The organism is Bradyrhizobium sp. SZCCHNR1051 (assembly GCF_032489615.1).
Taxonomy (GTDB): domain Bacteria; phylum Pseudomonadota; class Alphaproteobacteria; order Rhizobiales; family Xanthobacteraceae; genus Bradyrhizobium.
This window is the reverse complement of the sequence record NZ_JAUEYJ010000008.1, coordinates 1-54128: the sequence shown is the minus strand read 5'-3', so window position 1 is coordinate 54128 and position 54128 is coordinate 1. Positions and strand designations below refer to the sequence as shown.

Below are 54128 nucleotides of genomic sequence, written 5' to 3'. Positions count from 1 at the left end.
CGACGTCAACCGCAACGATTTGATCGGCAACGAGGTGCAGGGACGGACGATCGGCATCGTCGGGCTTGGCAATGTCGGCCGCCGGGTTGCCGAGCTGTGCCGCGGCATCCTCGGCATGACGGTGCTGGCCTATGACCCATATCTGTCGTCCGATGAGATCGCCGCACGCGGCGCGGAGAAGGTGGAACTCGATGACCTGATGCGGCGCTCGGATTTCGTCTCGATCAACTGCCCGCTGACGAAGGAAAGCCGCGGCATGATCGGTGCCCGCGAGTTCGCGCTGATGCAGCCTAGCGCCTATTTCGTCACCACCGCCCGCGGCTTCATCCATGACGAGGAGGCGCTGTTCGCCGCGCTCAGCGAAAAGCGCCTCGCCGGCGCCGGGCTCGACGTCTGGGCCAAGGAACCGCCGCCGCCGGACCATCCGCTGCTCCAATTCGACAACGTGCTTGCGAGTCCCCATACCGCCGGCGTGACTCGGGAGGCGCGGCAGAACATGGGTCGCATCGCAGCCGAGCAGCTGCTCGACGCGCTTGACGGCGGGCGTCCGCCGCGCCTGATCAACCCCGAGGCCTGGCCGCGCTACAGCGCTCGTTTCCGCGAGGCGTTCGGAGTGACGCCCTCGTAGCCAGAAGAGAAGAGATTGCGGGGAGAAGATTTCATGCGTCGCAAGCTGCGACGCAGCAATAAATCTTCTCTCCAGGGTGGCTTCGGCGAAGCGGACATTGCTATTTTCGGAGCCGTCTCGACAGCCCAGTGGTGGCTGATCATTTTTCCAGGGGCGCCATGAGCTTAGGCCACGTTTTTCGCTCGGCGCGAAAGGGAAATTGGTCCGATGCGCCGGTTGAACGCCATCCTGAAGTCGACCCACGGCCGCGTCCGTCGCGCCGTCTCGGAGTTCGTCGCGATCGCCGCCGCGAGCCTGCCTTCGGTGGGCGCCTGAGCGCCGGTTCCACCGCCGCGTCAAATATTTGCATCGGCCGCTTGATATCGGTGAACAGCGGGAGGAGAAGCGCGGTAACATCACCTTCGAGCACTGCGTGAGAGGCAGGAGGTTGCATGTCGCGCTATGTCATCCATTTCATGAAGGACGTGCTGGGCGAGAATGGCCGCCAGTGCGAGATATGCCAGAGCACGTTGGAGGTTGAGGCCGACAGCGAAGGCGAAGCCGCAGAAATCGCAAAGTCCAGGTTCTGTAAACAGCAGGAGGTGCGCGACTGGTCGCTGCATGCGGACCGCATTGAGGTGAAGGCGGCCGACTTTCCGTCCTGACCTGCGGCTCAGCGGCCCAGCCCAGCCGGTGCATCGCTGGCCCCGGGGCCCAGCGAGCGCTGCACCATCACTGTGTCGCACCAGCGGCCGAAACGGTAGGCTACTCCCGGCAGCAGCCCCACCCTGACGAACCCGAAGCGCTCATGAATGCCGAGCGAGGCGACATTATCGGCGTCGATATAGCCGATCATCTGGCGATATCCGGCCGCGGCGGAAGCATCGATCAGCGCCTGCATCAGCAGCCCGCCGACACCACGGCCGAGATGCTCATGGTGGACATAGATCGAATGCTTGACCGCGAACCGGTAGGCCGGCCGCTTCCTGAACAAGACGACATAGGCATAGCCCACGACTTCGCCGCGGAATGTCGCGACAAGATGTGGCAGCCGATGATTTCGCAGATTCTTGCGCCGCTGCTTGAGGTCGTCCGGCTCGGGCGCCCCGGAACCGGCGGCGCTGTCCTCGACCCCGCGGCGGACATGCCGCCGGTAGATCGAGAGCATGGCCTCGACATCCTCGTCGCGTGATGGCCTGACGAGGACCGGCGGCTCGGTGTCGCGAGCCGTGATCGCGCTGTCCATGGTTCGAATTACTCTGCGCAGACATAGGTATGGAGCCGGATCCGGCCAGCTTCGTCGATCTCCTTGTACAGCCCCTGGATCTCGACGTCGAAGCCGGGATAGGTGTTGAACGCCCGCTCGAACATCTTGAGGTAATCGATCATCGGCTTGGCGCGGTCGGATAGCCGCTCGCCCGGAACGATGGTGGCGATGCCCGGCGGATAGACCACGAAGGGGGTCGTCGCAATGCGCCCGGCGATCCGATCGATCGGCAGGTAGTCGACCTCGTTGCGCATCAGCGCACGCGCCGCCTCGCGTGGTGACATCGCGATCTCCGGCATGTGCTGCGGCTGGAACTGCTTTGCCTGCAGCGCGCTCACCTCGGCTTCGCGGTAGAAGCGGTGCATCTCGGCGCAGAGGTCGCGCAGCCGCAGCTTGCCGTAACGCGCAAAGCGCTTGCGGGTGAACTCCGGAATGGCGTCCTCCAGCAGCACGTTGTCATCGTGGAGCCGCTTGAAGGCGACCAGGCCACTGATCAGGGTTCCCGCCTTGCTCGCCTCGACCCCCGGCGTCAGCAGGAACAGTAGCGAGTTGAGATCGTTCTTCTCCGCCACGATGCGGTTCTCGCGCAGATATTGCGCGACGATCGGAGCCGGGATGCCGTGATCGGCATAGCCGCCGGTGGCGCGATCGAAGCCCGGGGTCAGCAGGGTCAGCTTGTTCGGATCGGTCATCGCGAAGCCGGGGGCGAGATCCGGAAAGCCGTGCCATGCCGCGCCCGGCGTGAGCTGCCACAGCGCAGTATCGGTCGCGAGCTGGTCGGTCGAGATCGCCTCCCAGGCCACGTCATGGCTAGCCCCGGGATTGGCCGCATCGGGGATCGATACGCGATCCGGAACGAATGGCTCGAAGAACCAGCGCCGCGCCGGATCCTTCTCCTTCTCCTCGAATTCCCGGCGCATCGCCCTGATCTTCTTGCGCAATTCGATTCCGAGCCGGATCGTGTCGTCCCACAGCACCTCGCCGGAGCGGCCCTTCATCATCTGCGCGCCGACGTCCAGCGAGGCGAATAGCGGGTAGAACGGCGAGGTCGAGGCGTGCTGCATGAAGCTTTCGTTGAAGCGGCGATGCTCGACCCGCCGCCGCTGGCCCTTGATGTGGCGGTCCTTGACGTGGATCTGCGAGGCCTGGGAGAAGCTCGCGAGCTGCTTGTGGGTCGATTGCGTGGCGATGATGCCGGGGGCGTCGGGTCCGAGATCGCCGAGGCCCATGGCGAAGCGGCCAGTGTAGAGCGGGTGGAATTTCATGAAGCCCGCCCAGGCCTCGTCGAACATGATGTAGTCGCAGAGGTGCCCGATCCGCTTCAGGATCATCTCGGCGCTGTGGATCGTGCCGTCATAGGTGCACTGCTCGACCACCGCGACGCGGAACGGCCGCTCCTTGCGCCAGGCGTCGGGGTCCTTGACCAGCGGGTTGTCGCGGATCTGCTGTCGCAGATGCTCTTCGTCCAGCAGATCCCAGCGCATCGGGCCGATCAGGCCCCAGGGGTTGCGAACCGTTGGGACGTAGATCGGGACGCCGCCCGAAATCAGCAGCGCGCCGTGATGAGCGGCCTTGTGGTTGTTGCGATCGAACAGCACGAGGTCGCCGTCGGTGACCAGGGCCCCGAGCACGACCTTGTTGGAGGTCGAGGTACCGTTGAGGACGAAATAGGTCTTCTCGGCGCCGAAGATCTGCGCGGCTTCCTTCTGCGCGCGCAGCGCCGGCCCCTCATGGGTCAGGAGATCGCCGAGATCGAGCACGGAATTGTCGAGATCGTCGCGGAACACGGCCTCGCCGAGATGCTCGACGAAGACCCGGCCGATCGGGCTGCGGCTATAGAACACGCCGCCATTGTGCCCGGGGCAGGTCCAGAGCTGGTTGCCTTCCTCGGCATAGTCGACCAGCGCGCCGAAGAATGGCGTCTTCAGTGTCTCGGCATATTGCTTCAGCCGGCTGACCAGGTTCTTGGCGATGAAGGCTGGAGTCTCCTCCGACAGGAAGACGTATCCGTCGATGAAGTCGAGCACCTCGACCGGCAGATCCTCGAACCGCTTGCGGCGGATCAGGAGGATGATCGGGAAGTCCAGTCCGCGACGGCGCATCAGGTTGATCAGCGACGCCGTCTTGCCTTCCAGGCCCTTCTTGCCCCAATCGACGACCATGCAGCCGATCGCGGCATCCGTCTGCACCGCGATCTCGGCGTCCTCCAGCTTGCGGGCGCGCACCACCTCGAAGCCCGAGCGCTGGATCTCCTCGATGATCTGGTTGAAGCGGAGCCCCGCAAGGTCGTCGGTCTCGAACACGGGCGCGGCGAACAGGAAGGTGAAGCGGCGGAAGTATTCCATGACAGTCTTTCGGGCTGGGTGGGCAGCCACCTGTCGTCACGTTCGATGACGCTTCGATGACAATAGGGCGTCTCACGGAGCTTGTCTCGGCCGCCTCGCAGTGGCAATCGTCCCGAACCCGAGTGACGCTGAAAGGATCCGTGGTGCTTCCCGAATGGATCAGCCTTGATTGTGTGGCGCCGTCCGAGCTCCATCGGCAGGCGGCGCTGGAACGCCAGGCCCAGTTGACCAAGCCGATTGGCGCCCTTGGGCGATTGGAGCAGGTGGCGGTCGAGCTGGCGGCGCTGCAGGCGTTGGAGCGGCCGGGGGCCGATCGGGTCCCGGTGGTGCTGTTCGCGGGGGACCATGGCATCGCGGCGCGGGGCGTGTCGGCGTATCCGCCGGAAGTGACGGTGCAGATGCTGCACAACTTCGCGGCCGGTGGCGCAGCGATCTCGGTGCTGGCGCGCAACCTCGGCTGTCCGCTGGAGGTGGTCGACGTCGGCACGCTGGCGAGCGAGCCGGTGCCCGGCGTGATCGTCGACAAGCCGCGGCGCGGCACGCGCGACTTCAGCACCGAGGCGGCGCTGACGCTGGAGGAGGTCGCGTTTGCGGCCGAAGCCGGACGGCGCGCGGTGGTGCGGCAGGCCGATCACGCGCCGCAACTCGTGATCTTCGGCGAGATGGGGATCGGCAACACGACATCGGCGGCAGCGATTGCCGCCGCGCTGCTGTCATGCGCGCCCGCGGACATCGTCGGCAGCGGCACCGGGCTCGACGCCGACGGACGGGCCAGAAAGGCTGCGGTGATTGCCGATGCGTTGGGGCGACACGGGCTCACGGCGGGAGCGGCCGTCGCGGATGTCCTGGCTGCAGTCGGCGGCTTCGAGATCATTGCGATGGCCGGCGCGATCGTCGCCGCCGCGCAGCGGCGCTGGCCGGTGCTGGTCGACGGCTTCATCGTCTCTGTCGCGGCGCTGGTCGCCGTCCGCCTCAATCCCTCCTGCCGTCCGTGGCTGCTGTTCTCGCATCGCTCGGCCGAGCGCGGCCACGCCATCGTGCTCGACGCGCTCGGTGCCCGTCCGCTGATCGACCTCGATCTGCGGCTTGGCGAGGCCTCGGGCGCCGCCACTGCGCTGCCGATCATTCGGTTGGCCTGCGCGCTCCACGGGGGCATGGCCACCTTTGCGGAGGCCGCCGTCTCGGGAGCCAAGTCCTGATGCGGATCGATCTGCTGCGGCACGGGACGACAGGACGGGACGGCTATCTCGACGGCCGTACCGACCCGCCGCTCAGCGACCTCGGCTGGGATCAATTCCGGCGGCAGACGCGGAGCCTGATCTGGCACAGCGTCGTCAGCTCGCCGTTGGCGCGCGCACGTGCGGCAGCGGAGGATTATGCCCGGCAGACCAACTGTGCGCTGGACATCGATGCGGATTGGAGCGAGCTCGATTTCGGACGCTGGGACGGGCGGACGCATCGCGACATCGCCGCGGAGCCCGGAGGCGAAGCCTTGCTCGACACCTTCCATGCCGATGCTGAGGTCCGGGCGCCGGGCGGTGAGAGCTGGTCCGATTTGCAGGCGCGAGTGGCGCGCGCAACACATCATATCCTTGTCCGGCCCGAGCCTGCGCCGGTTCTCGTGGTGACCCATGGCGGCGCCATACGCGCAGCGCTCTCGCATCTGCTCGGCTGGCCGCTGCACCAGCTGTGGAGCTTACGCATTCGCCCTGGTACGCGGATCACGCTCGAAGCCGGGCAGGGCGATGATGGTGTACCTTGGGGCGAAATCGTCGAGATCATCCAGCCATGATGCTTCGTGAATTCTGGATCGCATTGCAATTCCTGACACGGCTGCCGACACCGCGGGTCGCTGAGTTACGACCGGACGATCTGGCGCGGGCGTCGGTCTGGTTTCCGGCAGCCGGACTGGTGATTGGCGCCTGTCTGGCGCTGGTCGCCCGCCTTTTTCATGATGCCGATCCGTGGATCGTCGCGCTGACCGTGCTGGTCGCCTGGATCGGGATCACCGGCGCGCTGCATCTCGATGGGCTCGGCGACGTCGCCGACGCGTTCGGCGCCTCGCATGGCAAGCCGGAACGCTTCATCGCCGTGCTGGGCGATCCCCATGCCGGCAGCTTTGCCGTCGTCGCGATCAGCTTGCAGATCGCCGCCAAGCTGGTGCTGATCGCCGAGCTGGCGACGGGCCCGACGGCCTGGGCGCTGGTGCTGATCCCGGCCTGGGCACGCTGGGGGACTTTGATCTGCAATAAGACCCTGCTGTCGTTGAAGCCGGGGCTGGGGGCGAGCATCTCGAACAGCGTCGGCTGGAACGTCATCGTCGCCTGGGGCGGCGCACTCGCGATCGGCGCGCTGGCCGGCGCGGTGCCGACGCTGATCGCGATCGTTCTCGTTCCGGGAATCGCGTTCTATTGGCAATGGCGGCTCGGCGGCATCACCGGCGATTGCCATGGCGCCAGCATCGAGGTCACGGAAACGCTGCTGCTTGCCGCCTGCGTGCTCGGTTAGAAGGCATCGCCGAGCGCCGGCGCCAGCCGGTGCCACTCGGACGCATTGCCCGGCAGGCCGAAGCGCAGCCAGCTCGGCTGAGCCGGAAAGCGCCGGACGTGGATGCCGTGCCGGGCGAGCCGCTCGGCGATGTCAGGCGCGTTCGGCGATGTGATCAGCCTGAACAGCGGCGTGCCGCCGATGACCGCGCAGCCGGCCTTGCTCAGAAGATCGTCGATGCGCTGACAGTCGTTCGCCAGCCGCGCGCGTGTCTGCTCCAGCCAAGCAGCGTCGGCCAAGGCCGTCGTTCCGATCGCGAGCGCAGGTCCGGATACGGCCCAAGGCCCGAGCTCGTCGCGGAGTCGGCGGACGACGTCAGCGGAGCCGATCGCGAAACCGAGGCGGACGCCGGCAAGGCCGTAGGTCTTGCCGAACGAGCGCAGCACGATCGTCGCCGGCGGCAGGTCGGCTGCGAGGCTGGCGTCGGCGGGACAAAGATCGACGAATGCTTCGTCGACGATCAGCAGGCCGTCGCGCCGGCGCAAGGTCGCGGCCAATCCGACCAGCACATCGCGGGGCAGCAGGCGGCCGGTGGGATTGTTGGGATTCACGACGACGGCAACATCGGCATCGGCGAGCGCATCGACATCATCGACCAGACCGACGCGATGCCCACAGCGGCGCCAGCACAGCGCATGCTCCTCGTAGGTCGGGGCGAGCACGGCAACCCTCGAGCGTGGGCGCAGCCGCGGCAGGATCTGCAACAGCGCCTGCGTGCCGGGCGCGGCAACGATCATTTCGGGCCCCGCCACGCCATAGCGCGCAGCAGCCGCTGCGCACAGCGCGTCGTCTTCGGCTTGGGCCGGCAAGCGCGCCCAACTTGCGGGCGGAATGGTCGGCACCGGGTAGGCTATGGGATTGATGCCGGTCGACAGATCGATCCACGGCCGCGGCGCATCCGGGTAGCGACGGCTGATCGCAGCGAGATCGCCGCCGTGAAGGATCGCTTCCGGCTGGTCCGCGCCCGTGCTAGTCGCTCTGTCGTCCATGTCTGTCCTTCAGCGGAGATCGATGTTCGTCTCTCTCGCGCTCACGGCGCTGCTCGTCGAGGCGGCGGTCGGTTATCCCCAGGTCCTGGTGCGGCGGATCGGCCATCCCGTGATGTGGATGGGTGCGCTGATAGCATGGGCGGACCGCCGCTGGAACGGGGCAGACGGCTTTGCCGCACGACGTGCGCGCGGCATTGCGCTCGTGTGCCTGCTCGTCGCGGGGGGGATGACCATCGGCCTCGCCGCAGCGTGGGTGATGCAGGCGGTCGTGGGCGAGCCGGTCGCAACGATCATCCTTGGTGTGGCGGCAAGCAGCCTGCTGGCCCAGCGCAGTCTCGACACGCATGTCGCCGCGGTTGCAGAGGGACTGGAGCAGGAGGGGCTCGAGGGCGGCCGCCGAGCGGTCTCGATGATCGTCGGCCGCGATCCCGATCGGCTGGATGAAGCAGGCGTTGCGCGGGCCGCGATCGAGAGCCTGGCAGAAAACTTCTCCGATGGCGTCGTCGCACCCGTGTTCTGGCTCGTCGTCGGTGGTCTTCCAGGTATCCTGATCTACAAGGCTCTCAACACCGCGGACAGCATGATCGGCCATCTCTCGGACCGGCACCGCGCGTTCGGCTGGGCGGCGGCGCGGCTCGACGATCTCGTCAACTTGCCGGCCTCGCGCCTGTCCGCGCTGTGGATCGCAGCCGCTGCGGCCTGCATCCCGAGCGCCTCGGCTTCGGCCGCGGTGCGAGCCGTTGCACGTGATGCGTCGAAGCATCGTTCGCCCAATGCCGGCTGGCCGGAAGCGGCGATGGCTGGTGCGCTCGGACTGCGCCTGGCGGGGCCGCGCGTCTATCACGGTCATCTCGTCACCGATGCCTGGATGGGCGATGGGCACGCCGATCTCGACGCGTCCGACATCCGGCAGGCCTTGCGGCTGTATCGGCTGGCCTGTCTGGTTCAGGCCCTGGTCGTCGCAGGACTCGTCCTGGTCAGGATCCTGTAGCCGCCACGGGCGGCGCGGGCTTGCTCGCCAATGCGAGGATTCGGTCCACGTCAACGTAGCGCTCGAGATGCGCCGCGAGTGCATCCAACGTCGTGTCCACATCGGTCTCATAGGCTAAGCCGCTCGTCGTCGCGCCGAGGCCGCGCAGCCAATGGGCGCGCAGGCCATCATCGGCGAACAGGCCATGCACATAGCAGCCAGTAACCAGGCCATTTCTTGCGACGGCGCCATCGCGCCTGCCATCGGAGAAGGTGAGGAAGGGGCGCTGTGTCGCCCGTCCCTCCGTGTGGCCGATGTGCATCTCGTAGCCGCGGAACGAGAGCTTATCGTGCGTCAGCGTGCCCTGGACCTCGCGCAACGCCTTGTCATCGGTCAATGTCGTTTCGACGTCGAGCAGGCCAAGTCCCGCGACGGACTCGGGCGTGCCCTCGTGCCCATCGGGATCGCTGATCACACGCCCCAGCATCTGATAGCCGCCGCAGATGCCGAGCACGCGGCCGCCGCGGCGCAGATGCGCGACAAGATCGATGTCCCAGCCGACTTCACGCAAGGCGGCGAGATCGGCAATCGTGGCCTTCGAGCCCGGCAGGATCACCATCGATGCGTCGCCGGGGATCGGCGTGCCAGGCCGCAAAAACTGCAGATCGATTCCATCTTCCAGCCGTAACGGATCGAACTCGTCGAAATTGGAGATGCGCGGGTAGGCGAGGATGACGACCTTCGGTCGGTGTCCTCCGGACGATCCGCGTTCAGCGAGGCCGAGCACATCCTCCGCAGGCAGACGGCACGCATCCGAGAAATACGGAATGAGCCCGAGCGACGTCCACCCCGTCCGCTGCGCGATCTCGTTCATGCCTGATGCAAACAAGGCGGGGTCGCCGCGGAACTTGTTGACGAGGAAACCCGCCACGCGCGCGGCATCGTCGGGCGCGATCACCGTCCTGGTGCCGACCAGGCTCGCAATCACGCCGCCCCGATCGATATCGCCGATCAGCACCACCGGAATCTGCGTGGCTTGCGCAAAACCCATGTTGGCGATGTCGCCCGCGCGCAGGTTGATCTCGGAGGCGGAGCCCGCGCCTTCGACCAGCACGATGTCGGCATCCGCTGCGAGGTGATGGAAGCTGTCCAGCACGGCCGCCATCAGTTGCGGCTTCATCGCCTGATAGGCGGACGCCTTGGCGTTGCCGACCACGCGGCCCTGCACCACGACCTGCGACCCGATCTCGCTCTGCGGCTTCAGCAACACCGGATTCATGTGCACGGTCATCGGCCGCCGCGCCGCGCGCGCCTGCAGCGCTTGCGCGCGTCCGATCTCGCCGCCATCAGCGGTGACGGCGGCATTGTTCGACATGTTCTGTGGCTTGAACGGCGCCACCTTGAGGCCGCGCAATGTCAGCGCGCGCGCGAGCCCCGCGACGATCAGCGATTTGCCGACGTCGGAGCCGGTGCCCTGGAACATGATGGCGCGCGCGCTCATGAGCCTAGTACTCGATGCCTTCCTGCGCCTTCACGCCGGCTGTGAAGTGATGCTTCACGAGGTTCATCTCGGTGACGAGGTCGGCGGCCTCGATCAGCTCCGGCTTGGCGTTGCGCCCGGTGACGACGACGTGCAGATCGGGACGGCGCCCTGCCAGCGTGGCGACGACGTCTGCGATATCAAGGTGATCGTAGCGGAGCGCGATGTTGAGCTCATCGAGAACGAGCAGCCGGATCGACGGATCCGCCATCAGCTCCTTTGCCTTTGCCCAGGCGCGCTCGGCCGCGGCGACGTCGCGCGCGCGATCTTGCGTCTCCCACGTAAAGCCTTCGCCGAGCGTGTGCCACGACACCTGGTCGCCGAACCGCTCGATCGCCTTGCGCTCGCCGGTTTCCCACGCGCCCTTGCCGAACTGCACGACGCCGATGCGAAAACCGCGGCCGAGTGCGCGCAGCATCAGGCCCCAGGCCGCCGTCGATTTGCCCTTGCCCTTGCCGGTGTGAACGATCAGCAGGCCCTTCTCGACGGTCTTGGAGGCGACCTCAGCATCCTGCACCGCCTTGCGGTTCTCCATCTTCGCTTTGTGGCGTGAATCGTCGGCGCTTCCGGTCATCGACATTTTCTCCTGGTCACTTCAACGTCAGCGGCAGTCCCGCCGCCATCAGGATCACGCGATCGGCCACGGCCGCGACGTCCTGGTTCAGTCGCCCCTGGGCATCGCGAAAGGCGCGCGCGAGCGCGTTGTCCGGCACGATACCCAGTCCGACCTCATTGGACACGGCCACGACGGGGCCAGGCGCGTCCCTGAACGCCTCGATCAGCTCGGCGCATCGTGCCGGAACGTTCATGTCGGCGAGCATCACATTGCTGAGCCACAGCGTCAGGCAATCGATCAGCATCGGCGCGCTCGAATTTGCCCGTGCACGGACCAGGCCTGCAAGATCATGCGTGGTCTCCAACGTCTGCCATCCCTCGGTGCGGCGCGCTTTGTGCTGCGCGATTCGGTCCTTCATCTCATCGTCGAACGCCTGCGCGGTCGCAACATAGGTCCAAGGTGCGGGAAGGGCGGTCACGAGCGCCTCGGCATGACGGCTCTTGCCGGAACGCGCGCCGCCGAGCACCAGGGTGAGGCGCGGCAGGGCGGGATGCGGGCGGGCGGGGACCATGGGGGACGATTCCGATTGACGGGCTTTGGCGCGACCCGTATCTAACAGATGACGGTTCTCCGAAAGGAGAGATTTAGGGAACACGGTGCGGGTTCTTGACCCAAGGCCGTGGCTGCCCCCGCAACTGTAATCGGCGAGTGTGAGGCCAAGACACCACTGGGAAACCGGGAAGGTGGCTTCATGCGGTGACCCGAGAGCCAGGAGACCTGCCGTCGACATTGCTGTTGGCCGACCCGTCGCGCGGGGAGTCGCGATGCTGGTTCTGATCCCGCCGGGATGGGCGGGATGCCGTCGGATGCAGCGCATCGTCCGGTCCTCTGGGGGAGCCGGCAAGCGACGGAGACGGCCATGAAGTTGACCCGTACCACGACCTTTGCAGCCGCGAGCCTGGTGCTGCTCGCCGCCGATCCCGCCTTCGCGCATCACATGATGGATGGCAAGCTGCCGCAGACGTTTGCGCAGGGCCTGCTGTCCGGCCTCGGCCATCCTGTGATCGGAATCGACCATCTGGCCGCCATCGTCGGTGCGGGCATCGTTGCAGCGCTTCTGGGCCGCGGCTTCGCGCCGGTGCTCGCCTTCACCACAGCGATGATCGCGGGCGTCGGCCTTCATGTGGCCAAGGCCAACATCCCGGCTGCCGAGCTGCTGGTCGGCCTGACCACCGTCGTGGTCGGTCTGGTGGTGGTGATGCGTGGCGGTTTCGGCGTGCTGCCCGTCGCCGGCCTGTTCGCCGTGACCGGCCTCGTCCATGGATATGCGCTGGGTGAATCGATCGTTGGGGCCGAGAACACCCCGCTCGGGGCCTATCTCGTCGGTCTGCTCGTGATCCAGACCCTCATCGCCGCCGGCGCGTTCCTCGGCACCAGGCTGCTGTCGGCGAAGGCCAAAGCGGCCGCACCGCTGGCGCTGCGGCTCGCGGGCGCTGCCATCGTGCTGGTGGGAGGGGTCGCCGCGGCGACGGCGGCCGGCGTGATCGGCTGATTGATGACCGCATCGGAGACTGGTGAGACGACGCTGTTCGTCTGCGTCACCTGCCGTTCGCAGGCGACGGAACCTACGCCGCCTGATCAGCCGCGGGCCGGAGCCCGTCTGCTCGCCGCGATCGAGACGTTGCCGACCGCGCAGCGCGCCGGTGTCACCGTGGTCGGCGTCGAGTGCCTGTCGAACTGCAATCGTGCGTGCACGGTTGCAGTGACGGCGCCGGGCAAATGGACCTACGTGCTCGGCGCGCTCGATCCGGATCTGCATGTTCAGGATGTGCTGACATTCGCGCAGCTGCATCAGCGCCATGACGCCGGCCTGCCGGCCTGGCGCGAGCGTCCCGAATACATCCGCAAGAACACCGTTGCGCGCGTTCCCGCGCTGTCAGCACCACGCTGAAACGAGAGATCGTATCGCCATGACGAAGTCGTTCGCCAAGACGCCTTGCACCATCGTCACCGGTTTCCTCGGCGCCGGCAAGACCACGCTGGTGCGCAACCTGATCGAGACCGCGAACGGTCGCCGGCTCGCCATCATCGTCAACGAGTTCGGCGATGTCGGCATCGACGGCGACATCCTGAAAGGCTGCGGCGTGCCGGACTGTCCGGAGGATCGCATCGTCGAGCTGTCGAACGGCTGTCTGTGCTGCACCGTTGCCGATGATTTCGTGCCCGCGCTCAGGAGCCTGCTGGATCAGAAGGAGCCGCCCGAGCATATCGTGATCGAGACCTCGGGGCTCGCGCTGCCGAAGCCGCTGGTGCAGGCCTTCAACTGGCCGGAGATCGCGACGCGCGTCACCGTCGACGGTGTGGTGGCGGTCGTCGACGGCCCGGCGGTGGTCGCGGGACGCTTCGCCGACGATCCCGAAGCGCTCGCCGCGCAGCGCGCCAGTGATGCTTCACTCGATCACGACAACCCGCTGGAGGAGGTCTACGAGGACCAGCTGCTGTGCGCCGATCTCGTTGTGATGAACAAGAGCGACCTGATGAGCGAGGAGCAGCGCAAGGATGTCGCGGCCGAGATCACGGCGAAGGTGCAGCGTGCCGTCAAGGTGATCGCGACGGAGCACGGCAGGCTGTCGGCTTCAATTCTGCTCGGGCTCGGTGCCGCAGCGGAGGACGATCTCGCGGCCCGACCGTCACATCACGACAACGAGGCCGAGCACGACCACGACGATTTCGAGAGTTTCGTGCTCGACGTTCCGGCGCAGGCTTCGCCCGATGCGCTCGTCGACCGCATCGCGGCCGCCGTCGACGCGCATGACGTATTGCGCGTGAAGGGGTTCGTGGAAGTCGCCGGCAAGCCGCTGCGCCTCCTGGTGCAGGCCGTCGGCAACCGCATCCAGCATCAGTTCGAGCGCCCGTGGCGATCCGGCGAATCGCGGCAGGGGCGGCTGGTGATCATCGGCGAGCGCGGCCTCGATGCCGCCGCCATCCAGAGCCTGATCACAGGATAGGCGGGACCGATGCACCTGCTGGCGACAACGGGCGCGGATCTCGACGACCTCGAACAGGCCGTGGATCTTGCACAGTCGCCGGCCGAAATCGTCGTGCTGTCGTTCTCGGATAGCGACTTGTCGGCATTGGCCGAGGCCTGGACCGCGTCGTCGGATGAGCTGCCGAGCCTGCGCCTCGCGAGCCTGAAACGGCTGAAGCATCCGATGTCGGTCGATCTCTATGTCGACCGCGTCGTGCTGGGCGCGCGCGCCGTCGTCGTGCGCTGTCTCGGCGGGCTCGACTATTGGCGCTACGGGCTGGAGCGCATCGCATCGGTCTGCCGCAGCCGCCACATCCTGTTCGCGGCACTGCCGGGTGATGATCGCGCCGACGAGAGGCTCGATGCGCTCTCGACCCTGCCGCAGGACGCGACCTCGCGTCTCTACGGCTATCTGCACGAGGGCGGCGTCGGCAATGCGCGCGAGGCCCTGCGCTATCTCGCGACGCTGCTCGGGCGCGACGCGCATTTTGCGGAGCCGGTCGCGATCGGTTCGATCGTCGGCTTCATGCCCGATCGCGGAGCCGTCGGCATCGATGATCTCTGCGGCCACGATGATGCGCGGCCCACCGCGTTGATCGTGTTCTACCGTGCGGGCCTGCTCGCCGCGGATACGGCAGGGATCGCGGAGCTGATGCGGGCGCTCGAAGGTGAAGGGCTGGCGGCGGTCGCGGTCGCGGTGACCAGCCTGAAGGATCCCAATATCGGGGATGCACTGGCGCGACTCGTCCAGCGCCGGCGTCCTGCGATCATTTTGAACGCCACCGCGTTCTCGGCGCTGCGCGACGACGGCACTACGGTGCTCGACCTCGCGGACGCGCCGGTCTTGCAGATCATCCAGGCGCAGAGCACCGAAGAGGCCTGGGCCTCGTCGGCGCGCGGACTGTCGCCGACGGATCTGGCCATGAATGTCGTTCTGCCGGAGCTCGACGGCCGGCTGTTGGCGCGCCCGATTGCGTTCAAGGGTGAAATGCCGGCGGATGAGCGTCTGCAGTTCGGCACGATGCGTTATGTACCGCAACACGACCGCATTGCTTACGTCGCCCGGCTCGCGGCGCGATGGGCGCGGCTGCGGGCGCTGCCGGCAAGCGAGCGGCGCGTGGCGCTGATGCTTTCCGATTATCCGGCGCGCGGCGGGCGCCGCGGCTACGCTGTCGGTCTCGACACCAGCGAAAGCGCAGCCGCCATTGCGCGGCTGTTGGCGGAGGCGGGGTACGATATCGACCGCGCAGCGCCGACCGCCGAAGATGTCGACGCGCTGCTGCGGGACGAGGCAGATGAGCTCGTGGTGCCGCTCGCGGCCTATCGGTGTGCTCTGGCGCTGTTGCCGGATGAGCTGCAGCGTGCCTCGCATGACAATTGGGGAGAGGCGGAAGCCGACCCGGCGGTTCGAGATGGCACCTTCCGTTTTCCGGTGCTGCGTGCGGGAAAACTCTCGATCCTGCTACAGCCGGATCGTGGCAATCGCGCCGATCGCAAGTCTGGGTACCATGACACGAGCGTGCCTCCGCGGCACGCCTATGTCGCGCTCTATGCGCATCTGCGTGAGGCCGAGCGGATCGATGCGCTGATTCATCTCGGTGCGCATGGCACGCTGGAATGGCTGCCTGGCAAGGCACTGGCGCTCTCAAATGCGTGCTGGCCGGAGGCCGTGCTGGGCCCGCTGCCGGTGATCTATCCCTTCATCGTCAACAATCCCGGCGAAGCGATGCAGGCCAAGCGGCGATTGTCGGCCCTGACGCTCGGGCATCTGACGCCGCCGCTGTCGCAGGCCGGTCTGCACGGACCCTTGCTGGAGCTGGAGGGGCTGGTCGAGGAATATGCCGAGGCGGATGGCCTCGACAAGCGCCGGCTGAAGCTGCTCGAGGAGGAGATCGTCGCGCGGGCCTGGCAGGGTGGCTTGGCCGCCGATTGCGGGCTCGACCGTGCGATGACCGGACGCGAGGCGATCGCACAGCTCGATGCGCAGCTCTGTGACATCAAGGAGCTCGCGGTGCGCGACCGCCTGCATGTGTTCGGGGAAGCGCCCGACACGGCGGCGACCGGCCTGCTTGCGGATGCGATCACGGCGGCCATGGGGCCGGCGGCCGCGACGGTCGATCGCGCCGACATCGCCGCACGGATCGCCGCGAGCGCTGCAGCCGAACGCAGCGCGTTGCTCGCGGCGCTCGACGGTCGCCGCGTCGCTGCCGGTCCCGCCGGCGCGCCGAGCCGCGGCCGGCTCGACGTGTTGCCCACGGGGCGTAATCTCACCGCGATCGACCCGCGTGCGATCCCGACCCGGACCGCCGCTGTGGTCGGCGTACGCGCGGCTGACGAGGTGATCCGGCGCTATTTGCAGGATCATGGTGACTACCCGCGCGCGCTCATGCTCGATCTCTGGGCGTCCGCATCGCTGCGCACGGGCGGTGACGATCTGGCCCAGGCCTTGGCTTATCTGGGCGTGCGGCCGCGCTGGGACCTCAACTCCAATCGTGTCACCGGCGTCGACGTACTGCCGTTGGCGATGCTCGACCGCCCGCGCATCGATGCGACGCTGCGGATCTCGGGGCTGTTTCGCGACCTGTTCGAAGCGCAGATCGCGCTGTTTGATCTCGCCGTGCAGAAGGTGGCGTCACTCGACGAGGACGATGCCGACAATCCGCTGGCCGCGGCACGGCGGCGCGGCGAGAGCCTGGCGCGCGTGTTCGGCGGCGCGCCCGGCAGCTACGGCGCCGTTGCCGCCGACCTCGCGCTCGGGATGGACTGGACGAGCCGGTCGCAGCTCGGCGAAGCGTATCTTGAGAGCACCGCTTACAGTTTCGGCGGAGCGCATGACGGCGTGTCGGCCTCCGACACGTTCCGCGCCCGTGTCCGCAGCGCCGATGCCCTCGTGCATCCGCAGGACGATCGTGAGCGCGACCTCCTCGATGGCGAGGAGGTGGCCGATTTCGCCGGAGGCTTCGCAGCCGCTGCAGCGTCGCTCGGCGCGTCGCCCGTACTGCTGCATCTCGACACCAGCCGTCCGGAGGCGCCGGCGGCGCGGAGCTTCAGCGAGGAGATTGCCCGCGTGGTGCGCGGCCGTCTCATCAATCCGCGCTGGATCTCGGGAATGCTCGCGCATGGCTATCGCGGCGTCGCCGAGATCGCGCAGGGCGTCGACGCGCTCTACGCCTTTGCGGCCACCTCCGACACCGTTGCCGAGCACCTGTTCGATCTGGCGCATGGCGCGCTGCTGCGCGACGAGGCCGTGCTGGACGGCATGACCGCACGCAATCCCGCGGCCGTCGCCGCGATCGTGGCGCGATTCGAAGACGCGCTGCGACGGCAGCTGTGGGTGCCACGCCGGAATGCCGTCGCCGATGAGCTTGCGCATGCCCGCGCGCGCCTGACGCAAGCGGAGAGCGCGTCATGACCGCCTCGGTCGAGATCAAGGGCTGGTGCCCGGGCGCGCGGCGGCCGATGCCGAGCGGCGACGGCCTCATCGTTCGTGTCCGGCCGCATGGTGGCGCGTTGCCGGTGTCGGCGCTGCGTGAGCTTGCCGAGGCCGCTCGGCGCTACGGCAACGGCCAGATCGACCTCACGCGCCGCGCCAATCTGCAAATTCGTGGCGTATCGTCCGAGACGCTCGCGCCGCTGTGGGAGCTGATGGCATCGCTCGGCCTGCTCGATGACAGCGCCGAGCTCGAGGCCATCCGCAACATCGTCGTCAACCCGCTGGCGGGACTCGACCCGGCCGAATGGGTCGACATGCGCCCCGTCGCCGCCGAGCTGGAGACGCTGCTGGCCTCGGATCAGGCGCTCCATGCGCTGCCGGCCAAGTTCGGCTTTGCCCTGGACGGCGGCGGCAGGCTGCCGCTGACCGGGCTCGCCGCGGATGTTCGTCTCGTCGCCTGTGGTGGCACTCAGGCAAGGCGGATCGCCGTCGGCATTGCCGGTTCTGTTGAGTCCGTGTGGCTGGGAACGACAGCCGATGCCGATGCGGCGTCGACGGCTGTGCGGCTCGCGCGGCTGGTGCTGCAACACAGCCCGACGCGGCGCTCCGCAGATTTGCCGCCGCACGCGCGCGCCGCCGTCGCCGCCGAACTGGGCCTTGATCTCTCCAACGTCATCGCGACGCCATCAGCCGCGAAATCGCAACGACGTTGCGGCATCATTGCCCTGACGGATCAAACCTGCGCCGTCGGTCTCGGCGTGCCATTCGGCCGCATCGATAGCGGCACGCTGGCGCGGCTTGCGGCCATGCTCGCGGCACACGATGTCGCCGAGGTCCGCCTGTCTCCATGGCGCGCGCTGTATGTCGCCGCGGGCGCCGTGACCGCGGAGCAACTGGTGGCGGATGCAGCCCGGCTCGGCCTGGTTGTCGACGATACCGATCCACTGATGCGCATCGACGCCTGCTCGGGCGTCGGCTGCTGTCCGTCGACGGGACTGGCGACGCGACAGCATGCCCGCGTGCTCGCGGATGCGATGGCCCGGACCGGATTCAACGGCACGCTGCACGTCTCCGGCTGCGCCAAGGGCTGCGCACGCTCGGCAGCCGCGGACGTCGTGCTGGTCGGCGAGGGCGAAGGTTATCACATCGTCCGCAACGGCACGGTGAAGAGCGAATCCTGCGGCATGCTCGATCCCACTGAGACCGACGTCGACGGGCTGTTCGAAACGAAAGAAAAGGCCGATGTCTGAGCTGGGCGACTACATCAAGGACGGGGCGGAGATCTATCGCCGTTCGTTCGCGACCATCCGCGCCGAGGCCGATCTGTCGCGCTTCCACGGACTGGAAGAGAAGATCGCCGTGCGCATCATCCATGCCTGCGGCATGGTCGAGATCACCTCCGACATCGCCATGTCCGAACACTTCGCCGCCGAAGCGCGGGCGGCGCTCGATCGTGGCGCGCCAATCCTGTGCGACGCCAAGATGGTGGCGCAGGGGATCACGCGGGCGCGGCTGCCGGCGAGGAACGAGATCATCTGCACGCTCGATGCTCCGGAGGTGCCGGCGCTCGCCGCGCAGCTCGGGACGACCCGATCCGCGGCGGCGCTGGAGCTGTGGCGGCCGCATCTCGGCGGCGCGCTGGTGGCGATCGGCAACGCGCCGACGTCGTTGTTTCATCTGCTCGACATGCTCGATCAGGGCGCGCCGCGACCGGCCGCGGTGATCGGAACGGCCGTTGGGTTCGTCGGAGCCCGGGAATCCAAGGAGGCGCTCGCGGCCGACGGCCGTGTGCCGTATCTGATCGTGAAGGGTCGGAAGGGCGGCAGCGCCATGGCGGTCGCGGCGGTGAATGCCATCGCGAGTGATGTCGAATGAGCCTGCTGGACACCATCGCGGGCTCGGCAAATCCGGGCACGCTCTACGGCATCGGCGTCGGTCCGGGCGACGTTCGTTATCTGACCTTGCGCGCCGCCGGCCTGGTCCGGTCCGTCGATGTGGTGGCGTTCTTTGCCAAGCGCGGCATGGAAGGCAACGCGCGACGGATCGTCGCGCCGTTGATGGAATCGGGCCGGCACGAGCTGCGGCTCGAATATCCGGTCACGGAGGAATTGCCCGTTGCCGACCTGTCCTATCAGTCCCAGATCGCCGACTTCTACCGACGTGCGTCGGACAGCATCACCGCGCATCTGGCGGCGGGGCGATCGGTCGGTCTGCTGTCCGAAGGCGACCCGTTCTTCTACGGCTCGTTCATGCATATGTGGCGGCGGCTCGAGCGCGATCATCCGGTCGAGGTCGTCCCGGGCGTCACCGGCATGTCCGGCTGCTGGACCAAGGCCAATGTTCCGATCACCTGGGGCGACGACGTCCTCTCCGTTTTGCCGGGCACGCTGGGCGAGGACGTCCTGCATGACCGGCTGACGCGTTGTGAGGCCGCCGTCATCATGAAGGTCGGGCGCAACCTCACCAAGGTGAAGCGTGCGATCATCAGCGCCGGCTTGCTCGATCGTGCGCTCTATGTCGAGCGCGGCACGATGGAAGCGCAGCGTGTCGCGCCCCTGGCCGAGGTGGAGCTGGAGCGCGGCCCCTATTTCTCGATGATCCTGATCCCCGGACAGGGGCGGCGGCTATGACGGGCACGCTGACCATTGTCGGCGTCGGCCCAGGGCGAGCCGAACTGATCACGCCGGCCGCCTCGGTCGCCATCGCTCGCGCGACCGATCTGATCGGTTATGGACCGTATCTCGACAGAGTGACCACGACGAGTCCGGGCCAGATCCGGCACGCCAGCGACAATCGCGTCGAGCTCGACCGCGCCCGCCACGCACTCGGGCTCGCAAGCGACGGCAAGCAGGTCGCGGTGGTGTCGGGTGGTGATCCCGGCGTCTTCGCGATGGCCGCAGCGGTGTTCGAAGCGGTCGAGGCGGGACCGGCGGCCTGGCGCGACCTCGACATCCGCGTCGAGCCTGGTGTCACGGCCATGCTGGCAGCCGCGGCTGAGGTCGGGGCGCCGCTCGGTGGCGACTTCTGTGCGATCTCGCTGTCTGACAATCTCAAGAGCTGGACGACCATCCGCCGCCGCCTGGAGGCGGCCGCTGCAGCCGATTTCGTCATCGCGCTGTACAATCCGCTCTCCAAGGCGCGACCGCATCAGCTGGGTGAGGCGTTCGCGCTGCTGCGGCAGATCAAGCCGGCTTCGACCATCGTCATCCTGGTGCGGGCTGCGGGCAGTGGTGAGGTCAGACAGATCATCACCACGCTGGGCGAGGTGGATCCCGACAAGGCGGACATGCGCACGCTCGTGCTGATCGGCTCGACGGCCACGCGCCTGATCGCGCGCGGGGGCAAGCCGCCCTTCGTCTATACGCTGCGTCGTGAAGTCGAGGGCGGTGCATGAGCGAGCTGCGCCTCCAGCCACTGCAACGCGGCTCGTGCGCCGTCCAGCGCGACGCCATGCGGCTTCTCGGGGCGGGTGATCATCACCACCGGAATCGCGAGCCGTCGCGCGGCTGCGATCTTCGGATAGGTCGCGGCTCCACCGGAGTTCTTCGACACCACGAAGGCGATGCGCTCCTGGATCAGAAAGGCTTCCTCTGTCGGCTCGTCGAACGGCCCCCGATCGTGGACGAAGCGAATGTCGGGTGGCAGCAGGACGTCACCAGGCGGGTCGATGGTTCGGGCGACATAGCGATGCTGCGGGGCTGCCCCGAAGGCTGCGAGCTCCAGGCGACCAAGACTGAGAAACACAGGCGCCGGATCCGCTCCGAGCGCCGAAGCCGCGTCGTCGGCACTGTCGACCTCGATCCAGCGATCGCCGGCCTGGCGTTGCCACGCCGCGCGCCGGATCGACGCCAGCGGCACCGACAGCGCATGACAGGCTGCGACGGCATGGCGCGAGATCTGGTCGGCGTAGGGATGCGTTGCATCGACGACGGCGTCGATCGCATGATCCCGCAGCCAGGCTTCCAGTCCGGCGATGCCGCCGAAGCCGCCGATGCGCGTCGGCAGCGGCTGCGGTTTGGGCGAAGCGGTGCGGCCGGCGAGCGAGAGTGTCGCCGTGAACCGGTCGTCGCCGGCGAGCAGCCGCGCCAGCTCCGAAGCCTCGGTCGTCCCGCCGAGAATGAGGATACGCATGCGGGGAAGCGTCCATGGTGAACTCGGCCGCAACTTGCAACGCGCAGCGCTGGCTGTCCATCGTCGGGATCGGCGAGGACGGCGTTGACGGCCTCTCGACGTCTGCGCGACGTCTCATTGCGCAGGCGGCCCTCGTGGTCGGCGGCGCCCGTCATATCGAGCTTGCGGCGTCGTTGATTGCGGGGGAACGGCTGGCCTGGCCCAGCCCGCTGAAGCTCGCGTTCGATCAGATCGCGGCGCGACGGGGAGAGCCCGTCGTCGTTCTCGCAAGCGGCGATCCTTTCAACTACGGCGTCGGCAAGCAGCTCATGCAGCGTTTCGCGTCCGCCGAGATGCTATGCGTCCCGCAGCCCTCGGCCTTCAGCCTCGCGGCGGCGCGGCTCGGCTGGCCGCTGCAGGACGTGGCGCAGGTGACGTTGCACGGCCGCGCGCTCGAAGGGATCATCCGCCATCTTGCGCCGGGGGCGCGCATTCTGGCGCTGGCCTGGGATGGATCCACCGCCCCAAGGCTCGCCGCGCTGCTGACCTCACGCCGCATGGGACGCTCGCGCCTGACGGTGCTGGAAGCGATCGGCGGCGCGCACGAACGGGTGCGCAGCGCGCTGGCGGACGCGTTCGATCTTTCCGATATCCATCCGTTGACCACGATCGCGATCGAGGTTGATGCCGAGGTTGATGCGCCCGTGATCCCGCTGACCACCGGTCTTGCCGATGATCTGTTCGAGCATGACGGCCAGCTGACCAAGCGCGAGGTCCGCGCCGTGACGTTGTCGGCCCTGGCGCCACGTCCAGGCGAACTGCTGTGGGACGTCGGGCTGGGCTCGGGTTCGGTGGCAATCGAGTGGCTGCTGCGTCATGGCTCGTTGTGCGCGATCGGCATCGAGGCGCGGCAGGACCGGGCCGACCGGGCGATGCGCAACGCGCTGGCGCTCGGCGCTCCCGAGCTGAAGCTGGTGATGGGGCGCGCGCCGGCGGTGTTGGCGGATCTTGAGTCGCCGGATGCGGTCTTCATCGGCGGCGGCATTTCGGAAGCGGGGGTGTTCGAAGCCGTCTGGTCGCGGCTGAAACCCGGCGGCCGCCTCGTCGCCAACGTGGTGTCGCTCGAAGGCGAGACGCGGCTGAGCGCGTTGTTCGGCCAGCATGGCGGTGAACTGATCCGCATCGCCGTTTCGCGGATCGAACCGGTCGGTCGCATGCATGGCTGGCGGCAGGCCATGCCGATCACGCAGTGGCGGGTGACGAAGCCATGATCGCGCTCGGGATTGGCTGCCGCCGTGCCGCCAGCGTCGCAGACATCGAGGCGGTGATTGCACATGCGCTCTCGCTTGCGCGCCTCGCACCCGCGGACGTGGCGGTGCTCGCCACTGCGGCCGACAAGGTCAGCGAGCCTGGCGTGATCTGCGCCGCGCAGCGGCTTGGCCGTCCGCTGCTCGGAATTGCCTCTGCAGCGATGACGGCTGTCGCCGATCGCGCGATCACGCGAAGCGATCGCGTCAGGCGCTTGAAGGGTGTACCTTCCGTGGCCGAGACGGCCGCGCTGGCTGCCGCCGGCGCGAATGCCCGGCTGATCCTCGCGCGCGTCGCAAACGCCGCGGCGACCTGCGCGCTGGCGGAGGGCGAGGCTGTCACCGATGCGGAGCCTGCGCCATGACGGTGCACTTCATCGGCGCCGGTCCCGGTGCCGCCGACCTGATCACCTTGCGTGGTCGCGACCTGATCGCGCGCTGCCCGGTGTGTCTCTATGCGGGCTCGCTGGTTCCTCAGGCGCTGCTCGATCATTGTCCGCCCGGTGCGCGTATCGTTGATACGGCACCGATGTCGCTCGACGAGATCGTGGCCGAGATCGAGCGTGCCACGCTCGCGGGCGAAGATGTGGCGCGGCTGCATTCCGGCGATCTCTCGATCTGGAGCGCGCTCGGCGAACAGCTGCGGCGCCTCGACGCGTTGAGGATACCCTACACGATCACACCCGGCGTGCCGTCGTTCGCGGCGGCGGCGGCCGCGCTCGGTCGCGAGCTGACCTTGCCGGGACTCGCACAATCGGTGGTGCTCACGCGGACCTCCGGCCGCGCTTCGGCCATGCCGGAGACGGAACAGCTCTCGCTGTTCGCGCAGTCGCGCGCCACGCTCGCCATCCATCTCTCGATCCACGTTCTCGATAAAGTCGTCGAGGAGCTGCGGCCGCACTACGGCGACGACTGTCCGGTGGCGATCGTCTATCGCGCGAGCTGGCCGGATCAGTTGATCCTGACCGGCACGCTGGCGACGATCGTTGGGCAGATCACGACTTCCGCCGTGGAGCGGACCGCGCTGATCCTGGTGGGCCGCGCGCTCGCAGCTGAGGATTTTCGCAATAGCGCGCTGTACGATGCCGATTATCAGCGACGCTTCCGCGGGAGGGGCGAATGAGCCGGCCCGTAACTCTGTCCGACCAGCCGGCCATCGCGGTCGAACACGGCGACATCGAGCGCAACGTCGTTGTCGCCCAGCGCACGCCGCGCCGTCTGCCAGGCGGCGTGCGCGACGACCTCGCCGGCCGGAAATCCGAGCCGCTCGGCCTCTTGAAGCACCTGCAACGCGGTGTTGGCGGTGCGTGCGGTCGTGACCAACGCGTCCGGCGCGCCGGCGTCATGCAACGTGTTCGCGAGCCAGCCGAGATCGACTTCGCCGGCGCGCGAATGCAGGTCGAGCAGGCCCTGGCCGAGCTTGGTCATCTTGGCGAAGCCGCCGGCCACGGTGATGCGGGCCACCGGATGCCGGCGCAGATATTTCAGCATGCCGCCGGCGAAATCGCCCATGTCGATCAGCGCCGTCTCCGGCAGGCCGTGGAGCTGCTGCACGGCCTTCTCCGATGTGCTTCCCGTCGCGCCGGCGATGTGCGGCAGGCCGGCGGCGCGCGCGACGTCGATGCCGCGATAAATGGAGTGGATCCAGGCGGCGCAGCTGAACGGCACGACGATTCCCGTGGTGCCGAGGATCGACAGGCCGCCAACGATGCCGAGGCGCGGGTTCAGCGTCTTCCGGGCGAGCTCCTCGCCGCCAGGAATGGAGATCTCGATGATGACGTCGCGCGCCGCGCCGAGCGCTGCAGCGGCCTCATTGATCGCCGCCGCGATCATCTCGCGCGGCACCGGATTGATCGCAGGTTCTCCCGGCGGCAGCGGCAATCCTGGTCGCGTCACTGTGCCGACGCCGGGGCCGGCGCGGAACGTCACGCCGGAATTGTCTGCACCGCGCCGCAAAGTCGCTTTGACCAGCGCACCGTGCGTGACGTCAGGATCGTCGCCGGCGTCCTTGATGACGCCGGCGGTTGCCTTCGCGCCGTCGGCCTCGTGCATCGCGACCGCAAAGCCGACACGACGTCCGCCCGGCAGGGCGATCTCGACCATGGCAGGACAGTTGCCCGTGATCAGCAGCTCGTAGGCGGCGCGCGCCGCGGCCGTGGCGCAGCTGCCGGTCGTCCAGCCACGCTTCAGCGGTCGGCTCGGCGGATCCGCAGTTTCCATCATGTCCGCTCGCATAGCACATTTTGCCATGCCTCGGCGGCGTTGCGGCCATGACCAGGGTGGCGCCCAGCGGGATCATCATCGCCGCGCCGCGTTCGGGCGCCGGCAAGACGACGGTGACGCTCGGACTGCTGCGTGCCCTCAGCCGGCGCGGCACGCGCGTGCAACCCTTCAAATGTGGCCCCGACTATATCGATCTCGCCTTTCACACGGCTGCGGCAAGACGGACGAGCTACAATCTCGACAGCTGGGCGATGTCGGCGCCGCAACTGCTGGGGCTTGTCCGCGACGTTGCCGCCGACGCCGATATCGCCATCGTCGAGGGCGTCATGGGCCTGTTCGATGGCGCATCGCATCCCGGACGCGCGGGCAGCGGCTCGGCCGCGGATCTCGCAGCCCTGACCGGCTGGCCGGTCGTGCTCGTTCTCGATGTGAGTGGGCAGACCGAGACGGCCGCTGCCGTCGCGCTCGGCTGCGCGCGTTTTCGCGACGATGTTCACGTGGCCGGCGTGATCCTCAATCGGGTCGCGAGCGAGCGGCATAGGGCGCTCATCGAGCCGGCGTTCGCGACCATCGGAATCAGGCTGCTCGGCGCGCTGGCGCGGGACGCGCAATTGACATTTCCCGAACGTCATCTCGGACTGGTCCAGGCCCAGGAGATCACGGCCCTCGAAGCCCATCTCGAGCGTCTCGCGGCAAGCGTCTCCGGAGCCGTCGATCTCGAGGCGCTGCTGGGTCTCGCGAATCCGATCCGCTCTACCGATCTCGCTGCGCAGACATCTGGCCTTGGCATCAAACCGCCCGGACAGCGCATTGCGCTCGCAGCAGATGCGGCCTTCTCGTTCAGTTATCCGCATCTCCTGCGGCACTGGCGCGCTCAGGGCGCGGAGGCCATCCCGTTTTCGCCGTTGAACGACGAGGCTCCCGATCCCGCAGCCGACGCGGTGTGGCTGCCAGGCGGCTATCCCGAATTGCATGCGGGACGGTTGGCCTCGGCGCGGTCGTTCCTCGATGCGTTGCGCGCGATGGCCTTGCGCGGCGTGCCGATCCACGGCGAGTGCGGTGGCTACATGACGCTGGGGGCGGGACTCGAAGATGCCCACGGTGTCCGGCATGCGATGGCGGGGCTGCTGTCGCTGGAAACCTCGTTCGCACGACGCCGCTTGCATCTCGGCTACCGTCAAGCGACCCTATTGGCCGATTGCAGCCTCGGCCGAAGGGGCGCCGTCGTTCACGGTCACGAATTCCACTATGCGACCATCCTGAGCGAGGCCGACGATCCGCTGATCGCGTGCCGCGATGCGTTGGGCTGCGCCATCGCCGAGCGCGGCGCCCGGCGCGGGTCGGTGACGGGATCGTTCCTGCACGTCCTGAGCGGCGAGGGCGCATGAGCGAGCAAGGCCGGCGTCCTCCGCAGTTCGACGCGACCTTCAGGCAGCGCTTTGCCGAGCTGGTGCGCTGGCGTCGCGATGTACGCCGTTTCCGCTCGGATCCGGTCTCCCCAGAGCTGATCGAACAGTTGCTCGCGCTCGCGTCCCATGCGCCATCCGTCGGTTTCTGCCAGCCCTGGCGGTTCGTGCTCGTCGAGAGCCCCGAACGCCGCGCGACGGTCATCGAGAACTTCGAGCGCGCGAACCAGGCCGCGCTCGCCGGTTATGATGGAGAGCGACGCGCGCTCTATGCGAGCCTCAAACTGGAAGGCTTGACGCAGGCGCCGATCCATCTCGCCGTCTGCGCCGACGAGGGCGCTGCCACCGGTCATCGGCTCGGCCGCGCCACGATGCCGGAAACGCTCCGCTACTCGGTGGTGGCGGCGATCCAGACGTTCTGGCTGGCGGCGCGCGCCGAAGGTCTCGGCGTCGGCTGGGTGTCGATCCTGGACCCAGCGGCTGTCTGTCGCGAACTCGCGTTGCCGTCCGACTGGAGCCTGATTGCGTATCTCTGCGTCGGCTGGCCGCAGGAGGAACATGACGATCCCGAGCTGGAACGTCACGGCTGGGAAACGCGGCTCGACCAGACAGTGATCAAGCCGCTCAAGCGCTAGGTCACGATGCGAGCGCCAACGCCGGTGCGTCAACCGTCCTTGGCTCGCCAACAGCGCCCGCGGCGCTCATGAGCTGAAACCGTGTGCCGTGCAGGTTGATGGTCAGTGGAATGCCGCGGAAGTCGTCGTGAAAGGCGCGGATGCGGCGCGCCATTTCGGCCGGATCGATGTCGGCGGACATGTCGCACATGGCGGCGTACATCTGTCTGGTGCTCTTCGCTCCGCTCCAACCGACGCCGAGCGCCGGCAGCGGGCCGGCGTCGCAGGCGAGGTCGCGCGACATGCGCCAGAACAAATAGGCGAGCCGCACGAACGTCATCTGCTCCAAACCACGGACATCCACGCCGCGCGGGATGTCGAACGTCTCGACACCGACAATCGGGCCGCAGTCGACACGGGTCTCCATCACATGGGCCGTTGCGCCGAAGCGTGTCGCACCGTCGTACATCGCGAAATGAGCCGGCGCCCAGCCCGGATAATCCGGCGGGGCCGGATGAAAATTGTAGGCGCCGTGGCCGAGCGCCTGAAGGATGTCGGCAGGCACGATGACGCCGGTCGTGAAGGCAAGCAGGCGGGATCTGCCGAGCGCATCGCGTTCGATGGCTTCGATGTCCTGCAGGCTGACCGCGAAACGGAATGCGAGGGCAGGGTTGTGCGCCCGTAGCAGCTCCGACAGCGCAAGTTGCTGGTCGCGGCTGCCGGTGAGAAGAATGATGGTGTCGAACATGATTTGTCCTGGTTGGCGTCAGCGGCGATGGGCGTTGAAGGTGGCGGGCCGGTGCGCAGCTCCCGAGGTGGCCGTCGCGGCGAACAAATTGGCCGGCAGCTCCTGGCCGGGGATGATCTCGAGCACCATGTTGTCGGCCAGCAAAGCGGCCTCCCGCGCGATGCGAACCTCCGGCTGCCACGAGCACAGTGAGAGCTCGAGGCGGCCAAAGCCGCCGCAATCAGCGACGAAGGCGCTGGTCAGCTTCTCGATGCTGTCAGCGGCGGCGCGCGCGCTGCTGCTTCCGACGTCGCGCAGGATGACCGTGACACCTCTGTCGGATTTTACTTTCGAGCGCACCACGAGCAGCGACTCCAACGCGCCGACGCGCCCGGCCCGCCGGGGCGACCGCGCCACCTCGGCAAAGTCCGGGTCGGGACCAAGATCAGCCTTTGTCGGCTTCAGATTGTGGACGATCTTCGCGCTGCGGACTCCGGCTTCCCCTGCGACGGCATGGTAGCTGCGGGGAAGCCAGACCGTGTCGAGGGCGATCTGGGAGCTCACCGCACTCCAGGCCTGATCGATCTGATAGCCGTCCCAGATATCGGGATATGAAGAGGCGATCTCACGCCAGGTCGTCAGCATTGTCCCGGCCGCCTTGGACCGGCCGAAATAGAGGGTGCGCGGCGACATCTCCCAGCCGTTCCACTTATGGACGGCGAAGTCGCAGCCTGCCAGATGAGGAAGGTCCGGAGGTGCTTGGAACATCACGTCGGCCTCGACGTACAACAGCGGTTCGCGATTCCGCTGCCACATCCGCGCGATGAAGTCGGCCTTGTCCGCAGCGCTCAGGCGTTCGCCGGGACGGCGATCGATCGCCTCGATGTCGAATGGGAGCCCGAGCCGCTGCAACGAGCGTCTGAGATGATAGACGTGCAAGTCGCCGACCGTCGTTGGATGGCAGGACACGACACGCATCGCAGCTGCCGGTGCTGCGTCCGGCGCAGGCCAGTCGCGGCCGCCCCACCATAATTCGTGCGGACCGTCGGCTGAGGTGCCGACGGTGCCGAACTCGGTCAACTTGGATTTCAGGAAATCGAACGCGGGGTTTTCGCCGAAGGGGATCACCACGGCGTCATGCGAGGTCAGCGCGCCGTACAGCAGCTCCGCCCCGGCGCCCGTTGGCGGGTCGATCAGGACGATAGTGCGGCCACGGTCAGGCGGCGGAAGGTCATCGCAGTGAACCACCGGCCCGAATGTTCGCGACAGCCATTGCAGACGATCACCTTGCCGCTGACCGAGCCTGACGCCGTGAGCGCGCAGGCTTTGCACCGGGTCGTGGTCGTTGGTCTTCAGATCTTGTCGCGTCATGCCGGGCCCTCCCGCACAATAGAACGGACCACGTCGGCCAATCAGGCGCGTCGATCGCGCATGGGCTTGCGTCGGTGTCTTGCGATGATGCGAGTAAGACCAGGCTTTCGACACGGAAAACGTGAACTTCGTTTCACAATGTTGCCGGGCGCGCTGCTCGAAGCCGCAACAGATGACAAACACCGTGGCTGCGCGAGCAGAAGTATTCGCAATCACTTCGATCTGATGCGCCTTATCAAGGCCGAAGCGGGCGATTGGTCTCGCAAACGAAGTTGCAGTGCGGATCACGAGCTTCACACCGGATATATCGAGTGCGGTGACGCTCTGGAGCCTCGATGCAGATCGAAACATTCAGCAACATTCGTTGACGCTATAGACATGATGGCCATCTACGCGCGCGTCGGCGGCGCGCGACGCAGCGCGTCGATCGCTTCATCTATCGTGCTATCAGCAACTACAACGTACGAACGCGATGGATCAGGCGCGCAATGTCGAAAAAATCGTCACGCGATTCAAAAATCGCGTCCGCGGCAACTGACAGAGTCGAAAAATGCGATAATTTCGTCGAGGTGATTCGGAAAAAATTGCCGGGCGAGATGATCGTTTCGCAGGAATTCCGAACCTTGCTCAACCGCGGACTTTGTGTGCGCGGTATGCATCCAAGGATGCTGTTAGTAAGCGTTGCAGCTCGCGTTTTCTGCTGAATTCGTCTTCTGGAATGAATCCCCCGCCATGCCGAACATCGGCCTCTCTTTCTCAACGATCGTCGGGCGCTCGATCCGCGTGCGGCAGAATTTGCCTGTCCCTAGGCAAAACATTCCATCTAACTACCTGAAAAGTCACAAAAAATCTTCGCCTGCTTCTTTCGGTCGCCGCGTTCAACGATCGGAAGCCGTCTGCGAATGCCGCATTCGGCATTGCGGGTTGGAGATTCGGAAATGAGCTACGCGCTGGACGTCTGGGCCCCGGCCGATGGCATATCTTCGAAAGAGCCGGGGTCCCCGGACGTCGCGGCGCTGCCGTCGAGCGAGTCGGCCAGCACCGTTCCCGACTCCGCGCCGCCAGGCGAGACCGCGGTCTTCGACGAGGACAAGGACCTGCTCGACCGGCTCGCCACCGGAGAGGAGCTCGCATTTCGTCTTCTCGTCGAGCGCCACATCGATCGCGCCTATGCGATTGCGTTGCGCATCGTCGGCAATGCCGCCGACGCCGAGGACGTCGTGCAGGACACGATGTTGAAGGTCTGGACTCACCGGGGGCGGTGGCAGCACGGTCGCGCCAAATTCTCGACCTGGCTCTATCGCGTCGTCAGCAACCGCTGCATCGACATCCGCCGCAAGCCGCGGACCGAGAATGTCGACGTGGTACCCGAGGTTGCGGACGGCAAGCCGGATGCAGTGAGCGTCATCGAGCGTGCGGAGCTCAGCGTCCTCCTGGAGGGGGCGATGCAGCGGCTTCCGGAGCAGCAACGGATCGCCGTGATCCTGTCGTATCACGAGAACATGAGCAACGGTGAGATCGCCGAGGTGATGGACACGACAGTGGCCGCCGTGGAGTCCTTGTTGAAGCGGGGACGCCAGCAACTGCGCGACATGCTGCGGCGTCACGAGCGCGACATTCGCGGCGCCTTCACGGATTGCTAACCATAAAATTCTCGGCGCAGGAGAATTCCCGCCTGAATCCCGCAGGCGCTTCCGTTTGATCGGTCAGACGGGGCCGATCCGCACCGTCAGTCCTTCCACGATGCGGCGTGCTTTGCCGATCACTCAGGAGTCCTCACCGTGCCCGCAATTTCCACCAACATCGCCGCCAACTCCGCCGTCCGTTACCTGAACATCAACTCCAACCAGGAGACGAGCTCGCTCGCCAAGCTGTCGAGCGGTTCGCGCATCACGTCAGCCTCGGACGACGCGGCCGGTCTCGCCATTTCCACGCGCATCTCGTCGGACATCACCACGCTGCAGCAGGCTGCGACCAACGCGGCGCAGGCGACGTCGATCCTGCAGACAGCGGATGGCGGCGCGTCCAACATCAGCGACATCCTGGCGCGCATGAAGTCGCTGGCCTCAGAGTCCGCATCGGGCACCACGGTCGGAACCAGCCGCACCTACATCCAGTCGGAATTCTCGCAGCTGATCAGCGAAATTTCGTCGATCGCGACCGGAACGCGCTATAGCGGCCAGAGCCTGCTCGACGGCACCAGCACCTTCTCGTCGGGCGTCTCGGTCCTGGTCGGCTCGTCCGCGTCCGACACCATCAACATCACGCTGTCGGATCTCACCGCGAGCACGCTCGGCGTCTCGTCGCTCGACGTCAGCACCCAGACCGGCGCGACCGCAGCCTTGACCGCTCTCGACACCGCGATCGACACCGTGTCGAAGGCCCGCGCCGACATCGGCGCGCAGGAATCGCGCTTCAACTTCTCGGCGGACTCGATCTCCACGCAGACGCAGAACCTGCAATCGGCCAACTCTGCGATCAAGGACGTCGACATCGCGTCGGAGCAAGCGAAACTGTCGTCGGCGCAGGTGAAGACCCAGGCCGCGGTGTCGGCGGAAGCCGCCGCCAACCAGATCCCGCAGTACCTCCTGAAGCTGCTGGGCTGAGTTGTGATCTGCCGGGCCGGCGCCACGCCGGTCCGGCCCTTCCCTCGGAGGACGACGATAGATGACGGTGAGCAGCGCAACCTCGAGCACGAGCGGCACGACGTCGTCTTCTTCCTCATCATCGACGAGTTCGAGCAGCTCGCTCACGACGTCGGGAACGAGCACGACGAGCACGATCGACTGGACTGCGCTGATCGAATCCGCGGTCAATGCCAAGCTCACCCAGGCGACCCAGATCTCGACCAAGATCACGGCCAATGAGGCCAAGATCACGGCCTACCAGACGCTGCAGACTGCGCTGAAGACGCTGTCTTCGGGATTGTCGTCACTGGCGACGTCGATGGTGAACTCGCTTGCGACGAACGCCTTCGCCACGCGGGCCGCCACCATCAGCGCGACCGGCGACGTCAGCGCCTCATCGGCTCTGTCGATGTCGGTGAGCAACGGTGCTGCGACCGGCAGCCACACGCTGACGATCGGCCAGATCGCCACCGCACACAAGGTGACGGGCACGGCGCAGTCGAGCCAGACCGCGGCACTCGGCTATTCCGGCACGTTCTCGCTCGGCCTATCCGGCGGCAGCACGGCCGACGTCACCATCACCAGCGGCATGTCGCTGCAGGATGTCGTCGACGCGATCAATGCCCAGACCTCCACGATCAATGTCGAGGCGTCGATCGTCCAGGTATCGAGCGGGTCGTATCAGCTGGTGCTGACGGGAACCCAGGATTCCGCTGACATCACCTATGCCAGCTCGTCCGGCGACGACGTGCTCAACAAGCTTGGCGTGACCGACAGCTCGGGTGCCTTCACGACTGTGCTGCAGACGGCGCAGGAGGCGGAATTCACGCTCGATGGGATCAGCCTGACGCGCAACACCAACGACATCACCGACGTTCTCAGCGGCGTCACCTTCGATCTGCTGCAGGCGACTCCGTCCGGAACGACGCTGACCGTCACCATCGGGACGGACACGAGCCAGATCTCGTCGGCATTGCAGACATTCGTCACCGACTACAACGCATTCCGCGATGCCGTCATCGCGCAGCAGACCACCAATTCGGACGGGACGGCGTCCTCGAGCTCCGTCCTGTTCGGCGACGGCACCATGCGCGACATCATGAATTCGCTCCAGGCCGTGCTCGGAACCTCGGTCGGCGGGCTGACGATGGCGGACCTGGGCCTGTCGTTCAACGAGAAGAACGAACTCGAGCTCGATACGGGCACGCTGTCGACGATCCTCAGCACCAATCTGAGCGGCGTGACGACGTTGTTGTCGGCGCAGACCAGGACCTCGTCGAGCCAGCTCAGCGTAGTCAATACCGGATCGTCGCCGCAGTCGTTCACCCTGGATCTGACCGTGGACTCGTCGGGGACGCTCACGACCGCGTCGGTCGGCGGCGACAGCTCGCTGTTCACGGTCAGCGGCAACACGATCGTGGGCAATTCCGGGACGATCTATGCCGGGATGGCCTTCACCTACACCGGCTCGACGTCGCAATCGGTCACCGTGACCTCCACACAGGGGCTTGCAACCCAGATCTACCAGATCGCCAAGACCGCATCGTCCAGCACGGGATCGCTGCAGACGCTGATCGACAATCTGACCTCGCAGGACGAGACGATGCAGGCCAAGGTCGATGACATCAAGAGCTCGGCCGCCACGTTCCAGACTCAGCTCACGGCGCAATACGCCAAATATCAGGCCGCCATCGAGAGCGCCAACAACACGCTCACTTATCTAAAAGCCCTTCTCAACGCGAGTTCGAGTAACTGATGACCCAAAATTCGATGGCGCAATTCGCAAGTCAGGCCTATCGCGGTGCTGCGGTGGCCGTTCCGCCGCTCCGGGCCGTCATCATGCTGCTCAACGGAGCGATGCTGAGCTTGCAGAAGTCGCTGCAGGCGCAGGAGGCCCGCCGCTTCGAGGAGGGGCACATCCATGTGACCCGGGCGACCGCCATCCTGCGCGGATTGAGCCTTCACCTTGATCCAACGCGCGGCGGGCCGGTCGCCGACCAGCTGTTCGGAACCTACAACGCCCTGATCGTGGCCGCGCTGCGGGCCTACGGTCGACCTCACATGCGCGAGAATTTCCAGCGGATCACTCAAAGTTTGCTGGAGCTGCGGGAGGCGTGGGAGGCTGTCGATGCGGCAGCCCGGGGAAAGCGAGCAGCCGGTGATTCGGCCAACCGTCGGTAGCGCTGTCCGAATCAGGCACCTGCCGCACTGCGGAAATCTTGGGAAACCGATCAGAAACGGGCTGCATTGTCTCCCGTTTCGGTATCCAGTGCGGCGTCGCGTGCAGACGGCTCCCGAAAAATACGGAGTTTCCCGCGTCCGGTTGCGGTCGATCGTCACAATTGCCGATATCAATTTCGTTCGCGGGCTGAATGCTTTATGACCAAGCCGGAAGCGCTGGATTGGGCGGACGATGGACGTCAGGGAATTCGAGGATCTGATCGGTAGGCTGGGTGAGGACATCTCGCGCTGGCCAGCCGAGCAGCGTCAATCGGCTGCTGATCTGCTTGCATCCTCTCCCGAGGCCGATCGATTGCTGTCCGAGGCACGTCTTGTTCGTGAGGCGCTGTCGTCGCCGCCGGTTCGTGCACCCGCGGGCTTGACGTCGCGTATCCTTGCTGCGGCCAACCGCCTGACCCAAGAGGAAGCGTCAACCGCCCCGGCTGACGCCCACCAGCCCGGCTGAGCTCCGCCAGGGCCGAGCTTGGGCGACTGCGCTTCGGCCGGTTGGGCCGTGGGCGCCGGAACCGCAACACCATCACCGCTGCCATCCCCCTCAATTTGTCGAGCTCGTTTGCGCATGAATCGGGGGCGCCCGAGTGCGACGACGCGAGCCGTGGCGCGGAGATGACGCGACGGTTGCAGCCGATCTGACCTGGTCGCGCCGTCCATACTCTCTGCTGGTCTCGTCCTGACCACCGGCCGAGTGCGCCGCGACGCCGCGCTGCCGATGCAGAGCGGGGGGCCACACCAGGCGATTTTTGCCGCCCCTGCGCAACCGCGCGCCGGCAAATTCTGCCGTCGGATCAACTAATTCGATCGACTAATTGTGCGCCTGGAATCGGCGCTCCGGCCGTTTGATCAGCAAACGCCTCCACGACCGCGTGGTCGTGCTGTGTCCCGCCGCCGTTCGCGGCGCGAGCCGGAGTTCTGCCATGACCGTTTCTGCCGCGAGTTCGTCGACTGCGACCACCTCATCGACCTCATCATCCAGCGACACATCGCGTACGACACTCAGCTCGACCGACTTTCTTCAGCTCCTGGTGAGCGAATTGCAGAACCAAGATCCGCTCAACGCGACCAGCGTGACCGACTTCATCAACCAGATGACGTCCTACGCCAACTACACCTCGCAGCAGTCGCTCAACAGCAGCATGACCTCGCTGGCCGGCTCGTTCTCGAGCCTGGTGACGCTGAATTCGGTGAACTACATCGGCCACACCGTCGAGGCCAAGAGTGACACCGCCGTTCTGTCGAACGGCTCGGCGACCTTCGGCTATTCTCTCTCGTCGGCGGCATCGAACGTTTCGATATCGATCAAGGATTCCTCCGGAAGCACGGTCTGGACCGGCACCGGGACCGGCAACAAGGGCGCCAATTCGATCATCTGGGACGGCACCGATTCCAGCGGCAATCAGCTCAGCGACGGCGGCCAGTACACGATCTCCGTGACGGCGACTGACTCCGCTGGCACCTCGGTTCTCAACTACACGACGATCACCGGGACCGTAACCGGCATCGACACCTCGACCAGCACGCCGTCGCTCACCGTCGGCGGCATTCCTGTCAGCGCCAGCAACATTATCGGCGTCACCTCCTGACGGCATCATTCGGAGTACAATCATGAGTCTTTCTGGAGCCCTGTCATCGGCGATCTCGGCGCTCAACGCGCAGAGTTCATCGCTCGCCATGATCAGCGACAACATCTCCAACGCCGATACGACCGGATACAAGACCACGTCCGGCCTGTTCGAGCAGCTGGTGACGGCATCAAGCAGCTCGAAAGCCTATTCCTCGGGTGGCGTCTCGGTCTCCGGCCGTGCCAATATCACGCAGCAGGGGCTGCTGGCCGCCACCACCAACGCGACCGATGTCGCAATCCAGGGCTCGGGTTTCTTCGTCGCGACCAACTCGACTTCGGCCGGAGGCGAGACCTTCTACACCCGCAACGGCGCGTTCACCACCGACAATGCCGGCTACCTCGAGAACAACGGCTATTATCTCGAAGGCTGGCGCACCGATGCGAGCGGCAACGTGGTCGGCAATGGGCTCGAATCGATCAACACCAAGGTTGCGCTGACGAATGGTGGAGCGACCACCAAGACGTCGCTCGCCGCCAACCTGCCGGCCGATGCCGCGAGCGGCGATACCTTCAGCAGCTCGATGACGGTGTACGATTCGCTGGGGCAATCGCACACGCTCAACGTCACCTGGACCAAGGGGGCGACGGCGAACGAATGGACCGCCGATTTCGCGCCGGCCACGGCGTCGGACGGCACCGTGACGAGCGGCACCTATACAATCGATTTCAACTCAGATGGCTCGCTGAGCACGGTCTCTTCGACCAATCTCGGCATCACCTGGAATAACGGCGCGGCGGCCAGCTCGATCGCGCTCAGCTTCGGCACGACGGGCGGCGGCACCGATGGCCTGACCCAGCTGTCATCCGGCAGCACGACGCCGAGCGTCTCCAATTTCAGTGCCAATTCCGATGGCATCTCTTTCGGTACGCTGAGCAGCATTTCGGTCGGCAAGAACGGCCTCGTCGAGGCGACGTATTCCAACGGCCAGACGGTTCCGATCTACAAGATCGCGGTGGCGACCTTCGCCGATCCCAATGGCCTCGTGGCGCATAGCAGCGGCATGTACACGTCGACGGCGACGTCGGGCAATGCGACCCTGCAGGCGTCCGGCGAGAATGGTGCAGGAACCATCTACGGCAGTGAGCTGGAGTCGAGTACGACCGACACCACGGGCCAGTTCAGCAATATGATCTCGGCTCAGCAGGCCTATTCGGCGGCATCGCAGGTGATCTCGGCGGTCAACAAGATGTACGACACCCTGATCTCGTCGATGAGGTAGATCATGGCCGACCTGAAGAGGGAGCGGCTCGGCGAGGGCGAGGCTCTGCTGAAGAGGCTGCGGCGGCTGAGACTGCGCGCCGCGACCGTCGGCAAGGACGACCGCGCGCAACTGTTGGCCTTGATCGACGATATCGAAACGGTCCGACGAAAGCTTCTGCGTGAATGCGCGCTGCTCGACGAAGAGCTCAAGGTCGCCACCGTGAGGGTGACGGCGCTGAATACCTACGCCCGTGTCGCGCAGATCAGCCGCCGACCGCAGCGTGAACAGTAGGATGGGAGCGACAGGATGAAACACGCAGTTCAGGCCGATCAGCGGCCGGCCAGCGAAGATGAAGTGCGGACCTTGATCGCGCTGATTGACGAGCTCATCGCGGTGGTGTCGGAGGAGAATGCGGAGCTTGCCAGAGGGCTCCCGGCCTCGCGCTCCAAGCAGCTTGACGACAAGAATCGGCTCGCCGGGCTGTTTGAGCAGCGGGTTGCCGAATGTGCCAGGCGAACGGCGAGTCTCGACGTCCGCGACCGTGTCCTGCGCGAACAGCTCATGGAGCACATCTTCAACCTGCGTGGCGCGATGGACGAGAACCTCGTTCGGCTGCGGGCTGCGATCGAAGCCAGCAATCGTCGCATCGAGGCAGTCATGCAGGCGATCCGCGAGCAGATCGCGAATGCGTCGCCCTATGGCGCAGGCGGGCGTCGCACCGCGCGTGCGACGTCCTGTGGAACCAATGTCAGGGCATGATGGCCGCCCAGCAGCGGGAGTAGAGTGATGTCGCTCGACATAGCACGGCTGGTCGCGTTCAGCGGCATCTCGGCCACGGAGCTGCAGATCAGCGTGGCGTCGTCGAACATCTCGAACGCCGACACGAAGGGGTATACGCAGAAGACGGCCAACCAGGTCACGAATGTGACCGGGGGAGTTGGGACCGGTGTTTCGATTACCGGCATTTCGAGCAATGTCGACAAGCTGCTGCTGAAATCCCTGATCGGAGCCAATTCCGAGCTCGGCGCGGCCGACACCACCAACAACTACCTGACGCAACTGCAGCAGCTGTTCGGCAGCGCGTCCACATCCGGCACTTCGACGACGGGAACGTCGCTGGCAAACTCTCTTGCATCGCTGGAGTCCGCCTTGTCGTCGCTGGCAAGCTCGCCCAGCAGTGTTTCGCTGCAATCGGCCGTCGTCAGCGCTCTGGACGATTTCGCCAGCCAGCTGCGCAGCACGTCGAGCGGTGTGCAGACCTTGCGGGCCAACGCCGACAAGGACATCGCGTCGTCGGTTCAGAGCGTCAACGACGACCTGCAGCAGATCGCCGATCTCAATGTCGAGATCCGCAAAATGGCAGCGTCCGGCCAGTCGACAGCGGATCTCGAGGACGAGCGCAACGCCGCGCTGCAGGACCTTTCGTCCTATATGAACGTCAGCTACTACACGGCGTCGAACGGCGACCTTCAGGTCTATACCTCGTCGGGGCGAGCCCTCGTCGACAGCTCGGCGCACACGCTGAGCTACACGGCCTCGGCGAATGTCTCGGCGGCTTCGAGCTATGCGTCCGGCGGCTTCAGCGGCATCATGGTCGACGGCGTCGACGTCACGGCCCAGATCACGTCGGGCAAGATCGGCTCGCTGGTCACGTTGCGGGACGAGACCTTGCCGGCCGCGCAGGCCCAGCTCGATCAGTTGGCTTTGCAGCTGAAATCGGCGCTGAATGAGATCACCAATGGCGCGTCGGCCGTTCCACCTCCGGCCACTCTGACCGGGTCGGCGAGCGTCAGCAGCACGACGGCCCTGTCGGCGTCCGGAACGGTCCGCATCGCCTTGGCTGACCAGAGCGGCAATCTCGTTTCGTACCAGGATCTCGATCTGTCGTCCTACGCGACGGTGGGCGATCTGGTCACGGCGCTCAACGGCATCTCCGGGGTCTCCGCCTCGATCGATTCCAGCGGACACCTGTCGATCAGCGCCACGTCGTCGTCGAACGGCATCGCGATCAACGATATGACCAGTGCGGTCGGCGGCAGCGGCTTCTCCGACTATTTCGGCATGAATGATCTCGTCACCGGCACGAGCGCCGCCAATTTTGCCGTCAACAGCAGCATCTTGAGCGGCGCTTCTGGTCTGCCGACCGGCACGCTCGACGGTTCTGCGACCTTGACGACCGGCAGCCAGGTGCTGACGGCCGGCTCGGCGACGGTTATCAATGCGCTCATCGACAAGTTCACCGGCTCGACCAGCTTTGCGTCGGCGGGAGGTCTGAGCGCAACGACCGGCTCGTTTGCCGACTATGCCGCGGCGATCGTCGCCAATGTCGCCAGCAAGGCTTCGCAGGCCTCCACTGCCTACACCGCGAAGTCGACGGCCCAGTCGAGCTATGCCAGCTCGCTGTCCTCGCAATCGGGCGTCAATCTCGACGAGGAGACCGCGCGGCTGAGCTCGCTGCAGAACAAATACGCTGCCGCCTCGCAGCTGATCTCCGTGATCAACAGCATGTTCTCTTCGTTGCTCACTGCCGTGCAATCGACCTAGTCCGGAGCGCAGATCATGACGATGCGGATTGCGACATTCTCGAACTCCGACCAGATGATCACGAGCGCGCTGCGGACGCAGGCGACCATGGCCAATCTCCAGGTGCAGGAAGCCTCGGGGCTGAAATCGGAGTATCTCGCCGGCTACGGCGCCGACACTCAGCACGTCGTCAATCTTCAGGTCTCGGTCACGCGGGCGCAATCCTATATCGATGCTGCGACCCTGGCCGACAGCAAGGTGCAAGTCATGTATTCCGCGGCAGGACAGGTGTCCGACATCGTCAGTCAGCTGCGCACGGCCCTGAGCGCCGCGAGCTCCGGCAGCAGCACGGGAACCACGTCGGCGATCAGTACCGCGCAGCAGTTGCTGCAGCAGATGGCGGGCATTCTGAACACCCAGTATGATGGGCAATATCTGTTCGGCGGGGGGCGCACCTCGACTCCGGCTGTCGATACCTCGACCTTCGCGTCCGGCTCGGGATCGCTGGCCACGATGGATACCAGCTATTATCAGGGCGACAGCGAGCTTGCCTCGGTCCGTGTCTCCGACGGCCAGTCCGTGACGTATGGCGTGACCGCCGACAACCCTGCTTTCGAGGAGGTCATGCGTGTTCTGAAGTTCGTTGCGAATAGCTCGACCCTGTCCGGAGCCGACATCACCTCCGCGCTGACGCTTGCCGATCAAGCAGTGGACGATGTCGCCACGGTGCAGGCCAAGGTCTCCGATGCAGCGTCCCGGATCGAGAGCGCGAAGTCTCAGCAGACCGACTACAAGAGCTATGCCGAGAGTCTGGCGACCGACCTGACCAGCGTGGACGTCGCTGCGGTCACCGCCCAGCTCTCGACTTATCAAGCCCAGCTCACGGCGAGCTACACCGCCATCTCCAAGATCCAGAGCCTGAACCTGGCCAGCTACCTGCGCTGAGTTTCGGGACATCGTGCGAGCCCAGCAGAGCCGGACTGCCGATTCAAACCATGCGGCTCGCTGGCGGGCATCTCGTCGGCGGACCTCTCATTGCCTAGCTTGCGACGTTCGACAGCGGCGCTGCGCGGGATCGGTGGGGTGGGTATGGGCGGATCAAGGAAAACGCGAAAGTCCAGCAGCTCCATCTGCGGGAAGAGGATGATCAGGACGTCGAGCTGCCAAGGAATTCCGCACTGGAGTCGTCTGCGCCTTCGTCGCCACGGTCATGGCTCTCAAGCAGATCTGGTGGGTAATCGCGCCCGGCGCAATGAGGCGTTGGCGACATTTGTCGTGTTCGTCTGGCGCGATCATGACGAGTACGTCATCCGCCGCGGCGGAGGTTGCGCATCGACGTGCCGGTGCGTCGGGCGAGCCCCACGCACCAGCGAAATCACATCACCAGCGATGATGGGCGCGGATCACGCCATGACCGTAGCGGTGTCCGAAATGACGGCCGCCGTGCCAGCCATGATGGCCCCAACCCGGACCGCGGTAATAGCCGTAGCTGTGCCGCCACGGCCGCGGGCCATAGGAATAGCCGTAGCTGCGATAGATCGGGCGCGGCACGTAGCTGTAGCCATAGCCGCCGTAATAGGGCCGGTAGGCCGGGTAGTAGCCGCCATAGCCGTAGGGATAGGCGGCGTAGCGATACCCGCCGTAGTAGGGATAGGGCGCGTAGCCGCCATAGTAGGAGGGGGCGGCGATCGCCGATCCGATCAGGGCACCCGCCAACAGCCCCGCGCCGATCGCGGCACCGCCGCCCCAGCCGCCATGCCAGCCGCCGTAGCGGACCTGCACGGCATTCGAGCTTTCGGCGCTCGGTTTGGCGGCTGCTGACAGCGACGTCAGCGGCGCAGCCGAGACCGAGTGCAGCGTGGATACAGAAAGTGCGCCGGCGATGGCGAGCGTCGCGGCGGCTTTGAAGGTGACCATCCTGATGTCTCCCGTTGATTCAGCGCTATGCTCAACCGGACGAGACGAACTTCGTTGCATTTGTCGCAGCGGACGTTTTGTCACGCGCCATTGGTCCAGGCGGCGGTCGATGCCGGGGGGCATCGACCTTGGTGTCGTTACGGGCAGGAATGGTGCAGGCCGTCATTGCCGAGATAGGTGCCGGAGCCCGGGTCGTAGGACCGGAACCGCTGGGCGCAATAGGCCTGGGCGTTGGCGGCCTCGGCGCGGCTGTTGGCGATGGCGCCCCCGATGATCGCGCCGGCCGCGAGGCCGCCGAGGGCGGCGGCACCCGCACCATAGCCGTGGCGATGCCCGTAAGAGCGATGGCCGTAATAGCCGTGGCGATGACCGTAACCGCCGCGCCAGTGGCGATATTGCACCTGCTGCAGCTCGGTCGCGTTCTGCGTCGCTGGGGTCGGCGACCGGAACCGTGACCGCAAGCTATTCGATCAGCGCATCGAGCAGCGCATCTGGGCATTCTGTCATCATCGTATGTCCCGCGCCGGGCAGGACGGTCGTGCGCGATTGCGCAATCGCAGCCGCCAGCGCCTTGCCGGCCTTCAGCGGCGTCATCATGTCCTTTTCGCCGAGGATCAGCCGCGTCGGCACCTTGATCCTGGCCGCCGATGCCAGCGCATCCTGATAGTCGTTGCAGGCGGAGAGATCGTTGAACAGCACGCCCGGCGCGCAGCGCCCCAGGGTCGCCTGCGCGCCGCCATGCATCCACAGGCCCGGCGCGCGGCTGCCGCCGAGCTCGGCGGCAAAACCGAGGCCCCAGATCGAGACCATGTCGATGGCGGCGTGATCGTTGGCTTCCGCGGCCTTCAGGAGGTCAGGCCCGACCGTCATCGTTGCCGCGGTGCCGATCAGGCTCAGCGCCGACACGCGATCGGGATGGCGTGCCGCGGCATCCAGCGCGATCAGCGAGCCCATCGAATGGCCGATCAGGTGAGCGGGTTTCGCATTCAACGCCTGCAACAGCGCGACGATCCAATCGGCCATCGCAGCGATGGTCGGCAGCGCCGGGCCCGCCGAGCGGCCATGGCCCGGCAGATCGGGCGCCAGCACGGCAAAGCCATGATGGGCGAACCAGCGGCTGTGCAGAGCCCAGACCGAATGGTCGAAGCCGGCGCCATGGATGAAGACGACGGCGGGCAGGGACGAATCGAAGTCGCGGCCGCCCGTGGCGGCGAAGACCTCATGATCTCCGATTGACAGCTGCATGGCTCACACCTTCTGCGAGGCGCGCAGCGCCTGTCCGAGATCGTCGATGATGTCGCTGGCCGCCTCGATGCCGACCGAGAGCCGGATCAGCTCCTCGCCGATTCCGGCCGCGGCGAGCTGGGCTGCGTCCATCTGCTGATGCGTGGTCGAGGCGGGGTGGATCACCAGCGTCTTGGCATCGCCGACATTGGCGAGATGGCTGATCAGCTTCAGGCTCTCGATGAACTTGCGCCCCGCGGGACGTCCGCCCTTGATGCCGAACGAGATGATCGAGCCGGCGCCGCGCGGCAACAGCTCCTTGGCGAGCGCATGGTCCGGATGGGCCTCGAGCGAAGGATGCAGCACCCAGTCGACGGCCTTGTTGGCCGTCAGCGCCTCCAGCACGGCGCGGGTGTTGGCGACGTGCCGCTCCATGCGCAGATGCAGCGTCTCGACGCCCTGCAGCAGATGGAACGCGTTGGTCGGCGACAGGCAGGCGCCGAAATCGCGCAGGCCTTCGGTCCGCGCGCGCATGATGAAGGCGGCCGCGCCGAACTGCTCGTCGAAGACGATGCCGTGATAGCCGGCATAGGGCTCGGTGAGCTGCGGGAATTTGCCGGACGCGCGCCAGTCGAACCGGCCGCCATCGATGATCGCGCCGCCGATCGCGATGCCATGGCCGCCGAGCCACTTGGTCGCAGAGTGCATCACGATGTCGGCGCCTTGGGCGATCGGCTGGCTGAGATAGGGCGTGGCAAAAGTGTTGTCGATCAGGAGCGGCACGCCGGCCGCATGCGCGATCGCCGAGACCTTGGGGATGTCCAGCACCTCCAGACCGGGATTGCCCAATGTCTCGCCGATCAGGAGCCGCGTGTTCGGCTTGATCGCGGCGCGGAAACCGTCGTGATCCCTGGGCTTGACGAAGCTCGTGGTGATGCCGAAGCGCGGCAGCGTGTGCGCGAGCAGGTTGATGGTGCCGCCATAGAGCGAGGAGGAGGCCACGATGTGATCGCCCGCATTCAGGAGCGTGGCGATGGCCAGATGCAGCGCGGCCTGGCCGCTCGCGGTGCAGACCGCGCCGACGCCGCCTTCGAGCGCGGCGAGCCGCTCTTCGAGCACGGCCGTGGTCGGGTTGGAGATGCGGGTATAGATGTGGCCGGCACGTTCGAGATTGAACAGCGCCGCGGCGTGCTCGGTGTCGTCGAACACATAGGACGTGGTCTGATAGATCGGCACCGCGCGGGCGCCGGTCGCGGGATCCGGGTGCTGGCCCGCGTGCAGGCTCAGGGTTTCGAAGGCGGGCGGTTTCGGCGGCGGCATGCGGATCAACTCTCCTCAAGCAGATCGCATCTTCTGCCACAGATTTCGCCGTCAGTCAGGAGCGGCGCGGTGCGCCGCCCCTGCGACATCGATCAGCCGCCGAAGCGCTGCGGGAACAGGCCGGCCGAGGCGATCTCGGCGATGGACAGGCGTGCGCTCGGCTTCTCGCGCTCCTTGAGCATGGCCGGCAGCTTTTCGCCGTCGCCCTTGCGGCCGACCGCGATCGCGATCTCCACGGCGAAACCGTCGGGCACCCCGAGCGCTGTCTGTGCGGCGGCGACGTCGAAGCCGCTCATGCCGTGGGTGATCCAGCCGGACACCGCCGCCTGGTTGGCGAAATTGGCCCAGGCCGCGCCGGCATCGAAGGAATGCGTGCGCGTCGGTGCCGGCTCGGTCTTGCCGGCCGGGATGAAGGTCTTCTTCGACAGCACGTAGACGATCGCCGCGGCATGCCGCGCCCAGCCGCGGTTGAACTCGACCAGCGGCGCCAGGAAGGTGTCGAACTCGGCGGAGCCGCGCAGCGCGTAGAGGAAGCGCCAGGGCTGCGAATTGTAGGAGGAGGGCGCCCAGCGTGCCGCCTCGATGAAGGTCAGGAGCTCCGTCTCCGGAAGCGCCTCGTCGCTGAAGCCGCGCGGCGACCAGCGATCGACGAAGATGCGATGCGCCGGATGCTCGGTGATACGGTCGGTCGGCGGGGGAAGATGGGCAGTCACGGGGGTCTCCTTCGTTCAGGCTCGTCGTCGGGCCTCGCGCCGCGCTTCGCTGCGGGGCACAATCTCGGCTCCTGTGTGGCTCACGGCGCTTTGGGAGTCCAGATCGCCAACGCAGATGTGTCCACCTTCGCCGGCAGCACGCGCTCCGCCAGGAAAGCATCCGCGATCTTCTGCTGCTCCGACAGGCCGGCCGCGGTGACCGCGCCGACCTGGTAGGAGCGGTGGCTGTTGGCCTCCTCGACGGTGGCGGCATCGATGCCCCAGAGCGCTGCGAGCTGGCTCGCCGCGGCGCCCGGATTGGCCTTCACCCATTTGCCGGTTTCGACGAGCTTGCCGTAGATGACGTTGAGGGCGTCGCCATGCCCGGCGGCGTAGTCGGCGGATGCGAGATAGTAGCGCTTGTAGCTGGCAAGCCCGTCGCTGCCGTCCGCGAGCACGCGCGCCCCTGACTGGCGGATGGTGCTGGTCAGGAACGGATCCCACGCGACCCAGGCATCGACATTGTTGCTGACGAAAGCGGTCCTGCCGTCGGCGGGCGGCAGATAGGCGGGGGTGATGTCCTTGAAGGTGAGACCCGCTTTGGCGAGCGCGGCGAGCAGCAGATAGTGGCTGCCGGCGCCCTTGGTCACCGCGATCTTCCTGCCTTTCAGCTCAGCGAGCGTCTTGGTCGGCGAAGCCGTTGCCACGAGGATCGCCTGCGCCGACGGCGAGGCGGCCTCCTCGGCGACATAAGCGAGCCTCGCGCCCGCGGCCTGCGCGAACACCGGGACGGTATCGGCGACATCGGCGCCGACATCGATGCTGCCGATGTTGATCGCTTCCAGCAGTGGCAGGCCGCTGGAGAATTCGTGCCACGACACCTTGATGCCGAGCGGCGTCAGCGCCTTCTCCAACTCGCCATTGGTTTTGAGGAGGGCGATCAGGGTCGAGGATCTCTGATAGCCGATGCGCAGCGTCTCGGCTGCGTCGGCTTGCGACGTGGCGAGCGCACCGAGCAGGGCCGCGGCCATCATCAGGACGCCGCGACGGGCGAGATGCAAGGGCCGCGCGCGGCGCAGGCCGCTGAAGGACGGTGTCATTCGGCAATCTCCCAAACAGGCGGTTGCATGCAATTGTCCAGGATCATTCGCAGGATCGTGAGCCCTGCGCAATTTTGCAGATATGTTCATATGGAGATGAAAGTTTCTCATGTGCCCGTGCCGCGAGAGGTTTTGTTTTCTTGGCGCGCGAGATCTGACGAGACAGCCGCTCGCATCCTCGCGACGCGCAGGGCGTCCGAGATGTGTCTGCCGTTCGTCCCTCCATCGAGAGAGGGCACAGGGAAGGCCGGGCGTCGACTGACACCCATGGCCCGCGTGCAAAAAAGGAAGCACGCGGCGGTTACCACAGGATCAGCCGGACATCCGGCCTTCCCTGCGCAATGGGCTTACGGCTTATACGCGATCTCCCCGGTGCGCCGGGCTTTCTGGCCACCGTCATCCGCGAGACACGCAAGCATCTTCGCGAACTTGATACTAGCGTCGGAGTATCAGGACCACGCGATTTCGCCGTCCGGCTCCCATCGTTCGTCCGCGCGCTTGACGCACGCTGCGACGAGAACCGGCCATCGCATCCCGCACCAACGTTTCGTGACGTTCGCGAAGCGCCCCTCTCGATCGGGCGGGATAGGGTGATACAACCACAAATTCCGAAAAAAAGAAACAAGAATGTTTTTCGCAGGAGGACTGGACAGGGCAAATCAGCTTGAGAACGCGGGCGAATTTCGTTCCGTCGCGCAAGCGCGAGGAGAAGCAATAGGCTCGTCACGCAAGACCTGGAGCTTTGGCATATGACAATCAGCTTGAGCCCCTCTGCCTCCACGTCATGGCCGGGCCTCGTCCCGGCCATCTACGTCTTAGTAACTCTCCGCAGAGGTTTGGGCGGGTTGTCCGATCGAACGGCCTTGCATCTGCCGGCCGAGATGAAGCGCGGGAGCTCATGAGCGGATTTGGCCTGAGGCCTCCGACTTGCGCGGTGCGACAAATCGGCAGCCATTGGGGGCAGGAGCCGCGGAGCAAGCGCATTCGGGAGGACAGCCCGTGACTAAAGCAAGCCTCCGCGACCGAGTCAGCGGCGTTCGCACTCAGCCCATTGCGGGCATCCCAAGCGTAGACCGGGTAGTCCGAGCCCGGGCCACGGGCGGACATGGCAATGGAGGCGGCAACTCGTCGTCGCCAAGCACATTCCTCAGGACGTCCACTCGATCAGCTGAATGGTGACAATCTTTGTCGCCATGCGCCGTGTTTACATTGCGCAGCACGTTGGTGAAGCCGCCGCCCACACCGACGACGCCTGCATGGTTGGAGAACCCGCAGCTATCGCGGGGTTGCCTCGACTCATGTCGGGGAAAAGGCAGGCGGTCGGCCTTGCCGCGCCGACGCCGGTCTGTAGGATTGCTGCCGCATTCCAAAAGGAGACATATTGATGAGATCGTTGATTGCGGCTTCCCTGATTTTCGCTACCCTCGCCACCCCGGCGTTAGCCGCGCCGCCCGCCAGCTGTGCCTCCAAGTTCGTCGGCGAGTGGCGGCATTCCGGCAGTGGCAACCGCGGTTCGGTGAAGGCCGACGGCCGCGCGCTGTGCAGCGAACATCCCGCCTGCGTGCAGGGCACCTGGACCTGCTCGGGCAACGTCCTCACCTACACCAATAGCCTCGGCACCTGGAACTACACGCTGGCGCCCGACGGCAAGTCGATGTCGACCGGCACGGCCACCGCGACTCGGATCGGGCCGGCGCCGGCGAGCGCCCGTTCGCGCGCCTCCGATACGGTGGCCGACGCCCCCGATCGGGCCTGCAAGGCGGGAAACATCGCCTCGCTGCAGGCTCACGACGACAGGCTGAAGGGTCTGTGGCAGAGGGCCAGCGAGCGTGAGCAGTGCGGGCCCATTCTCGCCCTCGGGAGAAAGCGAATCGAACTGCTCAAGCAGATCAATTCCGGCAGCTGCGGCAAGGAGTCGGTGCAGATCGGCGCGAGCAACGAGATGACGAAGGTCGCCTCGGTAATGTCGAAATGCGACCAGACCTACACCCCGTCCGACCCCGGCATCCTGAGGCGGGCGGGCGGCACGATCCGAGGTTTCGTCAAGGACCACGTCTTGAAGTGCGAACCTACCTCCGAGAACAACAACTGTGCGCCCAAGCCCCAGCGCAACGGCGGTCCCGGCGTCAGAGGTTAGCCCCTCTGATCCACCCAAATGTGACGCCGCTCCACGCACTCTGCCGGTGCAGCGTGATCGTTCGCTTTGGGTCAAAGCCGCCGTCCGACGGCCTACTTCCGGTTGAACCCCTAGAACCGACGTCGCAAGCTTCGACCGAAAGGCCCGGGATGGGCAGAAGCGGACGAATGTCACTCTTTGAGCCGACTTTCGTACGCTTTCACGTGATGCGGAAACAGTTCCTTGTAGGATGGCTGCGCGGTCTCGAGGCAGGACACTTCCCACCCAAGTGGATTTTCAGCTTCGCCGTACTCGCAAACCTCGACGTGCGAACAAACAAGTGCAATCCCGTCCGCCGTCCTTGCGCAAACACCTAAGAAGTATCGCGCTAAGGAGAGGCGGGGACGTGCCGGCTGCGGGACTACCCGGCCTTGCGTCTGTGAGGCTTGTTCGCGGTGGAGAGGTACGCACAGAACATGTCCGCCATCGCATCGGCATAGGCCGATATCTCGGCCCGGCTGCGCGGCGTCTCCGAGAAGTGCTTGCCGACCTGGCTGAGCGTCGTCTTGATCAGGTCTGCTGCCCGCGCGTGCTCGGCCTCTCCAGTACCAGGCAGCACCTCGCGCATGAAGGCGAGCATGGCGCGGCGGCCGCTTGTCTTGGCCCGGCGCGCCTCGGGCGCATCGCGATAGAGCGGGGCGGCGTCGTCGAGCGCGCCGCGCACCGCGGCCTCGTCGCACTCCGATTGCAGGAACGCGTGAACGAGCGCGCGCAATCGCGTCAAAGGCGGACGGCGCGTGTCCTCCAGAATGCCGTGCAGCAGTTTCGTCGTCTGCTGCCACTCGTCGCTCTGCAGCCTGAACAGGATCGCCGCCTTGTTCGGGAAATACTGATAGAGCGAGCCGACGCTGACGCCGGCCTTCTCGGCGACGCGCGCAGTGGTGAAACGTTGCGCGCCTTCCTTGGTCAAAACCTGAACAGCCGCCTGCAGAATGGCCGCGACGAGGTCGGCCGAGCGTGCCTGTTGCGGCAGTTTTCGCGGGGAAATCGGGGCTTTTCGAGCCGGGGCCATGGAGCGTTCCGAAATGCGATTAGCGAATGCGAATGATTATTCGTATTCTGACTTCGACGCAAACGACACGCATCGAGAACACGGAGAATATCAATGATCACCCTGACCGCTCAGCCGGTGGCGCCGCTGCTGGATCGCCTGCTTGCCGAGGCCACGTTGCTGCGGCCGGAGACGAGCCCGATCTTCGCCGGCATGGCCGAACGGGGCGCGCAACTGATGCGCAGCAGGTCCGGCCATGTCGAGCTCTACACGCAGCTCAAGGACTTTCCATTGCCCGTGTCGCGCGACACCGGCATGCTGCTCTACATGCTGGCGCGCGGCGTCGATGCGCGATCGATCGTCGAATTCGGCACCTCGTTCGGCATCTCGACGCTGTTCCTCGCCGCGGCGCTGCGCGACAATGGCGGCGGCCGGCTGACCACCACGGAGTTCGAGCCGTCCAAGGTCGCCCGTGCCCGTGCCAACCTCGCGGAGGGCGGCCTGGCCGATCTGGTCGAGATCCGCCAGGGCGACGCCCTGCAGACGCTGAGCGGTGATCTCCCGGACGCGATCGACCTGGTTCTCCTCGACGGCGCCAAGCCGCTGTATGGCGATATCCTGGCGCTGCTCGAGAGCCGGCTCAGCGCCGGCGCGTTCATCGTCGCTGACAATGCCGACCACAGCCCCGACTACCTCGCCTACGTCCGTTCGCCTGATAACGGCTATCTGTCGGTGCCGTTCGGCGACGAAGTCGAATTGTCGATGCGGATCGGGTGAGCGGCCGGCGACGAACGGGTGATGCCCGCCACCCTCATCGGCGAATGGGCCTGGAGTTGACGTTTGGCCGACGATTGTTCACGAGGAGAGCTTCGTCATCTGAGCAACCGTCCTCATGCCCCGCATCCTCCTGATCAATCCCAACAGCTCGGCCACGACCACCGCGATGATGGCGTCGATTGCGGCCGCCTGCTGCGCTGGCCGGGCCGAGGTGGTCGGCGCGACCGCGACGCGGGCGCCGGCCATGATCGTGGATGCCGAGGCGCTGGCCGCATCGGCGGCGGAAGTGGTCGATATCGGCCGCGCGCATCGCGATGCTTGCGATGGCATCATCGTCGCGGCGTTCGGCGATCCCGGCGCCGCGGAGCTTGGCAGCCAGTGCTCGCTGCCGGTGGCGGGCATCGGCGAGGCGTCGATGCGCGAGGCTGCAGAGGGCGGGAGGCGCTTCGGCGTTGCCACGGTGACGCCCGCGCTGGTCGCGAGCATCGCGGGCCTTGCAGACAGGCTGAACCTGTCGGCGCAGTTCACCGGGACGCGCCTGACGCAAGGCGACCCAGCCGCGCTCGCCGTCGATCCGGCGCGGCTTGCTGCCGCCCTGGCTGACGCCACGCGCGCCTGTATTGCCGAGGACGGCGCCGAGGCCGTGATCATCGGCGGCGGGCCGCTGGCGCAGGCCGCCGATCAGTTGCAGCGGCAATTCGCCGTGCCGATCATCAAGCCGATCGCGGCGGCGGTGGCCGTGTTGCTGTCGCGTCTGTCGGGCTGAGTGCCAGCAGCATTACGGGCGGTAGCTCGCCGCCGGATGCGGCGCCGCGAGCCGGGCACGGCCGAACATCTTCTCGCGCAACGTCCCTGGCTGATAGGCCTTCTTGTAGCGGCCGCGCCGGGTCAGCTCCGGCACCAGCATGTCGGCGACATCGGCAAAACTCTCCGGTGAGAGCGCAAAGGCGAGGTTGAGGCCGTCGACCCCGGTCTGCTCGATCCAGCTCTCGATGAGATCGGCGACCTTCGCAGGCCCGCCGACGAACACCGGGCCGATGCCGCCGATGCCGACATGCTCGGCAACCTCGCGCACGGTCCACACCCGGTCCGGATCGGCGCGCGTGACGTTGTCCATGGCGCTGCGGCCGGCATCGTTGAGCACGTGGCGGACCTGCTGGTCGAGGTCGTAGGTCGAGAAGTCGACGCCGGTCCAGCCCGACATCAGGGTCAGCGACGCCTCGTGGTCGATGTAGCGGCGGTAGTCGGCAAACTTCGCCTCGGCCGCCGCGTCGGTCTCGCCGAGCACGACGGTGGCGATGCTGAAGATGACGATGTCGCTGCCGGCGCGACCCGCGTCGGCGGCGGCCTGGCGGATGGCGGCGACGCGCGGCGCGATGATCTTGGCCGACGGGCCGGACATGAACACGCATTCGGCATGGCGGCCGGCGAACACGCGGCCGCGCGGCGAGGTGCCGGCTTGATAAAGCACCGGCGTCCGCTGCGGCGACGGCTCGCAGAGATGGATGGCGTCGAGCTGGTAGTTCTCGCCGCGATGGCTGACGCGGTGAACCTTCGTGGGATCGGTGAACACGCCGCTGGTCCGGTCGCGCTTGACGGCGTCGTCCTCCCAGCTGCCTTCCCACAGCTTGTAGACGACCTCCATGTACTCGTCGGCGACGTCGTAGCGGTCGTCATGCGCAGTCTGGCGCTCCCTGCCCATGCCGCGTGCGGCGCTGTCGAGATAGCCGGTGACGATATTCCAGCCGATGCGGCCCTCGGTGAGATGATCGAGCGTCGACATCCGCCGCGCGAACGGGTAGGGCGGCTCATAGGACAGCGTGCAGGTGACGCCGAAGCCGAGATGCTCGGTGACGGCGGCCATTGCCGAGATCAGCATCATCGGATCATTGACGGGCACCTGGATGGCGTGGCGGAGCGCCGCGTCGGGGTTGCCGCCATAGACGTCGTAGACGCCGAGTACGTCGGCGAGAAACAGTCCATCGAAGCGGCCGCGCTCCAAGGTCTTGGCGAGGTCGAGCCAATAGGGCAGGCGGTTGTAGTCGGAGGAGCGGTCGCGCGGATGCCGCCACAGGCCGGGCGACTGGTGCCCGACGCAGTTCATCGCAAACGCATTCAACCGGATGTCCGCAGCCATGATGCCCTCGACGCTGTCTTGAGCCGACCAGATGGCACGCTTCGCCTATGGTTTTCAATCGCGTGGATGCGCGCGGCCGCTGCGCGCCGCGGATCAATGACGGCGCAGGACGGGCCGTGGCCCGCACGTGGGGAGGACGAGATTGGCGGCGATCCGGATCACGACGCTGGCCGCGCTGGTACTGACATCGTCGGCTGTGGCCTCCGTCCATGCGCAGGACTTGAAGGCGAGTTGCGCCGCGCTCGCGCAAGGCCTCGCCGACAGCGGGCGCGTCGTCACGGCCGAGTTCGTCGCCGCGGGCGGCGTGCAACTGGCGCCGCCGGCACCCGCGGGCGTGACCGCTTCTGGGGCAGCGCTTCCCCGAGTTGTTCGACGGCGTCATCGCGGGCGCGCCGGCCTATCGCGTGCCGCTTGCCTGTGCCTGGTTCCCGGCATGAACCATTGCGGCGGCGGACCCGCCACCAATCAGTTCCACTTGCTGACCGCGCTGGACCAATGGGTGGAGGGCACGGCCGCGGCGCCTGAGGCGATCCACGCCACCGCGCGGCGTGCGGCCGATGTGCCATGGCCCGGGCGCACGCGCGATCTCTGCGCGTTCCCGAAGGTGCTGACCTCCAAGGGCAGCGGCAGCCTCGAGGATGCAGCGAATTTCGAGTGCCGCTGAACAGGTCGTGCATGCCGTCTGCACGGTGTGCACGATCTCTTGATGAGCGGTTGACCCGGGAGGGGGATGAGCCGATCTATCTGCCAGCCGACCTGTCTCCGCAGCGTTGCGGCTCCCATCAGCCCACACACCGGTCCCTCATGGTTGCCAAGACGCGAGCCTTCACCATTCTGCGCGAGTTCGAGCACGTCCAGACCGAGCTGATCGGCAAATGCGTGGCCTTGAGCGACGGCAAGGCCGGAACCGTGGAGCAGGTGTATCTTGATGAGCTGCATGGGTTGCGCATCACCCTTCGCGGTCATGACGGGCGCTGGCCGGTGTCGACCATCAAGTTCACTCAATCCTGAGCGGCGGCGTTGGTCTCGGATTTGGAACGCTCAAACGATCGAAACGGCTTGATTACGCGTCGCATGGCGTTGCGTGGGGCATCGGATCGAGCGTTCGAACTTCTCGAGCGGCCTTTGCTGAGGCCTGCCGGAAGACCTGTGCATCGCATATCAAATGATACGAGAGCGGGCCGGCGCTGCGGCTAGCCTCGATGCTCCCGGCGCGGCCGGCCGCTGCTGCTCTGCCGCCCGGACTAGGGTGGTCGCGGCCGATTCACTTATGTTGATGCGCCCGGCATCTCCTGATCTAGAGTTGTCGGTGCGCATCAATGAAACTGGATGCAAACCCGCATGGAAGTAGAAGGTCGGAAGAAACGGCGTCGGCGTGTCAAGCAGACGATGTCGTTGGGTGAGCGGTTGCTAGAGATGGCGCGCGAGGCGCGAGACAGGGCGAAACGTCTGCCGCCGGGCATCGAGCAGGCCAGGCAGCTGCGGCGCGCCCGCGAGGCCGAAGCGATCGTCGAGCTCGATCGTTTCCTGACGGCTCCAGCACGCAGCACTCCGCCGCGATCGCGTTGACGCCGTCTCGCGCCGGCGTCGGACGAGGGGGGCGCGGCGCTGCCAGTGGTGTTTCCGGAACTTGCGGCAACAGGGCTGACCGATCCGGCAGAGGCCGGGCCAATTCCGGACGGCACCCTCTCAACCTATCGCAAGACGCATCCCGGCCGGTGCCGATCTGCATCACTGGCCTCATCCCCGTGTTCGCGGTGGCGAGAACAACGCCTACTTCGCATTCGCGAATGTGTGCGACGCCGCGAATTTCGATCCCGGGCTCAGCGGCGTGTTCGGTCCGGATACATCAGCGTTTCCGCGCCGTGAGGCGATCGTTGCGGGCGGGGAGGGGATCGCGACCGTCGACATCGACACCAGCAATCTCGACAGCTTCTATCCGACCAACGTCGTCCGGCGGAAAGATCTCGTCGCGCATGCGGATGCCGCACTCGTATCGTGCGCTGGTGCAACCGCACACGAGCAATTCCTGACGCTGCGCGCGCCAACCGTTTCAAAATGGAACGGAAACGGCGTGTGACGGGTCCGAGCGTGGGGGGCGACAGCGCTATCCACATTTCTGCACAGCCGTCGCAAAAAGTTCTTGCGCGGGATGCGGCGCCGCACTATCTCACCACCACGCCAGCCGGACATCACCGATGACTGAGGCCCCCGACTTTCGGGACCGACGTTGTTTTTTCTTCCGATTGGCTCCTGAGTTTTTTCTTCGGAATTGCTCTTGACGGTCTTCGAAAATCGGCTATGTGAAGCGCCCCGGCCATCGGGACTTCCTCGGCGAAAAAGACCAACGAGGTTGATGCACTTAGTAGTTCGAGCGAACTAACAAGTGCGGGCTGTTTGACAAGTGAAGATGAAGAAAGAGAAACGTGGACGGCGGAGTCCTTGCGGGTCTCGGGATTGAAGGCTTCGGCTTTTGGTTCTGGGATCGGACGAGAAGACTTCGGCGGACAATGTTTCAAAGGTAACACCATGGTTTTCGC

The 54128-nt window shown here is 66.2% G+C and carries 57 protein-coding genes, 1 pseudogene and 1 riboswitch (1 of these 59 running past the window's edge); of the genes and pseudogenes, 38 read left to right on the top strand and 20 right to left on the bottom strand.

What is annotated here, in order from left to right:
• The 3 genes from QW868_RS11605 to QW868_RS11595 form a co-directional block, all read left to right on the top strand.
• Positions 1–628, top strand: the 3' portion of a protein-coding gene (locus QW868_RS11605) for a hydroxyacid dehydrogenase (protein WP_316230612.1). Its footprint begins 422 nt before the window's first position; only the last 628 of its 1050 coding nucleotides appear in the window; the start codon falls outside the window, past its left edge; its stop codon occupies positions 626–628.
• A gap of 33 nt (positions 629–661) precedes the next feature.
• A complete protein-coding gene (locus QW868_RS11600; RefSeq protein WP_315739783.1) occupies positions 662–790 on the top strand; it encodes a hypothetical protein in 129 nt (42 codons plus the stop codon).
• A gap of 269 nt (positions 791–1059) precedes the next feature.
• Positions 1060–1272 (top strand): hypothetical protein, encoded by a 213-nt coding sequence (locus QW868_RS11595; protein ID WP_315739782.1) that lies wholly within the window; start codon positions 1060–1062, stop codon positions 1270–1272.
• 8 nt (positions 1273–1280) lie between these two features.
• Here QW868_RS11595 and QW868_RS11590 read toward each other — a convergent pair whose 3' ends face one another.
• Together QW868_RS11590 and QW868_RS11585 are read right to left on the bottom strand one after the other, a co-directional pair.
• Entirely contained in the window at positions 1281–1853 is a 573-nt protein-coding gene (locus QW868_RS11590; protein WP_316230611.1) for an N-acetyltransferase family protein, read from the bottom strand.
• 8 nt (positions 1854–1861) lie between these two features.
• Positions 1862–4219, bottom strand: coding sequence for an Orn/Lys/Arg decarboxylase N-terminal domain-containing protein (locus tag QW868_RS11585; RefSeq protein WP_316230610.1), 2358 nt, complete (start codon positions 4217–4219; stop codon positions 1862–1864).
• A 143-nt stretch (positions 4220–4362) separates the two neighbouring features.
• Here QW868_RS11585 and cobT point away from each other — a divergent pair, with 143 nt between their 5' ends.
• Genes cobT through cobS form a run of 3 tightly spaced genes read left to right on the top strand, consistent with a single transcriptional unit; the run spans position 4363 to position 6727 of the window.
• Positions 4363–5418, top strand: a complete 1056-nt coding sequence (gene cobT / locus QW868_RS11580) for a nicotinate-nucleotide--dimethylbenzimidazole phosphoribosyltransferase (RefSeq protein WP_315799177.1) — start codon at positions 4363–4365, stop codon at positions 5416–5418.
• Complete coding sequence (locus QW868_RS11575) at positions 5418–6011, top strand: histidine phosphatase family protein (protein WP_315786185.1); 594 nt, start codon at positions 5418–5420, stop codon at positions 6009–6011. The genes cobT and QW868_RS11575 overlap by 1 nt, the downstream gene beginning before the upstream one ends.
• Complete coding sequence (gene cobS, locus QW868_RS11570; protein ID WP_316230609.1) at positions 6008–6727, top strand: adenosylcobinamide-GDP ribazoletransferase; 720 nt, start codon at positions 6008–6010, stop codon at positions 6725–6727. Before QW868_RS11575 ends, cobS begins: the two co-directional genes overlap by 4 nt.
• Here the strand turns inward: cobS and cobD are convergent.
• Positions 6724–7755, bottom strand: coding sequence for a threonine-phosphate decarboxylase CobD (gene cobD / locus QW868_RS11565; protein WP_316230608.1), 1032 nt, complete (start codon positions 7753–7755; stop codon positions 6724–6726). The genes cobS and cobD overlap by 4 nt on opposite strands.
• 22 nt (positions 7756–7777) lie before the next feature.
• On the opposite strand from cobD, the gene cbiB reads away from it, so the two are divergent.
• Positions 7778–8746, top strand: a complete 969-nt coding sequence (cbiB, locus tag QW868_RS11560) for an adenosylcobinamide-phosphate synthase CbiB (RefSeq protein WP_316230607.1) — start codon at positions 7778–7780, stop codon at positions 8744–8746.
• On the opposite strand, the gene QW868_RS11555 is transcribed toward cbiB, so the two are convergent.
• Genes QW868_RS11555 through cobU form a run of 3 tightly spaced genes read right to left on the bottom strand, consistent with a single transcriptional unit; the run spans position 8733 to position 11392 of the window.
• Positions 8733–10226, bottom strand: a complete 1494-nt coding sequence (locus QW868_RS11555; RefSeq protein ID WP_316230606.1) for a cobyric acid synthase — start codon at positions 10224–10226, stop codon at positions 8733–8735. The two genes, cbiB and QW868_RS11555, sit on opposite strands and share 14 nt — an antisense overlap.
• Before the next feature lie 4 nt (positions 10227–10230).
• The gene (gene cobO, locus QW868_RS11550; protein WP_316230605.1) at positions 10231–10839 is read right to left on the bottom strand and encodes a cob(I)yrinic acid a,c-diamide adenosyltransferase; all 609 of its coding nucleotides are present in this window, start codon (positions 10837–10839) and stop codon (positions 10231–10233) included.
• Between the two features lie 16 nt (positions 10840–10855).
• Entirely contained in the window at positions 10856–11392 is a 537-nt protein-coding gene (cobU, locus tag QW868_RS11545; protein WP_315799165.1) for a bifunctional adenosylcobinamide kinase/adenosylcobinamide-phosphate guanylyltransferase, read from the bottom strand.
• Positions 11393–11427: 35 nt separating this feature from the next.
• Positions 11428–11621: riboswitch (cobalamin riboswitch) on the top strand.
• A gap of 119 nt (positions 11622–11740) precedes the next feature.
• Here cobU and QW868_RS11540 point away from each other — a divergent pair.
• From QW868_RS11540 to cobJ, 8 genes are read left to right on the top strand one after another with little or no spacing between them, the layout of a single operon-like run.
• Positions 11741–12373, top strand: a complete 633-nt coding sequence (locus tag QW868_RS11540; RefSeq protein WP_315739770.1) for a HupE/UreJ family protein — start codon at positions 11741–11743, stop codon at positions 12371–12373.
• Positions 12374–12376: 3 nt separating this feature from the next.
• Positions 12377–12772, top strand: coding sequence for a DUF1636 domain-containing protein (locus tag QW868_RS11535; protein ID WP_316230604.1), 396 nt, complete (start codon positions 12377–12379; stop codon positions 12770–12772).
• Positions 12773–12791: 19 nt separating this feature from the next.
• Positions 12792–13829, top strand: a complete 1038-nt coding sequence (cobW, locus tag QW868_RS11530; protein WP_315799163.1) for a cobalamin biosynthesis protein CobW — start codon at positions 12792–12794, stop codon at positions 13827–13829.
• Between the two features lie 9 nt (positions 13830–13838).
• The gene (cobN, locus tag QW868_RS11525; protein WP_316230603.1) at positions 13839–17261 is read left to right on the top strand and encodes a cobaltochelatase subunit CobN; all 3423 of its coding nucleotides are present in this window, start codon (positions 13839–13841) and stop codon (positions 17259–17261) included.
• On the top strand, positions 17258–18532 hold the full coding sequence (gene cobG, locus QW868_RS11520) for a precorrin-3B synthase (RefSeq protein WP_316230602.1): 1275 nt from the start codon (positions 17258–17260) through the stop codon (positions 18530–18532). Before cobN ends, cobG begins: the two co-directional genes overlap by 4 nt.
• Positions 18525–19157 (top strand): precorrin-8X methylmutase, encoded by a 633-nt coding sequence (locus tag QW868_RS11515; RefSeq protein WP_316230601.1) that lies wholly within the window; start codon positions 18525–18527, stop codon positions 19155–19157. Before cobG ends, QW868_RS11515 begins: the two co-directional genes overlap by 8 nt.
• Positions 19154–19912, top strand: coding sequence for a precorrin-2 C(20)-methyltransferase (locus tag QW868_RS11510; protein ID WP_315777613.1), 759 nt, complete (start codon positions 19154–19156; stop codon positions 19910–19912). Before QW868_RS11515 ends, QW868_RS11510 begins: the two co-directional genes overlap by 4 nt.
• A complete protein-coding gene (gene cobJ, locus QW868_RS11505) occupies positions 19909–20676 on the top strand; it encodes a precorrin-3B C(17)-methyltransferase (protein WP_316230600.1) in 768 nt (255 codons plus the stop codon). The genes QW868_RS11510 and cobJ overlap by 4 nt, the downstream gene beginning before the upstream one ends.
• On the opposite strand, the gene QW868_RS11500 is transcribed toward cobJ, so the two are convergent.
• Positions 20640–21413: a cobalt-precorrin-6A reductase gene (locus QW868_RS11500; RefSeq protein ID WP_315786207.1), complete on the bottom strand. Its 774-nt coding sequence runs from the start codon at positions 21411–21413 to the stop codon at positions 20640–20642. The genes cobJ and QW868_RS11500 overlap by 37 nt on opposite strands.
• A gap of 14 nt (positions 21414–21427) precedes the next feature.
• Here QW868_RS11500 and cbiE point away from each other — a divergent pair, with 14 nt between their 5' ends.
• From cbiE to cobM, 3 genes are read left to right on the top strand one after another with little or no spacing between them, the layout of a single operon-like run.
• The gene (gene cbiE / locus QW868_RS11495; RefSeq protein ID WP_316230599.1) at positions 21428–22663 is read left to right on the top strand and encodes a precorrin-6y C5,15-methyltransferase (decarboxylating) subunit CbiE; all 1236 of its coding nucleotides are present in this window, start codon (positions 21428–21430) and stop codon (positions 22661–22663) included.
• Positions 22660–23064, top strand: coding sequence for a cobalamin biosynthesis protein (locus QW868_RS11490; RefSeq protein WP_315739759.1), 405 nt, complete (start codon positions 22660–22662; stop codon positions 23062–23064). Before cbiE ends, QW868_RS11490 begins: the two co-directional genes overlap by 4 nt.
• On the top strand, positions 23061–23822 hold the full coding sequence (gene cobM / locus QW868_RS11485; protein ID WP_315777618.1) for a precorrin-4 C(11)-methyltransferase: 762 nt from the start codon (positions 23061–23063) through the stop codon (positions 23820–23822). Before QW868_RS11490 ends, cobM begins: the two co-directional genes overlap by 4 nt.
• Here the strand turns inward: cobM and QW868_RS11480 are convergent.
• Entirely contained in the window at positions 23792–24922 is a 1131-nt protein-coding gene (locus tag QW868_RS11480) for a cobalt-precorrin-5B (C(1))-methyltransferase (RefSeq protein WP_316230598.1), read from the bottom strand. The genes cobM and QW868_RS11480 overlap by 31 nt on opposite strands.
• Positions 24923–24969: 47 nt before the next feature.
• On the opposite strand from QW868_RS11480, the gene QW868_RS11475 reads away from it, so the two are divergent.
• On the top strand, positions 24970–26310 hold the full coding sequence (locus tag QW868_RS11475) for a cobyrinate a,c-diamide synthase (protein ID WP_316230597.1): 1341 nt from the start codon (positions 24970–24972) through the stop codon (positions 26308–26310).
• The gene (gene bluB, locus QW868_RS11470; RefSeq protein ID WP_316230596.1) at positions 26307–26963 is read left to right on the top strand and encodes a 5,6-dimethylbenzimidazole synthase; all 657 of its coding nucleotides are present in this window, start codon (positions 26307–26309) and stop codon (positions 26961–26963) included. Before QW868_RS11475 ends, bluB begins: the two co-directional genes overlap by 4 nt.
• Position 26964: 1 nt before the next feature.
• On the opposite strand, the gene QW868_RS11465 is transcribed toward bluB, so the two are convergent.
• Both QW868_RS11465 and QW868_RS11460 read right to left on the bottom strand, forming a co-directional pair.
• Positions 26965–27690: a formyltransferase family protein gene (locus tag QW868_RS11465; protein ID WP_316230595.1), complete on the bottom strand. Its 726-nt coding sequence runs from the start codon at positions 27688–27690 to the stop codon at positions 26965–26967.
• 18 nt (positions 27691–27708) lie between these two features.
• A complete protein-coding gene (locus QW868_RS11460; protein ID WP_316230594.1) occupies positions 27709–29040 on the bottom strand; it encodes a hypothetical protein in 1332 nt (443 codons plus the stop codon).
• Positions 29041–29978: 938 nt separating this feature from the next.
• Between QW868_RS11460 and QW868_RS11455 the strand changes: the two genes are divergently transcribed.
• From QW868_RS11455 to QW868_RS11405, 11 genes are all read left to right on the top strand, one after another.
• Complete coding sequence (locus QW868_RS11455; RefSeq protein ID WP_315786228.1) at positions 29979–30683, top strand: RNA polymerase sigma factor; 705 nt, start codon at positions 29979–29981, stop codon at positions 30681–30683.
• A 138-nt stretch (positions 30684–30821) separates the two neighbouring features.
• Positions 30822–31646, top strand: a complete 825-nt coding sequence (locus tag QW868_RS11450; RefSeq protein ID WP_315739750.1) for a flagellin — start codon at positions 30822–30824, stop codon at positions 31644–31646.
• Between the two features lie 61 nt (positions 31647–31707).
• Positions 31708–33423 carry a flagellar filament capping protein FliD gene (gene fliD, locus QW868_RS11445; protein ID WP_316230593.1) on the top strand — a complete coding sequence of 572 codons (1716 nt, stop codon included), beginning with the start codon at positions 31708–31710 and terminating at the stop codon, positions 33421–33423.
• Positions 33423–33848: a flagellar export chaperone FliS gene (locus QW868_RS11440; RefSeq protein ID WP_315739748.1), complete on the top strand. Its 426-nt coding sequence runs from the start codon at positions 33423–33425 to the stop codon at positions 33846–33848. Before fliD ends, QW868_RS11440 begins: the two co-directional genes overlap by 1 nt.
• 232 nt (positions 33849–34080) lie before the next feature.
• Positions 34081–34353 (top strand): hypothetical protein, encoded by a 273-nt coding sequence (locus QW868_RS11435; RefSeq protein ID WP_315739747.1) that lies wholly within the window; start codon positions 34081–34083, stop codon positions 34351–34353.
• Between the two features lie 469 nt (positions 34354–34822).
• The gene (locus QW868_RS11430; protein ID WP_315813738.1) at positions 34823–35488 is read left to right on the top strand and encodes a flagellar hook assembly protein FlgD; all 666 of its coding nucleotides are present in this window, start codon (positions 34823–34825) and stop codon (positions 35486–35488) included.
• A 22-nt stretch (positions 35489–35510) separates the two neighbouring features.
• A complete protein-coding gene (flgE, locus tag QW868_RS11425) occupies positions 35511–36749 on the top strand; it encodes a flagellar hook protein FlgE (RefSeq protein ID WP_315739745.1) in 1239 nt (412 codons plus the stop codon).
• 3 nt (positions 36750–36752) lie between these two features.
• Complete coding sequence (locus QW868_RS11420; RefSeq protein WP_315786237.1) at positions 36753–37022, top strand: hypothetical protein; 270 nt, start codon at positions 36753–36755, stop codon at positions 37020–37022.
• A 15-nt stretch (positions 37023–37037) separates the two neighbouring features.
• Positions 37038–37490, top strand: a complete 453-nt coding sequence (locus tag QW868_RS11415; protein ID WP_316230592.1) for a flagellar protein FlgN — start codon at positions 37038–37040, stop codon at positions 37488–37490.
• 27 nt (positions 37491–37517) lie between these two features.
• Entirely contained in the window at positions 37518–39275 is a 1758-nt protein-coding gene (gene flgK, locus QW868_RS11410) for a flagellar hook-associated protein FlgK (protein ID WP_316230591.1), read from the top strand.
• A 15-nt stretch (positions 39276–39290) separates the two neighbouring features.
• Positions 39291–40199: a flagellin gene (locus QW868_RS11405; protein ID WP_316230590.1), complete on the top strand. Its 909-nt coding sequence runs from the start codon at positions 39291–39293 to the stop codon at positions 40197–40199.
• 435 nt (positions 40200–40634) lie between these two features.
• Here QW868_RS11405 and QW868_RS11400 read toward each other — a convergent pair whose 3' ends face one another.
• The 6 genes from QW868_RS11400 to QW868_RS11375 form a co-directional block, all read right to left on the bottom strand.
• Positions 40635–41171, bottom strand: coding sequence for a hypothetical protein (locus QW868_RS11400; protein WP_316230589.1), 537 nt, complete (start codon positions 41169–41171; stop codon positions 40635–40637).
• 137 nt (positions 41172–41308) lie between these two features.
• Positions 41309–41632 carry a BA14K family protein gene (locus tag QW868_RS11395; protein WP_316230588.1) on the bottom strand — a complete coding sequence of 108 codons (324 nt, stop codon included), beginning with the start codon at positions 41630–41632 and terminating at the stop codon, positions 41309–41311.
• Position 41633: 1 nt separating this feature from the next.
• Complete coding sequence (locus tag QW868_RS11390; protein ID WP_316230587.1) at positions 41634–42416, bottom strand: alpha/beta hydrolase; 783 nt, start codon at positions 42414–42416, stop codon at positions 41634–41636.
• A 3-nt stretch (positions 42417–42419) separates the two neighbouring features.
• Positions 42420–43715: an O-acetylhomoserine aminocarboxypropyltransferase gene (locus QW868_RS11385; protein WP_316230586.1), complete on the bottom strand. Its 1296-nt coding sequence runs from the start codon at positions 43713–43715 to the stop codon at positions 42420–42422.
• Between the two features lie 92 nt (positions 43716–43807).
• Positions 43808–44428, bottom strand: a complete 621-nt coding sequence (locus tag QW868_RS11380; protein WP_315777633.1) for a nitroreductase family protein — start codon at positions 44426–44428, stop codon at positions 43808–43810.
• A gap of 80 nt (positions 44429–44508) precedes the next feature.
• Positions 44509–45438 (bottom strand): aliphatic sulfonate ABC transporter substrate-binding protein, encoded by a 930-nt coding sequence (locus QW868_RS11375; RefSeq protein ID WP_315777648.1) that lies wholly within the window; start codon positions 45436–45438, stop codon positions 44509–44511.
• A 1453-nt stretch (positions 45439–46891) separates the two neighbouring features.
• Here QW868_RS11375 and QW868_RS11370 point away from each other — a divergent pair.
• Positions 46892–47644 (top strand): hypothetical protein, encoded by a 753-nt coding sequence (locus QW868_RS11370; RefSeq protein WP_315739734.1) that lies wholly within the window; start codon positions 46892–46894, stop codon positions 47642–47644.
• Between the two features lie 400 nt (positions 47645–48044).
• Here the strand turns inward: QW868_RS11370 and QW868_RS11365 are convergent, their stop codons facing one another.
• A complete protein-coding gene (locus QW868_RS11365; protein ID WP_316230585.1) occupies positions 48045–48695 on the bottom strand; it encodes a TetR family transcriptional regulator in 651 nt (216 codons plus the stop codon).
• 93 nt (positions 48696–48788) lie between these two features.
• Here QW868_RS11365 and QW868_RS11360 point away from each other — a divergent pair, with 93 nt between their 5' ends.
• Entirely contained in the window at positions 48789–49451 is a 663-nt protein-coding gene (locus tag QW868_RS11360; protein ID WP_316230584.1) for an O-methyltransferase, read from the top strand.
• Positions 49452–49529: 78 nt separating this feature from the next.
• On the opposite strand, the gene QW868_RS11355 is transcribed toward QW868_RS11360, so the two are convergent.
• Positions 49530–49697 (bottom strand): hypothetical protein, encoded by a 168-nt coding sequence (locus QW868_RS11355; RefSeq protein WP_316230692.1) that lies wholly within the window; start codon positions 49695–49697, stop codon positions 49530–49532.
• On the opposite strand from QW868_RS11355, the gene QW868_RS11350 reads away from it, so the two are divergent.
• On the top strand, positions 49618–50217 hold the full coding sequence (locus tag QW868_RS11350; RefSeq protein ID WP_316230684.1) for an aspartate/glutamate racemase family protein: 600 nt from the start codon (positions 49618–49620) through the stop codon (positions 50215–50217). The two genes, QW868_RS11355 and QW868_RS11350, sit on opposite strands and share 80 nt — an antisense overlap.
• A gap of 12 nt (positions 50218–50229) precedes the next feature.
• Here the strand turns inward: QW868_RS11350 and QW868_RS11345 are convergent, their stop codons facing one another.
• A complete protein-coding gene (locus QW868_RS11345) occupies positions 50230–51588 on the bottom strand; it encodes an LLM class flavin-dependent oxidoreductase (protein ID WP_316230583.1) in 1359 nt (452 codons plus the stop codon).
• Positions 51589–51730: 142 nt separating this feature from the next.
• On the opposite strand from QW868_RS11345, the gene QW868_RS11340 reads away from it, so the two are divergent.
• The 4 genes and pseudogenes from QW868_RS11340 to QW868_RS11325 all read left to right on the top strand — a co-directional run.
• On the top strand, positions 51731–52252 hold the full coding sequence (locus QW868_RS11340) for a tannase/feruloyl esterase family alpha/beta hydrolase (RefSeq protein WP_316230582.1): 522 nt from the start codon (positions 51731–51733) through the stop codon (positions 52250–52252).
• A 140-nt stretch (positions 52253–52392) separates the two neighbouring features.
• On the top strand, positions 52393–52599 hold the full coding sequence (locus QW868_RS11335) for a PRC-barrel domain containing protein (protein WP_315777649.1): 207 nt from the start codon (positions 52393–52395) through the stop codon (positions 52597–52599).
• A 330-nt stretch (positions 52600–52929) separates the two neighbouring features.
• Positions 52930–53157 carry a hypothetical protein gene (locus QW868_RS11330; protein WP_315739926.1) on the top strand — a complete coding sequence of 76 codons (228 nt, stop codon included), beginning with the start codon at positions 52930–52932 and terminating at the stop codon, positions 53155–53157.
• A 139-nt stretch (positions 53158–53296) separates the two neighbouring features.
• Positions 53297–53621, top strand: a pseudogene (locus QW868_RS11325) (amidohydrolase); the annotation flags it as partial.
• A gap of 159 nt (positions 53622–53780) precedes the next feature.
• Here QW868_RS11325 and QW868_RS11320 read toward each other — a convergent pair.
• Positions 53781–54128, bottom strand: a 348-nt coding sequence (locus tag QW868_RS11320; RefSeq protein ID WP_316230581.1) for a hypothetical protein, incomplete at its 5' end; no start/stop codon positions are given.

Coding starts and splice junctions, on each gene's coding strand:
- flgK (WP_316230591.1), top strand. CDS start 37,518: ATGTCGCTCGACATAGCACGGCTGGTCGCGTTCAGCGGCATCTCGGCC.
- QW868_RS11500 (WP_315786207.1), bottom strand. CDS start 21,413: ATGCGTATCCTCATTCTCGGCGGGACGACCGAGGCTTCGGAGCTGGCG.
- QW868_RS11490 (WP_315739759.1), top strand. CDS start 22,660: ATGATCGCGCTCGGGATTGGCTGCCGCCGTGCCGCCAGCGTCGCAGAC.
- QW868_RS11360 (WP_316230584.1), top strand. CDS start 48,789: ATGATCACCCTGACCGCTCAGCCGGTGGCGCCGCTGCTGGATCGCCTG.
- QW868_RS11335 (WP_315777649.1), top strand. CDS start 52,393: ATGGTTGCCAAGACGCGAGCCTTCACCATTCTGCGCGAGTTCGAGCAC.
- QW868_RS11575 (WP_315786185.1), top strand. CDS start 5,418: ATGCGGATCGATCTGCTGCGGCACGGGACGACAGGACGGGACGGCTAT.
- QW868_RS11540 (WP_315739770.1), top strand. CDS start 11,741: ATGAAGTTGACCCGTACCACGACCTTTGCAGCCGCGAGCCTGGTGCTG.
- QW868_RS11510 (WP_315777613.1), top strand. CDS start 19,154: ATGAGCCTGCTGGACACCATCGCGGGCTCGGCAAATCCGGGCACGCTC.
- QW868_RS11355 (WP_316230692.1), bottom strand. CDS start 49,697: ATGGCCGGCGCCCGCGTCGCGGTCGCGCCGACCACCTCGGCCCGGCCA.
- QW868_RS11390 (WP_316230587.1), bottom strand. CDS start 42,416: ATGCAGCTGTCAATCGGAGATCATGAGGTCTTCGCCGCCACGGGCGGC.
- QW868_RS11365 (WP_316230585.1), bottom strand. CDS start 48,695: ATGGCCCCGGCTCGAAAAGCCCCGATTTCCCCGCGAAAACTGCCGCAA.
- QW868_RS11330 (WP_315739926.1), top strand. CDS start 52,930: ATGGAAGTAGAAGGTCGGAAGAAACGGCGTCGGCGTGTCAAGCAGACG.
- QW868_RS11415 (WP_316230592.1), top strand. CDS start 37,038: ATGAAACACGCAGTTCAGGCCGATCAGCGGCCGGCCAGCGAAGATGAA.
- QW868_RS11475 (WP_316230597.1), top strand. CDS start 24,970: ATGACCAGGGTGGCGCCCAGCGGGATCATCATCGCCGCGCCGCGTTCG.
- QW868_RS11370 (WP_315739734.1), top strand. CDS start 46,892: ATGAGATCGTTGATTGCGGCTTCCCTGATTTTCGCTACCCTCGCCACC.
- fliD (WP_316230593.1), top strand. CDS start 31,708: ATGACGGTGAGCAGCGCAACCTCGAGCACGAGCGGCACGACGTCGTCT.
- QW868_RS11515 (WP_316230601.1), top strand. CDS start 18,525: ATGTCTGAGCTGGGCGACTACATCAAGGACGGGGCGGAGATCTATCGC.
- cobW (WP_315799163.1), top strand. CDS start 12,792: ATGACGAAGTCGTTCGCCAAGACGCCTTGCACCATCGTCACCGGTTTC.
- QW868_RS11430 (WP_315813738.1), top strand. CDS start 34,823: ATGACCGTTTCTGCCGCGAGTTCGTCGACTGCGACCACCTCATCGACC.
- QW868_RS11600 (WP_315739783.1), top strand. CDS start 662: ATGCGTCGCAAGCTGCGACGCAGCAATAAATCTTCTCTCCAGGGTGGC.
- cobG (WP_316230602.1), top strand. CDS start 17,258: ATGACCGCCTCGGTCGAGATCAAGGGCTGGTGCCCGGGCGCGCGGCGG.
- cbiB (WP_316230607.1), top strand. CDS start 7,778: ATGTTCGTCTCTCTCGCGCTCACGGCGCTGCTCGTCGAGGCGGCGGTC.
- QW868_RS11435 (WP_315739747.1), top strand. CDS start 34,081: ATGGACGTCAGGGAATTCGAGGATCTGATCGGTAGGCTGGGTGAGGAC.
- QW868_RS11420 (WP_315786237.1), top strand. CDS start 36,753: ATGGCCGACCTGAAGAGGGAGCGGCTCGGCGAGGGCGAGGCTCTGCTG.
- QW868_RS11405 (WP_316230590.1), top strand. CDS start 39,291: ATGACGATGCGGATTGCGACATTCTCGAACTCCGACCAGATGATCACG.
- QW868_RS11555 (WP_316230606.1), bottom strand. CDS start 10,226: ATGAGCGCGCGCGCCATCATGTTCCAGGGCACCGGCTCCGACGTCGGC.
- QW868_RS11585 (WP_316230610.1), bottom strand. CDS start 4,219: ATGGAATACTTCCGCCGCTTCACCTTCCTGTTCGCCGCGCCCGTGTTC.
- cobU (WP_315799165.1), bottom strand. CDS start 11,392: ATGGTCCCCGCCCGCCCGCATCCCGCCCTGCCGCGCCTCACCCTGGTG.
- QW868_RS11400 (WP_316230589.1), bottom strand. CDS start 41,171: ATGGTCACCTTCAAAGCCGCCGCGACGCTCGCCATCGCCGGCGCACTT.
- cobJ (WP_316230600.1), top strand. CDS start 19,909: ATGACGGGCACGCTGACCATTGTCGGCGTCGGCCCAGGGCGAGCCGAA.
- QW868_RS11590 (WP_316230611.1), bottom strand. CDS start 1,853: ATGGACAGCGCGATCACGGCTCGCGACACCGAGCCGCCGGTCCTCGTC.
- cobO (WP_316230605.1), bottom strand. CDS start 10,839: ATGACCGGAAGCGCCGACGATTCACGCCACAAAGCGAAGATGGAGAAC.
- cobN (WP_316230603.1), top strand. CDS start 13,839: ATGCACCTGCTGGCGACAACGGGCGCGGATCTCGACGACCTCGAACAG.
- cobM (WP_315777618.1), top strand. CDS start 23,061: ATGACGGTGCACTTCATCGGCGCCGGTCCCGGTGCCGCCGACCTGATC.
- cobS (WP_316230609.1), top strand. CDS start 6,008: ATGATGCTTCGTGAATTCTGGATCGCATTGCAATTCCTGACACGGCTG.
- flgE (WP_315739745.1), top strand. CDS start 35,511: ATGAGTCTTTCTGGAGCCCTGTCATCGGCGATCTCGGCGCTCAACGCG.
- cobD (WP_316230608.1), bottom strand. CDS start 7,755: ATGGACGACAGAGCGACTAGCACGGGCGCGGACCAGCCGGAAGCGATC.
- QW868_RS11465 (WP_316230595.1), bottom strand. CDS start 27,690: ATGTTCGACACCATCATTCTTCTCACCGGCAGCCGCGACCAGCAACTT.
- QW868_RS11535 (WP_316230604.1), top strand. CDS start 12,377: ATGACCGCATCGGAGACTGGTGAGACGACGCTGTTCGTCTGCGTCACC.
- QW868_RS11440 (WP_315739748.1), top strand. CDS start 33,423: ATGACCCAAAATTCGATGGCGCAATTCGCAAGTCAGGCCTATCGCGGT.
- QW868_RS11455 (WP_315786228.1), top strand. CDS start 29,979: ATGAGCTACGCGCTGGACGTCTGGGCCCCGGCCGATGGCATATCTTCG.
- QW868_RS11385 (WP_316230586.1), bottom strand. CDS start 43,715: ATGCCGCCGCCGAAACCGCCCGCCTTCGAAACCCTGAGCCTGCACGCG.
- QW868_RS11375 (WP_315777648.1), bottom strand. CDS start 45,438: ATGGCCGCGGCCCTGCTCGGTGCGCTCGCCACGTCGCAAGCCGACGCA.
- bluB (WP_316230596.1), top strand. CDS start 26,307: ATGAGCGAGCAAGGCCGGCGTCCTCCGCAGTTCGACGCGACCTTCAGG.
- QW868_RS11350 (WP_316230684.1), top strand. CDS start 49,618: ATGATGGCGTCGATTGCGGCCGCCTGCTGCGCTGGCCGGGCCGAGGTG.
- QW868_RS11480 (WP_316230598.1), bottom strand. CDS start 24,922: ATGATGGAAACTGCGGATCCGCCGAGCCGACCGCTGAAGCGTGGCTGG.
- QW868_RS11460 (WP_316230594.1), bottom strand. CDS start 29,040: ATGACGCGACAAGATCTGAAGACCAACGACCACGACCCGGTGCAAAGC.
- cbiE (WP_316230599.1), top strand. CDS start 21,428: ATGGTGAACTCGGCCGCAACTTGCAACGCGCAGCGCTGGCTGTCCATC.
- QW868_RS11595 (WP_315739782.1), top strand. CDS start 1,060: ATGTCGCGCTATGTCATCCATTTCATGAAGGACGTGCTGGGCGAGAAT.
- QW868_RS11345 (WP_316230583.1), bottom strand. CDS start 51,588: ATGGCTGCGGACATCCGGTTGAATGCGTTTGCGATGAACTGCGTCGGG.